This window comes from Nitrospira sp., assembly GCA_029194535.1.
In the GTDB taxonomy this organism is placed as follows: domain Bacteria; phylum Nitrospirota; class Nitrospiria; order Nitrospirales; family Nitrospiraceae; genus Nitrospira_C.
In genome coordinates this window covers 1,151,822-1,208,463 of sequence record JARFXR010000001.1, presented here as the reverse complement: position 1 = coordinate 1,208,463, position 56,642 = coordinate 1,151,822, and the positions used below count along the sequence as shown (strand labels likewise).

At 60.9% G+C, this 56,642-nt stretch carries 59 protein-coding genes (2 of these 59 running past the window's edge); 15 read left to right on the top strand and 44 right to left on the bottom strand.

Annotated elements, in window-relative coordinates:
- The 3 genes from P0111_05520 to P0111_05510 form a co-directional block, all read right to left on the bottom strand.
- Positions 1-308 carry the 5' end (the start) of an SNF2-related protein gene (locus P0111_05520; protein MDF0643467.1) on the bottom strand. Its footprint begins 2,542 nt before the window's first position, so only the first 308 of its 2,850 coding nucleotides appear in the window; it begins with the start codon at positions 306-308; its stop codon lies beyond the left edge, outside the window.
- Positions 309-518: 210 nt separating this feature from the next.
- Positions 519-1,082 carry an HD domain-containing protein gene (locus P0111_05515; protein ID MDF0643466.1) on the bottom strand — a complete coding sequence of 188 codons (564 nt, stop codon included), beginning with the start codon at positions 1,080-1,082 and terminating at the stop codon, positions 519-521.
- A gap of 749 nt (positions 1,083-1,831) precedes the next feature.
- Positions 1,832-2,413: a hypothetical protein gene (locus P0111_05510; GenBank protein ID MDF0643465.1), complete on the bottom strand. Its 582-nt coding sequence runs from the start codon at positions 2,411-2,413 to the stop codon at positions 1,832-1,834.
- A gap of 545 nt (positions 2,414-2,958) precedes the next feature.
- Between P0111_05510 and P0111_05505 the strand changes: the two genes are divergently transcribed.
- From P0111_05505 to P0111_05495, 3 genes are all read left to right on the top strand, one after another.
- Positions 2,959-3,426, top strand: a complete 468-nt coding sequence (locus P0111_05505) for a GNAT family N-acetyltransferase (GenBank protein ID MDF0643464.1) — start codon at positions 2,959-2,961, stop codon at positions 3,424-3,426.
- A 223-nt stretch (positions 3,427-3,649) separates the two neighbouring features.
- Positions 3,650-3,901: an AbrB/MazE/SpoVT family DNA-binding domain-containing protein gene (locus tag P0111_05500; protein MDF0643463.1), complete on the top strand. Its 252-nt coding sequence runs from the start codon at positions 3,650-3,652 to the stop codon at positions 3,899-3,901.
- 36 nt (positions 3,902-3,937) lie between these two features.
- Entirely contained in the window at positions 3,938-4,288 is a 351-nt protein-coding gene (locus tag P0111_05495; GenBank protein MDF0643462.1) for a type II toxin-antitoxin system VapC family toxin, read from the top strand.
- Positions 4,289-4,539: 251 nt separating this feature from the next.
- Here P0111_05495 and P0111_05490 read toward each other — a convergent pair whose 3' ends face one another.
- The 9 genes from P0111_05490 to thiS all read right to left on the bottom strand — a co-directional run bounded on the left by P0111_05490 (position 4,540) and on the right by thiS (position 13,823).
- Entirely contained in the window at positions 4,540-5,574 is a 1,035-nt protein-coding gene (locus tag P0111_05490; GenBank protein MDF0643461.1) for a M23 family metallopeptidase, read from the bottom strand.
- Positions 5,571-7,040: a Pup--protein ligase gene (gene pafA / locus P0111_05485; protein ID MDF0643460.1), complete on the bottom strand. Its 1,470-nt coding sequence runs from the start codon at positions 7,038-7,040 to the stop codon at positions 5,571-5,573. Before pafA ends, P0111_05490 begins: the two co-directional genes overlap by 4 nt.
- 79 nt (positions 7,041-7,119) lie before the next feature.
- A complete protein-coding gene (gene prcA / locus P0111_05480) occupies positions 7,120-7,797 on the bottom strand; it encodes a proteasome subunit alpha (protein ID MDF0643459.1) in 678 nt (225 codons plus the stop codon).
- Between the two features lie 8 nt (positions 7,798-7,805).
- Positions 7,806-8,630, bottom strand: coding sequence for a proteasome subunit beta (gene prcB / locus P0111_05475; GenBank protein ID MDF0643458.1), 825 nt, complete (start codon positions 8,628-8,630; stop codon positions 7,806-7,808).
- The gene (gene dop / locus P0111_05470) at positions 8,630-10,123 is read right to left on the bottom strand and encodes a depupylase/deamidase Dop (GenBank protein MDF0643457.1); all 1,494 of its coding nucleotides are present in this window, start codon (positions 10,121-10,123) and stop codon (positions 8,630-8,632) included. Before dop ends, prcB begins: the two co-directional genes overlap by 1 nt.
- 10 nt (positions 10,124-10,133) lie before the next feature.
- Positions 10,134-11,807 (bottom strand): proteasome ATPase, encoded by a 1,674-nt coding sequence (arc, locus tag P0111_05465; GenBank protein MDF0643456.1) that lies wholly within the window; start codon positions 11,805-11,807, stop codon positions 10,134-10,136.
- 246 nt (positions 11,808-12,053) lie between these two features.
- Positions 12,054-12,677 (bottom strand): thiamine phosphate synthase, encoded by a 624-nt coding sequence (thiE, locus tag P0111_05460; GenBank protein ID MDF0643455.1) that lies wholly within the window; start codon positions 12,675-12,677, stop codon positions 12,054-12,056.
- 104 nt (positions 12,678-12,781) lie between these two features.
- On the bottom strand, positions 12,782-13,555 hold the full coding sequence (locus P0111_05455) for a thiazole synthase (protein MDF0643454.1): 774 nt from the start codon (positions 13,553-13,555) through the stop codon (positions 12,782-12,784).
- Positions 13,548-13,823, bottom strand: coding sequence for a sulfur carrier protein ThiS (gene thiS, locus P0111_05450; protein ID MDF0643453.1), 276 nt, complete (start codon positions 13,821-13,823; stop codon positions 13,548-13,550). The genes P0111_05455 and thiS overlap by 8 nt, the downstream gene beginning before the upstream one ends.
- 83 nt (positions 13,824-13,906) lie before the next feature.
- Between thiS and P0111_05445 the strand changes: the two genes are divergently transcribed.
- Complete coding sequence (locus P0111_05445; protein ID MDF0643452.1) at positions 13,907-14,410, top strand: helix-hairpin-helix domain-containing protein; 504 nt, start codon at positions 13,907-13,909, stop codon at positions 14,408-14,410.
- On the opposite strand, the gene P0111_05440 is transcribed toward P0111_05445, so the two are convergent.
- The 11 genes from P0111_05440 to ffh form a co-directional block, all read right to left on the bottom strand.
- A complete protein-coding gene (locus P0111_05440; GenBank protein ID MDF0643451.1) occupies positions 14,388-15,749 on the bottom strand; it encodes a S41 family peptidase in 1,362 nt (453 codons plus the stop codon). The genes P0111_05445 and P0111_05440 overlap by 23 nt on opposite strands.
- A gap of 96 nt (positions 15,750-15,845) precedes the next feature.
- Positions 15,846-17,030, bottom strand: a complete 1,185-nt coding sequence (locus P0111_05435) for a peptidoglycan DD-metalloendopeptidase family protein (GenBank protein ID MDF0643450.1) — start codon at positions 17,028-17,030, stop codon at positions 15,846-15,848.
- Positions 17,027-17,926 carry a permease-like cell division protein FtsX gene (gene ftsX / locus P0111_05430; protein MDF0643449.1) on the bottom strand — a complete coding sequence of 300 codons (900 nt, stop codon included), beginning with the start codon at positions 17,924-17,926 and terminating at the stop codon, positions 17,027-17,029. Before ftsX ends, P0111_05435 begins: the two co-directional genes overlap by 4 nt.
- Positions 17,923-18,591, bottom strand: a complete 669-nt coding sequence (gene ftsE, locus P0111_05425; GenBank protein MDF0643448.1) for a cell division ATP-binding protein FtsE — start codon at positions 18,589-18,591, stop codon at positions 17,923-17,925. The genes ftsX and ftsE overlap by 4 nt, the downstream gene beginning before the upstream one ends.
- Before the next feature lie 5 nt (positions 18,592-18,596).
- On the bottom strand, positions 18,597-19,007 hold the full coding sequence (locus P0111_05420; protein ID MDF0643447.1) for a YraN family protein: 411 nt from the start codon (positions 19,005-19,007) through the stop codon (positions 18,597-18,599).
- Complete coding sequence (locus P0111_05415) at positions 18,976-19,659, bottom strand: ribonuclease HII (protein ID MDF0643446.1); 684 nt, start codon at positions 19,657-19,659, stop codon at positions 18,976-18,978. Before P0111_05415 ends, P0111_05420 begins: the two co-directional genes overlap by 32 nt.
- A gap of 66 nt (positions 19,660-19,725) precedes the next feature.
- Positions 19,726-20,157 carry a 50S ribosomal protein L19 gene (gene rplS / locus P0111_05410; protein MDF0643445.1) on the bottom strand — a complete coding sequence of 144 codons (432 nt, stop codon included), beginning with the start codon at positions 20,155-20,157 and terminating at the stop codon, positions 19,726-19,728.
- 3 nt (positions 20,158-20,160) lie between these two features.
- Positions 20,161-20,943 (bottom strand): tRNA (guanosine(37)-N1)-methyltransferase TrmD, encoded by a 783-nt coding sequence (trmD, locus tag P0111_05405; protein MDF0643444.1) that lies wholly within the window; start codon positions 20,941-20,943, stop codon positions 20,161-20,163.
- A complete protein-coding gene (gene rimM, locus P0111_05400) occupies positions 20,933-21,475 on the bottom strand; it encodes a ribosome maturation factor RimM (GenBank protein MDF0643443.1) in 543 nt (180 codons plus the stop codon). Before rimM ends, trmD begins: the two co-directional genes overlap by 11 nt.
- A gap of 4 nt (positions 21,476-21,479) precedes the next feature.
- Positions 21,480-21,764: a 30S ribosomal protein S16 gene (gene rpsP, locus P0111_05395; protein ID MDF0643442.1), complete on the bottom strand. Its 285-nt coding sequence runs from the start codon at positions 21,762-21,764 to the stop codon at positions 21,480-21,482.
- Positions 21,765-21,883: 119 nt separating this feature from the next.
- A complete protein-coding gene (ffh, locus tag P0111_05390) occupies positions 21,884-23,230 on the bottom strand; it encodes a signal recognition particle protein (protein MDF0643441.1) in 1,347 nt (448 codons plus the stop codon).
- A 183-nt stretch (positions 23,231-23,413) separates the two neighbouring features.
- Here ffh and P0111_05385 point away from each other — a divergent pair, with 183 nt between their 5' ends.
- Positions 23,414-23,704 (top strand): DUF4321 domain-containing protein, encoded by a 291-nt coding sequence (locus tag P0111_05385; GenBank protein ID MDF0643440.1) that lies wholly within the window; start codon positions 23,414-23,416, stop codon positions 23,702-23,704.
- 6 nt (positions 23,705-23,710) lie between these two features.
- Here P0111_05385 and uvrB read toward each other — a convergent pair whose 3' ends face one another.
- From uvrB to P0111_05355, 6 genes are all read right to left on the bottom strand, one after another.
- Positions 23,711-25,723 carry an excinuclease ABC subunit UvrB gene (gene uvrB / locus P0111_05380; GenBank protein MDF0643439.1) on the bottom strand — a complete coding sequence of 671 codons (2,013 nt, stop codon included), beginning with the start codon at positions 25,721-25,723 and terminating at the stop codon, positions 23,711-23,713.
- Between the two features lie 90 nt (positions 25,724-25,813).
- Positions 25,814-27,106 carry a DEAD/DEAH box helicase gene (locus tag P0111_05375; GenBank protein ID MDF0643438.1) on the bottom strand — a complete coding sequence of 431 codons (1,293 nt, stop codon included), beginning with the start codon at positions 27,104-27,106 and terminating at the stop codon, positions 25,814-25,816.
- 145 nt (positions 27,107-27,251) lie between these two features.
- Positions 27,252-27,551, bottom strand: coding sequence for an RNA-binding protein (locus P0111_05370; protein MDF0643437.1), 300 nt, complete (start codon positions 27,549-27,551; stop codon positions 27,252-27,254).
- A gap of 266 nt (positions 27,552-27,817) precedes the next feature.
- Positions 27,818-28,597, bottom strand: coding sequence for a hypothetical protein (locus P0111_05365; protein ID MDF0643436.1), 780 nt, complete (start codon positions 28,595-28,597; stop codon positions 27,818-27,820).
- Positions 28,594-28,878, bottom strand: a complete 285-nt coding sequence (locus tag P0111_05360) for a hypothetical protein (GenBank protein MDF0643435.1) — start codon at positions 28,876-28,878, stop codon at positions 28,594-28,596. Before P0111_05360 ends, P0111_05365 begins: the two co-directional genes overlap by 4 nt.
- Before the next feature lie 16 nt (positions 28,879-28,894).
- Positions 28,895-30,955 (bottom strand): thioredoxin domain-containing protein, encoded by a 2,061-nt coding sequence (locus P0111_05355; GenBank protein MDF0643434.1) that lies wholly within the window; start codon positions 30,953-30,955, stop codon positions 28,895-28,897.
- 299 nt (positions 30,956-31,254) lie between these two features.
- On the opposite strand from P0111_05355, the gene P0111_05350 reads away from it, so the two are divergent.
- Positions 31,255-32,637, top strand: a complete 1,383-nt coding sequence (locus P0111_05350) for a M28 family peptidase (GenBank protein ID MDF0643433.1) — start codon at positions 31,255-31,257, stop codon at positions 32,635-32,637.
- Between the two features lie 327 nt (positions 32,638-32,964).
- On the opposite strand, the gene P0111_05345 is transcribed toward P0111_05350, so the two are convergent.
- A complete protein-coding gene (locus P0111_05345) occupies positions 32,965-33,282 on the bottom strand; it encodes a hypothetical protein (protein MDF0643432.1) in 318 nt (105 codons plus the stop codon).
- Between the two features lie 158 nt (positions 33,283-33,440).
- On the opposite strand from P0111_05345, the gene P0111_05340 reads away from it, so the two are divergent.
- Genes P0111_05340 through P0111_05325 form a run of 4 tightly spaced genes read left to right on the top strand, consistent with a single transcriptional unit; the run spans position 33,441 to position 37,095 of the window.
- Positions 33,441-34,997 (top strand): TolC family protein, encoded by a 1,557-nt coding sequence (locus tag P0111_05340; protein MDF0643431.1) that lies wholly within the window; start codon positions 33,441-33,443, stop codon positions 34,995-34,997.
- A gap of 9 nt (positions 34,998-35,006) precedes the next feature.
- A complete protein-coding gene (locus P0111_05335; GenBank protein ID MDF0643430.1) occupies positions 35,007-35,717 on the top strand; it encodes a hypothetical protein in 711 nt (236 codons plus the stop codon).
- Between the two features lie 7 nt (positions 35,718-35,724).
- Complete coding sequence (locus P0111_05330; protein MDF0643429.1) at positions 35,725-36,744, top strand: hypothetical protein; 1,020 nt, start codon at positions 35,725-35,727, stop codon at positions 36,742-36,744.
- Positions 36,745-36,756: 12 nt separating this feature from the next.
- Positions 36,757-37,095, top strand: coding sequence for a DUF3147 domain-containing protein (locus tag P0111_05325; protein MDF0643428.1), 339 nt, complete (start codon positions 36,757-36,759; stop codon positions 37,093-37,095).
- A 131-nt stretch (positions 37,096-37,226) separates the two neighbouring features.
- Here the strand turns inward: P0111_05325 and P0111_05320 are convergent, their stop codons facing one another.
- Entirely contained in the window at positions 37,227-37,802 is a 576-nt protein-coding gene (locus tag P0111_05320; protein MDF0643427.1) for a hypothetical protein, read from the bottom strand.
- A gap of 204 nt (positions 37,803-38,006) precedes the next feature.
- Between P0111_05320 and uvrA the strand changes: the two genes are divergently transcribed.
- Positions 38,007-40,841 (top strand): excinuclease ABC subunit UvrA, encoded by a 2,835-nt coding sequence (gene uvrA, locus P0111_05315; protein MDF0643426.1) that lies wholly within the window; start codon positions 38,007-38,009, stop codon positions 40,839-40,841.
- Between the two features lie 72 nt (positions 40,842-40,913).
- Complete coding sequence (locus P0111_05310) at positions 40,914-41,117, top strand: hypothetical protein (protein ID MDF0643425.1); 204 nt, start codon at positions 40,914-40,916, stop codon at positions 41,115-41,117.
- A 12-nt stretch (positions 41,118-41,129) separates the two neighbouring features.
- On the opposite strand, the gene P0111_05305 is transcribed toward P0111_05310, so the two are convergent.
- The 7 genes from P0111_05305 to P0111_05275 all read right to left on the bottom strand — a co-directional run bounded on the left by P0111_05305 (position 41,130) and on the right by P0111_05275 (position 47,905).
- Positions 41,130-42,479 (bottom strand): DUF3422 family protein, encoded by a 1,350-nt coding sequence (locus P0111_05305; GenBank protein MDF0643424.1) that lies wholly within the window; start codon positions 42,477-42,479, stop codon positions 41,130-41,132.
- Positions 42,480-42,581: 102 nt separating this feature from the next.
- Complete coding sequence (locus P0111_05300) at positions 42,582-43,826, bottom strand: PDZ domain-containing protein (protein MDF0643423.1); 1,245 nt, start codon at positions 43,824-43,826, stop codon at positions 42,582-42,584.
- A 136-nt stretch (positions 43,827-43,962) separates the two neighbouring features.
- The gene (locus tag P0111_05295) at positions 43,963-44,523 is read right to left on the bottom strand and encodes a YqgE/AlgH family protein (GenBank protein ID MDF0643422.1); all 561 of its coding nucleotides are present in this window, start codon (positions 44,521-44,523) and stop codon (positions 43,963-43,965) included.
- Between the two features lie 82 nt (positions 44,524-44,605).
- Complete coding sequence (locus tag P0111_05290; protein MDF0643421.1) at positions 44,606-45,394, bottom strand: acyltransferase; 789 nt, start codon at positions 45,392-45,394, stop codon at positions 44,606-44,608.
- Between the two features lie 133 nt (positions 45,395-45,527).
- Positions 45,528-45,869 carry a small metal-binding protein SmbP gene (smbP, locus tag P0111_05285; GenBank protein ID MDF0643420.1) on the bottom strand — a complete coding sequence of 114 codons (342 nt, stop codon included), beginning with the start codon at positions 45,867-45,869 and terminating at the stop codon, positions 45,528-45,530.
- 91 nt (positions 45,870-45,960) lie between these two features.
- Positions 45,961-46,839: a sulfurtransferase gene (locus tag P0111_05280; protein ID MDF0643419.1), complete on the bottom strand. Its 879-nt coding sequence runs from the start codon at positions 46,837-46,839 to the stop codon at positions 45,961-45,963.
- Between the two features lie 121 nt (positions 46,840-46,960).
- Positions 46,961-47,905 carry a histone deacetylase gene (locus P0111_05275; protein MDF0643418.1) on the bottom strand — a complete coding sequence of 315 codons (945 nt, stop codon included), beginning with the start codon at positions 47,903-47,905 and terminating at the stop codon, positions 46,961-46,963.
- A gap of 137 nt (positions 47,906-48,042) precedes the next feature.
- Between P0111_05275 and P0111_05270 the strand changes: the two genes are divergently transcribed.
- The gene (locus P0111_05270) at positions 48,043-48,360 is read left to right on the top strand and encodes a tetratricopeptide repeat protein (protein ID MDF0643417.1); all 318 of its coding nucleotides are present in this window, start codon (positions 48,043-48,045) and stop codon (positions 48,358-48,360) included.
- Positions 48,361-48,371: 11 nt separating this feature from the next.
- Here the strand turns inward: P0111_05270 and P0111_05265 are convergent, their stop codons facing one another.
- Together P0111_05265 and P0111_05260 are read right to left on the bottom strand one after the other, a co-directional pair.
- Positions 48,372-49,211, bottom strand: coding sequence for a hypothetical protein (locus P0111_05265; protein MDF0643416.1), 840 nt, complete (start codon positions 49,209-49,211; stop codon positions 48,372-48,374).
- A gap of 106 nt (positions 49,212-49,317) precedes the next feature.
- On the bottom strand, positions 49,318-49,647 hold the full coding sequence (locus tag P0111_05260) for a hypothetical protein (protein MDF0643415.1): 330 nt from the start codon (positions 49,645-49,647) through the stop codon (positions 49,318-49,320).
- Between the two features lie 145 nt (positions 49,648-49,792).
- Between P0111_05260 and P0111_05255 the strand changes: the two genes are divergently transcribed.
- On the top strand, positions 49,793-51,592 hold the full coding sequence (locus tag P0111_05255; protein MDF0643414.1) for a M3 family oligoendopeptidase: 1,800 nt from the start codon (positions 49,793-49,795) through the stop codon (positions 51,590-51,592).
- A gap of 338 nt (positions 51,593-51,930) precedes the next feature.
- On the opposite strand, the gene P0111_05250 is transcribed toward P0111_05255, so the two are convergent.
- Together P0111_05250 and P0111_05245 are read right to left on the bottom strand one after the other, a co-directional pair.
- On the bottom strand, positions 51,931-52,536 hold the full coding sequence (locus tag P0111_05250; GenBank protein MDF0643413.1) for an NAD(P)H-dependent oxidoreductase: 606 nt from the start codon (positions 52,534-52,536) through the stop codon (positions 51,931-51,933).
- Positions 52,537-52,577: 41 nt separating this feature from the next.
- Positions 52,578-52,763, bottom strand: coding sequence for a hypothetical protein (locus tag P0111_05245; protein ID MDF0643412.1), 186 nt, complete (start codon positions 52,761-52,763; stop codon positions 52,578-52,580).
- A gap of 115 nt (positions 52,764-52,878) precedes the next feature.
- Between P0111_05245 and P0111_05240 the strand changes: the two genes are divergently transcribed.
- On the top strand, positions 52,879-53,331 hold the full coding sequence (locus tag P0111_05240) for a DUF192 domain-containing protein (protein ID MDF0643411.1): 453 nt from the start codon (positions 52,879-52,881) through the stop codon (positions 53,329-53,331).
- Between the two features lie 119 nt (positions 53,332-53,450).
- Here P0111_05240 and P0111_05235 read toward each other — a convergent pair whose 3' ends face one another.
- Together P0111_05235 and recJ are read right to left on the bottom strand one after the other, a co-directional pair.
- A complete protein-coding gene (locus tag P0111_05235) occupies positions 53,451-55,619 on the bottom strand; it encodes a bifunctional (p)ppGpp synthetase/guanosine-3',5'-bis(diphosphate) 3'-pyrophosphohydrolase (GenBank protein MDF0643410.1) in 2,169 nt (722 codons plus the stop codon).
- Between the two features lie 4 nt (positions 55,620-55,623).
- A protein-coding gene (gene recJ, locus P0111_05230) for a single-stranded-DNA-specific exonuclease RecJ (GenBank protein MDF0643409.1) crosses the window boundary here: on the bottom strand, positions 55,624-56,642 show its 3' portion. It continues 685 nt past the right edge of the window; the window shows 1,019 of its 1,704 coding nt (coding positions 686-1,704); the start codon falls outside the window, past its right edge; its stop codon occupies positions 55,624-55,626.

The window sequence follows — 56,642 nt, the reverse complement described above, 5'->3', positions numbered from 1 at the left end:
TGTAGCTCCTGATGCCACTGCTTGCGTAGATTTGAAGGCGTAATGACCAGCACCCGCCGCTTTCGTTCTGCCCACTTTTGCGAAAGCACGAGGCCCGCTTCGATGGTTTTCCCGAGTCCAACTTCGTCGGCGAGAAGCGCGCCTTTCGAAAGAGGCGACCGAAACGCGAATTGCGCCGCTTCAATCTGATGGGGATTCAGATCGACCTGTGCATCGACAAGTGCGCTGGCGAGTTTCTCGATACTGTCGGACGGACACCGCTTGGTAAGTTCGTACGCGAAGAACTTGGCATGGTAAGGGGTCACCATCGCGAATGGCTTTACCCATTTCCTTAATGGATTGCAACCATTCTTATTGTGGGCTTGGTCAAATTGCCAAGGCCGCCATGAAAAATGGCCCGTATTTCTACCAGCTTTTCGGCACGACGATTCTGTTAAGCCCTAATTCACTTGATAACAGGCTGGAGCGTACGGACCCTGTCGGTCGGCTTCGGCTGACCCAAGGAACCTGGGATATATTCATTTTCCTAGCTGCTCCAGTTGCTGAACCGCTGTTTCCAGCTCCTTCACCAGCGAGGCTGGCCCGCCCTGCAGGGCCTTCGCGCAGCCGCGGAAGTACCAAACCTGGTCCTCATACCCGGCGTTGAATCGACTCCACAGCGCCGGTCCAAGTATCCGATAGTCAGCCAGGATCGCTCGCAGATTGTCGAGCTTGTCTGCGACTGCGACCAGCTTCACGGACGGAGAGGCAGCGGCGAGATGCGGGAGATACTTCTCCTTGCGTGCCCGCCAGGGTGGCTTCGGCGTCACGTCCGTATCGGTGCAGGCCTCGACGATGTCGGCCACCGCCTTGCCGAACTGGGCCGCCAGCAAGGCCGGATTCGCGCCTTGGTCCTCGATGGAGTCGTGAAGCAAGGCCGCAATGGTTTCGTCCTCGTTCCCGCCGTGGGTAATCACCGGACTGGCCACACCGAGCAGATGCGCGATGTAGGGTATTTCTGTGCCCTTGCGGATTTGGGCCGCGTGGAGATGGGTGGCGAAGATCAGGGCTTCTTCGATCCGCGACGCCAACAGTGGTTTCATCGATCCTCCTTTCAGGTACGGCCGCATTCTACCCTTCGACCAGCTCACGGCAGCTCGTTCGATTAGGATCACGGCAGGCATCATAAAGCAAGACTGTGACAGGGAAGGTCACACGAGGGAAGTGCTGAGGTCCGCGACGCGAGGAATAAGGAGCGTCACGTTTGCGGACGGGAGCGAGGTTCACGACGCGTCGAATAAGGCGCGTTACGCCTGTGAACGCCCGCGAGTTGGTGAGCGGGCTGTGTCCCGTGAGCGCCCAGTGTCCTGGGAGTGCGAGAAGTAGGTGTTGAGCGTTGAGTGCTAAGTTGAGGAGTGAGTCTGAAATACTGAGTCGTGAGTTCTGGGTTGCGCCGTTGGAATACAGCATGTGGCATGGGGAATGATGAAGGGACTTGTAACATGAAATGATGGTATTTCGACGGCGGCAGCACGCCGTTTCGGTGTCGCGAGCGTTGACTTCCTTCTTGCAGCGTCCTAGACTTCCGCAGCGTTCTCACGGATCGGATATGGACCAAGCTTCGCTCGAGCAAATTCAGGGAATCATCGGCGCCGCGACAGAGTCGCTGCGGGCTGACATCGCAGAAGCGAAGCGGCACACTGAGATACTGACGGAAGGGCTCAGGCAGAAACTTGGTGTCGACATCGCGGAGGCCAGACGCCATTCGGAACACCTCAGCCAAGAGCTCCGGCAAGAGCTTCGAGCCGACATTGCTGAGGCGAGACAGCATACCGAAGTACTGACGGAAGGGCTACGGCAAGAACTTGGTGTCGACATCGCGGAGGCTAGACGCCATTCGGAACACCTCAGCCAAGAGCTCCGGCGAGAGCTTCGAGCTGACATTGCTGAAGCGAGACAGCATACCGAGGTACTGACGGAAGGACTCCGGCAAGAACTTCGGGCTGATATCGCGGACGCCAGACGCCAGTCGGAACACCTCAGCCAGGAGCTCCGGCGAGAGCTTCGAGCTGACATTGCTGAGGCGAGACAGCATACCGAGGTACTGACGGAAGGACTCCGGCAAGAACTTCGGGCTGATATCGCGGACGCCAGACACCATGCGGGTGTGCTCACCGAAGGGCTCCGGGAAGAGCTTCATGTGGTTGCCGACTCGCTGCGGGCAGATATCGGCGATGCGAAACGCCATGCGGGTGTTCTCACCGAAGGACTCCGGGAAGAGCTTCATGTGGTTGCCGACTCGCTGCGAGGCGATGTCGCTGACGCGAAACGCTACACCGGCGTTCTCACTGAAGGGCTCAAGCATGAGCTTCAATTGGTCGCCGAAGGGTTGCAGTTGCATGTGAATGAGCGCCACGCTGAAGAACGGAACCATATGGACGAGCAGTTCAGAGAGACACGCGCCCTAATCCAACTTGCTCATAGTCAAGTACAGGAACGAGTTGAACGGCTTGAGGAACGTGGTCGTACCATCGAGCGACACCTTGGACTTGATCTGCAGTAGTCCTCCCGCCTACTGACCATGTGTCATCGCGTGCGGTTCTCCGAGCTTCCGTCCAACGGCTCAAAGGACACGCTTGAGTTGTACTTGTTGACCGGGTTCAGCGGATTATCCGGATTGAACTAGTTGACCGGGTTGAAGATATTGTAGTCGCGCTCGTAACGCTGGTCGAAGCCCATCTCGGCATGGCTCGTCGAACTCCAAGGAGCAGCATCATCACCATTCCTATCTGGGGTCGCATGGCTACCTCCCTGTACAAGGTCATCATGCCGCCAGTGTCGCGCAGCCATCTGACATCTGAGATCCAGCTGTAGTTGTCGCACGCGTAAGAAGCTCCTCCATTTCCATACTGGCCGCGGTCCATTCCGCTCTGGTATCTTGCAGCTACACAACGGACGGGCTTTCCAGACGCGCCGCGTATGATTCGCATCAGACCAGCGACTGAAGTTGATTTTGCCGCTGTGCTCCAGGTGCAGCAGGCTGCCTTCGGTGAGTACGCCACAATTTATGAGGTCAGCGCCTGGACCACCGAAACGATCGACAGTCTGAAGGCAGACGCCAGAGACAAACGGATCCTCGTGGCGGAAGCGGACGGAGCCATCGTTGGATCGGTGCGTTGTTGGACGGTGGCCGGTGTCTGCGTCATCCGTCTGCTCTCCGTGACTCCCGATCATCAACGGCAGGGGATTGGAAAGTTGCTGATGCAGGACATCGAACGGGTCACGACCGACACGCACAAATTCTACGCCTGCACGATGCTACGCACCGCCAGAAATATTCAATTCTTTGTAAGTCTCGGCTACAGGGCGGAAACCATGCTGCCCAACCACTACCACCATCTGGACCTCATCTGCTTCGCCAAGTACCGAGAACCGCCCAGGCAGTGACGGCCAGCTAGACGTGATCTGTTCAGCTCACTCATCGCTCTTGGCTGGGGTGACCTAGTCGTGTCCACACTGAGCGCATTGACCGAGGTGGACGCCAGGACGAATACGGAGCGGCGCATTGTTCTGCGTCCCGCTCCCCCACCCAACAGCGCAACGGGCGCACCGCCAAATTGGCCCCGGCTCAGGCATTCGATACACTCGTAGGGAATTGGAGGACGTTTCCATGCCGGTCTCCCAAATTTCATCAAAGGGGCAGATTCTTATTCCTCGGCAACTTCGACGCAAATTGGGCTTCAAGGCCGGAGGCAAGGTCCAGTTGATCGAAGAAGGCGGTCGGTTGGTCATCACCCCCGCGGCCGACGACCCGATTGCGACGGCGACGGGCTTTCTCACAGGCACGTTCTCTCTGACGGACGACCTCCGTCGCGAGCATCGAGAGGAGGCGCGCCGTGAGCAGAAAACTCGTCCTCGATAGCTTCGCGTTGGTTAGCCTCTTTCATAAGGAACCCGGTTGGGAAAAGGTCCGCGGCGCTCTGTACGAGCAGCGGGCCGAGACCAAGGCTTAAAGGCTTATTTGAACGGGGTCAGTTGGGGTGAGTTCTTCTTCATCGTCAAGCGCCAGATCGGCGCAGTGAAGGCCGCTGAAGCCCTACATCTCCTGGAACAATTGCCCATCGAGCTGGTGGCGGTAGATCTGCCATTGGTGCGAGAGGCAGCGGAAATCAAGAGCGAGTATGCGGTCTCCTACGCGGACGCCTTTTGGATCGCCACGACGCGGCGGCTGGCGGCAACGGTCCTGACGAGCGATCCTGAGTTTCATGCGGTCGAGCATCTGATCACCGTTCGGTGGCTGACCGGCTAATTCCATGGCGTGGCGAGCAAGCTGTAGGGCCTCTTCCTCCCCCTTCCCAAGGCGGGCTGAAAGGCGTGTACGGCGACATGTGCGGAAGCTCGGGGCAATTGACCGGCAGCGGGTGGCGTGGCGAACGAGGCGACTTTCTCACGCACACATCCCGGCGCGCCAAGACGCGCCATGAATTTTGAAGAAGAAGCGGGACACCGCTGCAAAGAAGCGGGACCGGCACCGGCTTCGCCGGAGCCGGTCCCCACCCCTTATTCGTTGACCGGGATGGCCTCTGCAGAGACGGGCGAGGTTGTGGGGGAAGCGGACGCACTGGATGGACCGGACGCGGCGGCGCTGTTGAAGGGTAGATCAAGCAGCGCGTAGGGATTCACGCGGGCGCCGTTTAGTTTGACGCCCCAATGGAGATGCGGACCGGTGGCGCGGCCGGTCGATCCGACCTTGCCGATGACCTGCCCTGCCTTGACCAGGTCCCCTTCCTTCACCAACACCTCCGAGAGATGGAAGTACATGCTGTAGAAGCCCATGCCGTGGTCGATGAAGATGCCCTTGCCTGAGAAGAAGTGATCGACCGTGAGACGCACGACGCCGTCGTTGGTCGTCGCGACGTCCGTTCCCAACGGCGCGCCGATGTCCTCTCCGTTGTGGGGATTGCGCGGCTGGCCATTCATGACCCGGACGCTCCCGAAAATGCCGGTGCGCTTGCCGCTGACCGGCTCCACGAACGGGCTCCGCCAGAGTCGCGAGGCGGAATTCTCGGTCAGGGCCTGTTTCACCTGTTCCTGCTCTTGCTTCCAGCGCGCGACGGCCTTGTCGTCCAGATCGACCTTGTCCTTGGGCAGGGTGAGATGCTCGACGTTGAACTTTTCCTTCGCGATCAGGATGTTGTAACTCAGGTGTGTGATCTCTTCTCCCTTTTTCACGACGATCGCCAGTTCGTGAGTGCCGGGCTCATCTTGTAGATCGAGGCCCACCAGGCCGACGTAGCCGGGAACCTCACCCCGCCGGTACTCCCGGAAGAAGGGCACCGTGCGGTTGAGGAGCGTACCCTTGACCTCGGTGACTTCCTCCTGGTGCGGCACCTTGACCACGAGCACCTGTCCCTGTTTGCCGCTGTATTGGCCGTCGCTGCCTCTGGGCGGGGGCGGCGCAGTGGAGAACAATTCGACAGGAAAGACGCTCGTCAACAGCACCACGCCGATGATGACCGTGCGGTCGAAGGACGAGATCCGCCTGACGGGCTTCGTCGAGGCGCACTCGGTCTGTCTGGAAGCCTGCGACGTCATCGATAGAAGCGAAGTCCCGACACCTGGGCGACCAGTTCATCCACGCGGCGATTCACCGCGCTGAAGGGGTCCATGCACAGGATCGTTTCTTCCCAATAGCCGTTGAGTTTCAAATAGGTCCAATCGACCGTGTACGACCGGTTCTTCGCCCGCGCGAACCGGATGAAGTCGCCCCGTACCTTGGCCCTGGTGGTCTGCGGCGGCGTGGACATGGCGCGCTGCACGGCGTCTTCCTCCACCACCCGCTCGACCAGACCGCGGGATTCCATGAGATAGTACAACCCCCTGGTGCGTTTCACGTCATGAAACTGCAGGTCCAGCAAGAACACCCGCGGATCGTCCCAACCGCAGCCTTTTTTGTCGATGTACGACTGGATGAGGTGCCGCTTGGTGACCCAATCGATCTCCCGCACCAGCTGCCACGGATCTTCTTCCAGCTTGTCCAGAATCGCGCCCCAGCGCTTCCAGACGTCGTCCAGGATCGGGTCGTGGTCCTGCTGCTCCAAATATTCCTGAGCGCGCTCCAGATAGACGCGCTGGATCTCCACGGCGGTCAACTGCCGGCCGTCGTCCAGCTTGACCTTGCGCTTCACGGTCGGGTCGCGGGAGATTTCTCGGATGGCCTTCACCGGATCCTCCAGCTCCATGCCGTGCACCGTATAGCCCTCCTCGATCATCGAGAGCACCAGCGTGGCCGTGCCCACCTTGAGGAAGGTGACCAATTCCGACATGTTGGAGTCTCCCACGATGATGTGGAGCCGGCGGTAGCGCTCCGCGTCGGCGTGGGGTTCGTCCCGGGTGTTGATGATGCTCCGTGACGACGTGGTGGAGGAAGACGTCTTCTCGTGGATGTGCTGTGCGCGTTGCGAGATGAAGTACTGCGGCTTGCCCGACACCTTCAGCACCTTGCCGGCGCCGCTGTAGATCTGCCTGGTCACGAAGAACGGGATGAGCTGCTCGGTGACCTTCCAGAAGTCGACGTCGCGGCGCATGAGAAAATTCTCGTGGCATCCGTACGTGTTGCCCAGCGAGTCGGTGTTGTTTTTGAAGATGTAGATCTCGCCCGACAGCCCTTCTTCACGCAGCCGCTCCTCGGCCGCCGGGAGGCAGGCTTCCAGCAAGCGCTCGCCGGCCTTGTCGTGGACGACGAGGTCGAGGATGTTGTCGCATTCCGGAGTGGAATACTCGGGGTGGCAGCCGGTGTCCTGGTAGAACCGCGCGCCGTTGACGAGGAAGGCGTTGGAGGGCCAACTGTTAGGAATCAACCCTTCGAAGATATAGCCGAGTACCTTCTCCATGGGCAGATATATCCTGCCGTTGGGCGAGAAGATGAGCCCATACTCGTTCTCCAGGCCGAAGATCCGCTGCTTCATGGGACCGGGGGACATCATCAAGTCCGGTTCCTCCCAGTAGCCGCCGGCTGCTCCGTCGCCCGCCGTGGCGGTGGGCTGTTGCGGCGCTCTCATCAAACAGAATACACACCCCCTCCGGGATCTTCAACAGAACCGGGAGATCGCTCGAAGTCTACGAGCGCGACGGCGACCGTCAGGCCAGCAACTGTTTGGTTTCGGCCGGCGTGAAGCGGCGGAATTTTCTGCTGTCCCTTGTGCGATCGAGGACCGCGACCTCCAAGCTCTCCGGGGACAGCTTCTGGTTTCCGGTCGGGTCGAGGGAGGAGACACAGAGCGCGAGCGCGGCCTTGAGATCGGGGAGCTGCGCGGGCAGCTTGTCTTTGAGCAAGGCCTGCACGGCGTCGGACTTGCCGCCGATGACCGCGTAGAGACGCTCGTCGATGATGCTGCCGTCGAAGGAGATGCGGTACATCTCGTTGGAGTGGCCGTTGTTGCCGATCTGCACGACCAGGATCTCCACCTCGAGCGGCTTGAGCTCTTGGCTGAAGATGGTGCCCAGGCTCTGGGAATAGCCGTTGGCGAGCGAGCGAGCGGTCACGTCCTCGCGGCTGTACATGAACCCCTTCAGATCGGCGTGCCGGATGCCGGCCTTCCTGAGGTTCTCGAACTCGCTGTACTTGCCCGCGCCCGCGAAGGCGATGTTGTCGTAAATCTCGGAGATCTTGTGGAGGGAGGCGCTGGGATTGTCGGCGGCCAATAGGATGCCGTTGACGTATTCCATGGCGATGATGGACCGGCCGCGGGCGATGCCCTTGCGGGCATACTCCGCCTTGTCCTGCATCATCTGTTCGGGCGACACGTAATAGGGCATCGCCATGGTCAGCGCTCCTTCGCCCGGCGCGCGGCCAGCATCTCTTCGTAGATCCCGCGGATCTGCTCCTCGGGCACGTCGGTGATGCCGGTGGCGTTCACGATCTTGGCGGTGGGATAGATGCCGCGGACCAGGTCGGGTCCGCCGGTGCCGACGTCGTCGTCGGCCGCGTTGTAGAGGGCCAGCAACGCCAGCTTGAGCCCCTCTTGCTCGGACATCCCCTTGCGGAAATGCTCCCGCATGGCGTTGCGCGCATCCTTCCCGCCGGAGCCGATGGCGTGATAGTCCGATTCCTCATACCGACCGCCGGCCAAGTCGTACTTGAAAATCCGGCCCTCGGCGCGCTTCAGATCGTAGCCGACGTAGAGCGGCATCACCACCAAGCCCTGAAAGACCATGGGCAGGTTGGCTTTCACCATCTGCCCGAGCTTGTTGGCTTTGCCTTCGCAGGACAGCTGCACGCCTTCCAGCTTCTCATAATGTTCCAGCTCGGTCTGAAAGAGCTTGGCCATTTCGACGCAGGGCCCCGCGGCGCCCGCAATGGCCATGGCCGAGTAGTCGTCGATCTTGAAGACCTTTTCGATACGTCGCTCGGCGATCTGGAAGCCCTCGGTCGCGCGGCGGTCTCCGGCGATCACGACCCCCCCCTGATACTTGAGGCCGAGCACGGTGGTGGCCTGCGGCACGGTCACGGACCCGGCCTGCCTCGAGAGATCGACCCCGGCGGGCGTCATCGCCGCAGCCCGGACCCCGGGAGTAAGATCGGGGTGTTGCGCGGTGAGGAAATCGAAAAAGCTGGAGTCGTCGTGGTTGGGGAGAAACGGCAGCTTCATCAGGCTTTCAACTTCGCGAGCAGGGCCTCGGCGCTGTCCGATTGCTCGATCAGCTCGGCGGTGAGCGCCTCGGTGCCCCGGAGCGGATCCATCAGCGGCACCTTCTTGATCGTCGTGTTGCCCACGTCGAACAGCACGGAGGTCCAGCTCGCGCCGTAAATCGAGTCGGCATATTTCCCCACGCAGCGCCCGCGGAAATAGGCTCTGGTCCCGGATGGCGGCATGAACTCCGCCCGCGAGATTTCCACGTCCTGCACGATGCGTTCGATCATATGGCTGCGCTCGAGGGTGTAATACAGACCCTTGTCGGGCCGGACATCGTGGTATTGAAGGTCCATGAGACGGATGCGTGGATCGCTCCACCCGCAGCCCTTGCGCTCCATGTAGGATTCCATCAGGTGGCGCTTGGCCACCCAATCCAGCTCCCGAACGAGCGAGCGCGGGTCGCGCTCCAGCTTGTCGAGCACTTCTTCCCAGCGAACGAGCACGTCCTTGGTTACTTGAGGCAGATCGTGGCAAGCATAAAAGTCCATCGCCGCCTTGAGGTACCCGCGCTGGATCGCCAGGGCCGTCGTCGCCTGCCCGCCGGCGAGCCGCAGCGTCTCCCTGATCGTGAGGTCTCTCGAGACCTGTTTGATGGCTCGGACCGGGTCCTCCAGCTCGATCTTCGGCAGGGTCGCGCCCGCTTCCACCAGATCGAGCACGATCGCCATGGTGCCGATCTTCAGATAGGTCGAGAGCTCGGCCATGTTGGCATCGCCCACGATGACGTGGAGGCGTCGATACTTGGAGTATTCGCAATGGGGCTCGTCGCGCGAGTTGACGATGGGACGCTTCACCATCGTGTTCAGATCGACCAAACATTCGAAGAAATCGGCCCGCTGAGAAATCTGGTAGTCCACCGGGCCGGTCTGGTTCTCCGCTCCGACCTTGCCCGCGCCGGCGAAAATGAGACGGCTCACGAAGAACGGCGCAAGCGCCTGCACGAGCCGTTCAAAAGGAACGGACCGGGACACGAGATAATTTTCGTGGTAGCCGTAGCTGTTCCCCTTACCGTCGGAGTTGTTCTTGTACAGGACGATCTGCTCGCGGCCCCGCGCCTTGGTCATCGCGTCGAGGCACTGGGCGAGAATCCGTTCGGCCACCCGTTCGAAGGCCACGACCTCGCGGGGATTCGTGCATTCCGGCGTGGAGTATTCGGGGTGCGCCCCATCGACGTAGAGACGCCCGCCGTTGGCCAATACCTTGTTCAGCTGTCGGTTGTAGTCGGGATTCGGTCGCTCCCGCTCTCCGTCCACTTCGAAGCCGCGGGCGTCGAGCAGGGGATTTTCGTGCTCATAGTCCCAGACCGCGTGCGGCACCGACAGCCCGGGATAATGGCCGATGACGGCGAGCGAGTTGGTGATGGGATCCGCCAAGCCGGCATCGCGCGAAGCGATGCCGAATTCCGTCTCCGTACCCAGCACCCGCGGTGTCGAAGGAGCGTCCGCCATGGATGATGTTTTACAGATAGTGGCCCGTGGTGACCGTCTCTATCTGACGTGAATCGGTCGGGGCCCCGCTGATCGTCCGGATATGGACGATCTTCTCGCCTTTTTTCCCGGCCACCTTGGCCCAGTCGTCGGGATTGGTCGTGTTGGGCAGATCCTCGTGCTCTTTGAACTCTTCCCTGATGGCCCGGATGAGGTCTTCGGATCTGAGCCCCCGCCCTTCCTGAGCAATCGCCCGCTTGACCGCGTACTTCTTCGCGCGCGACACGATGCCCTCGATGAGCGCCCCGCTGGCGAAATCCTTGAAGTAGAGAATTTCTTTCTCCCCGTTGGCGTAGGTGACTTCGATGAACTTGTTCTCCTCCGACGTCGCATACATCGCGTCCACGGTGATCTGTGTCAGATGCTCGACCAGGCCCTTGGCGTCGCCGCCGTGCCGCTTGAGTTCGTCTTCCGCGAACGGCAGATCCGTGGAGAGGTATTTGGAGAAGATGTCCTTGGCGGCGGCGATCTCCGGCCGGCCGACCTTCACCTTCACGTCCAACCGGCCTGCGCGCAGCACCGCGGGGTCGATGAGATCCTGGCGGTTGCTGGCTCCGATCACGATCACGTTGCGCAGGCTCTCGACGCCGTCGATCTCGGAGAGGAACTGCGGCACGATCGTCGATTCGATGTCGGACGAAATCCCCGTGCCGCGCGTGCGGAACAGGGCGTCCATCTCGTCGAAAAAGACGATGACCGGATTGCCGTCGGCGGCTCGCTCCTTGGCCTTCTTGAACACCTCCCGCACCTGCCGTTCGGATTCTCCGACGTACTTATTGAGCAACTCGGGGCCCTTCACATGGAGGAAGTAGCTCCGGACTTCCTTGCCGGTGAGATGCCCGAGTTTCTTGGCGATGGAATTGGCGACCGCCTTGGCGATCAGCGTCTTGCCGCAACCGGGAGGCCCGTACAAGAGCACGCCTTTGGGCGCGCTGAGATGGAACTCCGCGAACAGCTCGGGATGCAGGAAGGGCAGCTCGACAGCATCACGCACTTGCTCCAATTCACGCTGGAGTCCGCCGATACGGGCGTAATCCACATCCGGCACTTCTTCGAGAACGAGTTCCTCCGCTTCCGACTTGGGCAGCTTCTCGATGACGCAGCCGGACCGGGGATCATAGAGCAGGTGGTCGCCGACACTGAGCCGCGCCAGCAGAAGCGGATCGCCCAACTCCGCGACTTTCTCTTCGTCGAAGTGCAGCGTGACGAGCGCCCGGTTCCCCTCGAGCAGATCCTTGAGCCGTACCACCTCGCCCTGCACGTCGAAGCCCTTGACCTCGATGACGTTGAGGGCTTCGTTGAGGATCAGCTCCTGTCCCTTCCGCAAGGTCTTCCCGTTCACGGAGGGATGGAGACTGACCTTCATCTTGCGGCCCGACACATAGACGTTGCCGGTTCCGTCCTTATTGAGGCTGGAAAAGATGGCGTAGGTCGAGGGCGGCGCGGTCAGCTTTTCGACTTCGGCACGCAAGGCTTCGATCTGTGCCTTGGCTTCCTGCAGCGTGACGACGAGCTTTTCGTTTTGCTTGGTGGCTTGATCGAGTTGGTAGCGGGATTGATACAGTCGGCGGATTTCTTCCTCCATCGACTGGATCTGGACTCGAAGCTTCTCAGCTTCGCGGGACGGCTCATCATTCCGGTGCATCACATCCGCCTCTCCATCGGACAACCGCTTCGTCATTCGCGCGACGGAATCTCGGAAGGACCGGAGTCGGCTCGGACTTCCCTTCTTCCCGCTCATCAATGACCATCCAAGGAAGCGTCAATCCGTATTGCACCACACAGAAGTCCAAGTCTGCGTCGATTCTATCATCCGGTATTTTCATGGTCAACAGGACGACCGGTTCCGGTGCGCGTGCATCGCGCGTTTGCGGCGAGGACGTCACGGCGATCACGACGCCGCATCGACCAACTCACGCGCGGCTCGTTCGACGTCAGGCGCCGAGAGAATCGCTGCGATCACCGCAACGCCGAATGCGCCGGCCCGCCGAACGTCGCGCGCGCGTTCGGCGGTGATGCCGCCGATGCCGAGAACCGGGACACGGACCCGCGCGCAGATTTTCTCCAGTTCGCGCAGACCCAATGGAGGACCGAACGAGACTTTCGACAGGGTCGCATAGAGAGGGCCGAAAACGACGTAGTCCGCTCCCTCCGATTCCGCGCGCAGCACTTCCTCGCCGGAATGCGCGGAGGCGCCGATGAGACGATCGCTCCCGAGCAGCCGTCGCGCCGCGGCGACCGGCAGGCTGTCGCTGCGCAGATGGACACCCGTGTGCTCCATCGCGAGGGCGAGATCGACACGATCGTTGATCAGTAGGCGGCAGCTCGCCGGGGCGGCGAGGCTCCGCACCGCGCGCGCGAGGGCCAGCAGGGCGATCGTGGAGAGGTCACGTTCGCGCACCTGGACCGCGGTAACGCCGCCGCGCAGCGCCTGCTTTACCACCGCGCGCAGGGGCCGTCCACCGGTCTGGTGTCGGTCCGTGACGAGAAGCAGACGAGCATCGAAGCGAGACATGAGCTTTGATGAGGATTCTCTATGGGGTGTTTCGTGACGCCCATCTCGTGGGATCTCTCCGTGTGAGATACAAGATACGAACGACGCTCCACGAGCGGCGCCCTTCAGAGCATGCCTTCGATCGGGCTGCTCGCCGTCGCATAGAGCTTGCGCGGAATGCGTCCGGCCTTGTAGGCGAGCCGCCCCGCATGCACCGCGTATCGCATCGCTTCCGCCATGGCGATCGGATCCTGGGCTCCGGCGATCGCGGTATTCATCAGCACGGCGTCGGCCCCGTACTCCATGGCCAGCGCGGCATCGGACGCAGTCCCGACGCCGGCGTCCACGACGATCGGCACCTTGACCGTCTCCATGATGATCTTGAGATTGTAGGGATTGCGGATGCCCAGCCCGGAGCCGATCGGCGCGGCCAAGGGCATGACCGCCGGGCAACCGATATCGACCAGCTTCTTGGCGACGATCGGATCGTCGTTCGTGTAGGGCAGCACGATGAAGCCCTCCTTGACCAGAATCTTCGCGGCCTCGAGCAGGCCCACCGTGTCGGGGAAGAGGGTCTTCTCATCGCCCAGGACTTCCAGCTTGATCAAATCGGAGACGCCCGCGGCTCGCGCAAGCCTGGCATAACGCACCGCGTCCTCGACCGTGTAGCAGCCGGCGGTGTTCGGAAGGATGATGTACTTTTTCGGATCGATGTAGTCGAGCAGATTTTCCTTGGATCGATCCGTGATGTTGACCCGGCGAACGGCCACCGTGACGACGTCGGCTCCGGACACTTCGATGGCCTTTTTGGTTTCTGCGAAATCCTTGTACTTGCCCGTTCCGACCCACAGCCGCGACTTGAACTCGCGGCCCGCAATCACCAAGCGATCGTCATACATGGCCACCGCCCTTCTCCATATGTACATCTATAGAGGAATCGGCTCCGGCAGTCTCGGTGCCACCCCCGATAAAGCCCAGAATTTCGATCCGATCTCCTTCTTGAAGGCCCCGCCGATCGAACTCCGCCCGATCCAGGATTTCCAGGTTGAGTTCCACGGCGACCCGTTCGGTCGTGATGGCGAGCTCGCGCAGCAAGTCGCCGACGGTCCCGCCGGACTGGAAACCCCGCGGCTCCCCGTTCACACGGATTCGGATCGACCCGGTCATCGCAGCATCCTAGGTAACCGGAATTCCCCTTGTCAACAAAGTCTCGGCTGCTCTCTTGTCAGCGGATACCCGCGGACGGCAGAATGGGAGCCATGCAGATTCCTCTCAATAATCAGCGGATTGTCGCGACCTTTCGCGCCATGGCCGACCTGTTGGCCAGCCGGCGGGCGAACCCCTACCGCGTCCGGGCTTACCGGCGGGCCGCCGACTCGATCCTCAGTCTGGAGGAAGACCTGGCATCGGTCGCCCGGCGGCAGGCGCTGGAAGAGATCGACGGAATCGGGCGGGAGTTGGCGGAAAAGATCGAGGAATTCCTTCGGACGGGGACCGTCAAGTCCTACGAATCGCTGAAGACGCCCCTCCCCGAGCCGGTCAGGGAGTGGGCGACCCTGCCAGGCCTCTCGGACTCGCTCGTCACTTACCTCTACACCCGCCTGAGCATCACGACCCTTGAGGATCTCGAACGGCTGGTGCGCTCCCACATGCTACGCACGGTTCCGGGCTTCACCGGACCGGAAGACGTGCTCTTGAACGCGATCGCCTCGCTCCGCTCGCGCACACAGACTACGACGGACGCAGCTCCTTGAAGATCTTCCAGGTCTTGAGCATCTCCACCGCCTTCTGCAGCTGAACGTCCTGCTCCAGCGCCAGGTCACCCAACCCATCGGGCGGCGGGGCCGCAGCCGGGACGTTTCCGTTCTTGGTCGCCGCCTCCTCGGCCTTTCCAACCGCTGAGGGCTGCTCCTTCCCCGATGCGACGCCGGGTTTGGCCTTGGTGTCGGCGTCCTTTTCTCCCGGTTTGGCATCGGCCTTCGCCACCGTGGTCGGCGCCTGGGGCTTCACGACGATGTCCGGCGTGATGCCGGTGGATTGGATCGACCGCCCCTTCGGCGTGTAGTACTTGGCGGTGGTCAAGCGCAGGCCGGATCCGTCGCCCAGGGGGAGAATCGTCTGCACCGATCCCTTGCCGAAGGACGTCGTGCCCACGATCACGGCGCGTCCGTAATCTTGTAGCGCCCCGGCCACGATCTCCGAGGCGCTCGCCGATCCCTCGTTGACCAGGATGATCATCGGCGCATCTTCCATCTGATCCTTTCCCTTGGCGAACCACTCGTCCTTCTTGCTCTCACGGCCCTTTGTATAGACCACGAGCTTGCCGTTCGGCAGGAACTGCTCCGACACCTCCACGGCCGCCGTCAGGAGCCCCCCGGGGTTGTTCCGGAGATCAAGGATCGTGGACTGCAGCTTTTGCTCTTTGAACTGCTTGAGCACTCGACCGAGATCCCGTCCGGTGGCCTCTTGGAATTGCGTGAGCCTCACGTAGCCGATGTTGTCCATCACCTTCGACTTGACGCTCTCGATCTTGATCGTGTCCCGCACGAGCGTGAACTGGAGCGGATCTGTCGTGCCGTCCCGTTGAATCGTGAGATTGACCTTGGTGCCCTTGGGGCCGCGCATCTTCTGGACCGCGTCCATCAGCGTGAGGTCCTTAGTCGTCTCTTCGTTGACCTTCGTGATGTAGTCGCCCGCCTTGATCCCCGCGCGGAAGGCCGGTGTGCCTTCGATCGGCGCGATGACCGCCAGCCGGTTTTCCTTCACCCCGATCTGAATGCCGACGCCCCCGAACTCCCCTTTCGTCTCGACCTGCATCTCCTTGTACATCTCGGGCGTCATGTAGGCGGAATGGGGATCGAGCGTGGAGAGCATCCCGCGGATCGCGCCCTGAACGAGATCCTTCACTTTGGTTTCGTCGACGTAATTTTTTTGGACCTGGGTGAGAACCTCGGAGAAGGTCTTCAACTCCTCGTACGTCTCGGTGGCGTGACCGGTGCGCTCCCACCCCTTGCCGATCACCACTCCAAAGACCAGAGCCAGACCGATTACCGGACTCAACAGCCAGAATCGCCGCCGTGGATGCCGTTCCATAATCCTCAGTCCTTTCCTTCCGGACAGTCCGTCTCGCGTCCCTGTCCCGCCCCCCGAGAGCCGAAGTTCCGTCTCCGGATCTCGGACCTGCTCATGCTACCGTTTCGTCAACCATTGCAGCGGATCGACCGGGTCGGCCCCTTCCCGTAGCTCGAAGTATAAAGTATTTTCCTTCGTCATGCCCGTATCTCCGGTCTCGCCGATGGCCTGATTCGCCGTCACCTGCGCGCCCACTGTCGTCAAGATTTTCGAAGCGTGCGCATACAGCGAAAAGAACCCATTGGCATGATCGAGGATTATAACGAGTCCGTAGCCTTTCAACCAGTCCGCATAGACGACCGTCCCCTGCATGACGGCGTGGATGAGGCTCCCCTCGGTCGCGCGGATCTCGATCCCCTTCCGCTGGACGTAGGTGTTGAAGGTCGGGTGCTTCTGGCGCCCGAAGTAGGACATCACGCTGCCCTCCACCGGCCAGGGGAGCGTGCCCTTGACCCCGCGATGCAGGGAGCCGGCCGCCGGAGGTCTGGCCAAGGCTGCGCGCCGCCGCTGCTCTAATTCGCGCAGCAGGCTGTCGATCCGCGCCGCCGACTTTTCCAGCTCCTGAAGCGCCCGTTCCGACGATTCCTTTTCCTGCGTAATCTTCGTAAGATAGAGCTTTTTCTCCTTCTTGACCGAGTTCATCTCGTGCAGCTGCTTTTCGGTGCTCTGCTTGTAGGCCCGCATGCCGGTCCGGGCCGCTTCCCGTTGCCGCTCGGCTTCCTCCATATTGTCCACATCGGACTTGAAGGTTTCGACGAGCGCGTAATCCCGTTCGGAGACGGCGGATAGGTACTGGAGCCGGCGCTGAAAATCGCCGTACGAATCGGAGGCCAGCAGCGTCTTCCAGTAGCCGAACCGTCCTTCCATGTATTGCACACGCAGGCGCGCCAGGATCGCGTCCTGCCGCTGGCGAATGCTCCCCTGCAACTTGGCGATCTGTTGGTTGATGGATTCGATCTCCTGGTCCTTCTTGCGGAGCTTGCGGCTGACATCCTGATTCGCATGTCGGACGCGCACGAGCCGTTCATCGAGGGTCTGCAGGCCCTGCAGCAGCGAGTCACGCTTCTTGCCCGCCTCATCCGCCTGTTTCCGCTTTTCCTCGATCTGGTCCTTCAGCTGTTCGAGCATTTTGCGCTCTTTTTCGATCTTGTCGCCGATCGCGTCGGACGAGACCAGGGACGGCGTCCCCAACGACAGCACCAGGCAGCCGATAAGCCGGAGCCCCGCCCTGCGGTTTCTCATGCCTTGGCCTCGTCGAACCGTCGAAGCGAGACGAAGCTTCCGGCGCACCCGAGCGCCATACCTACGGCAATCAGCGCCAAACACAGCGGGAGCGGGAAGAACGCCAGCAGATTGTCCAGCCCGCTGAGTGTCCCGGTCGTCCGCATCTCCTGTCGAAACAGCTCGTAGAGGAACTTGAGCATGAGCAGGGAGATCGCGCTTCCCAGGCCGCCGAGCACGGCCCCTTCCAGCAGATAGGGAATGCGAATGAAGCCGGTGGTCGCGCCGATCAGCCGCAGGATGGCGATTTCATCCCGCCGCGCCAGCAAGGTCAACCGGATGGTGTTGGCAATGATCGTCACCGCCGCCGCGGAGAGGATGACCCCGATGCCGATGGCGACCAGCTCGATGGAGCGGATCACCATGGCCAGCGCGTCGATCCAATCCTGGTTGTAATCCACCTTGGCAACACCTGGCATCCCTTGCACGCGCGCCGACCAGCGTTTCACGGCATCCAGTGATCGAAAGGCAGGCCCGAGCGTCACGACGAAGGACGCCGGAAGAGGATTCTGCCCCAGGCCTTCCAGCAGATGGGACTCCGCAGGAAACTGATCCTTGAATTCACCGAGAGCCTGCTCCTTCGAGACGAAATGGATGGCCGCCACGGCATGGTCGCCGCGCAATTGCCGCTCGAGCTCGGCCTGTGCATCGGCCGTGAGCTGATCCCCGAGGTACACCATGATCTTGATGTCTTCCTGGAGCCAGCCGGCCGCCGCGCGCAGATTCACGTACAGGAGCAGAAACACGCCGACGCAGGCCAGGGTGAATGCGGTGGTCAGGATCGCCACCATGGTCGTAGTGCGATTGGTTCGCAAGTTGACCCAGGCTTCCCGCAGAAGATAATAAAGCGTTCTCATGCCGGCACCCACTGTTCCGGCGCGAGCGTTCCGTGGGACAGGGTGATCACCCGCCGGTTGACCTGCGCCATGACCTGGGGATCATGCGTCGCCACCACCACGGTGGTGCCGCGGGCGTTGATCAGCTTGAAGAGCTCGATAATCTCGGCCGTAAGGCCCGGGTCGAGATTGCCGGTCGGTTCGTCCGCCAGGAGCACCACCGGACCGTTGACGATAGCTCGGGCGATGCAGACGCGCTGCTGCTCTCCGGTGGACAGGACCACCGGCAACTGATCCCGCTTGTGCTCGACCCCGACGGCGCGCAACGCTTCGGTGACCTTACGCCGGATGTCCTGAGCGGAGACACCCTGCACCAGCAGCGGAAGGGCGACGTTGTCGAACACCGTCTTCTTCGCCAGCAGGCGAAAATCCTGGAACACGGTGCCCACCTTGCGCCGCAGGTAGGGAATGTCCCGCTGCTTCAAGGCGGTCACGTTCTTGCCGTATACGAACACCTGCCCGTCGTCCGGCCGTTCGGCCCCGATCAGCATCCGCAGCAGGGTGGATTTCCCGGCGCCGCTGGCCCCCATCAGCAGCACGAATTCGCCTTTCTCGATTTCCAGGGTGACGTTCGACAGGGCCGGCCGCCGGTCGTATTGCTTGGACACGCGGATTAGTTCGATCATGGAGGTTACCAGCGGAGATCGTCCCCTGGGACTTCGAAGGCGTTGCAGATATGCTCGATTCGGGCCGGGCCGGGTCCTGATTCCTGCAGCAGCACGACGTCGAACCGGCAGGACCGGCGGCTCCAATGATGCCGCGCGAGAAATTGCGCGGCCAGGCGGATCAGTTTCCGCTGTTTTCGTTCGTGCACGGCATAGAGGGCTCCGCCGAACTGCCCGGTCCGACGCGCCTTAACCTCCACGAATACCAGTGTTGGTCCGTCTTCGGCGACCAAATCCAGTTCACCCACAGAAGAGCGCAGATTTCTCGCGATGATCCGGTAGCCTCTGCGGATCAAAAAAGCCTCCGCCGCCGCTTCTCCTTCTTGCCCAAAGCGTCGTCTGGGGTCAAGGATTCTCACTGAACTGCTCACCCCCATCCATGAAGGACAGCTCAACCTGCCGGAGAGGCCGGGAAATTTGGGTAGACAGGACGTGCGCGACCGGCGCGAAGGTGCACCGATGGATCGCCGACGGTCCGTGCTCGGCCAGACGCTGCCGGTGTTCTTCCGTTCCATAGCCCTTATGGGACAGGAAATTATACTGTGGATAAACGACATGATACTCCGCCATGAGTCGGTCGCGTGTCACTTTGGCGACGATGGAGGCGGCGGCGATGGAGACGGACAGCGCATCACCCTTGATGATGGACCGAACCGGCAGCTTCAACCTCGGCAGGCTGACGGCGTCGACGAGCAGACAATCCGGCAGAGGCGCGACGGCCCCGACCGCGCGGGACATCGCCAGGCGCGTAGCCTCGAGGATATTCAAGCGGTCGATCTCCTCATGGGAGGCCGAACCGATGCCGATGGCGACGGCCCGCTGAGTGATGAGGACGAAGAGGTGGTTGCGCTCGGGTTCGGTCAGTTGTTTGGAGTCGTCGACGCCGACCAAGCGGCACCGGCTCGGTAGGATGACCGCGGCGGCGACGACGGGGCCCGCGAGCGGCCCTCGCCCCGCTTCATCGAGACCGGCGATCCGGCGGTAGCCGCATCGCCTGGCCTCCAATTCAAATTCTTCGGTAGGTCCCACGAAGTCGCCTTCACCTGGAGGTCGTCGCGGCAACCGGTCCTCGTGGTCGAGGGAAAACGGAATGGATCAGACGTGCGCGGGGGTCGGAGATTCGACTCCGGCCTCTGCCGATTCCTCCGCGCGCGCAGCCGGGGCATGGGCTTTGCCGTCGCCCACGAACTCCCGATCTTCCACGCGGGAGAACTTACCCTTCTTCCCCCGAAGATAATAGAGCTTAGCCCGCCTGACTTTTCCTTGGCGCACGACGTCGATCTTGGTGACGATCGGCGAATGCACCGGGAAGATGCGCTCCACACCGACGCCGTAGGAGACCTTGCGCACGGTGAACATTTCCGTGTTCAGCGACCCCTTGCGGGCAATGACCGCTCCTTCATAGACCTGAATACGCTCCTTCTCGCCCTCGATGACCTTCACGTGCACACGGACCGTGTCCCCGATCTCAAAATGGGGCACCGATTTCTTCGTGAGCGAACGTTGTACTCGTTCCAGCTGATTCATGGCTCAACCCTCCTCCCCGCATCGAACCGGCATGGCCGGCGTGCCTTCGCGAATGATGTCGTCCAACAATTGTCGATCTTCCTGATTCAACACGCGATCCCTCAACAGATCCGGCCGCTGGCGATACGTCGTCCGCAACGCCTCCTTGCGCCGCCAGCGGCGGATCGCCTCGTGATGGCCGGACAGGAGCACGTCCGGAACAGCCAGGCCCCGCACCTCGACCGGTCTGGTGTAGTGGGGATACTCGAGCAGCGATTCGCTGAATGATTCCTCCACGTTCGACGCGGGATCGCCCAATACACCCGGCACCAGGCGGGCGGCCGCATCGATCAGCATCAGCGCCGGCAGCTCTCCGCCGGTCAGTACGTAATCGCCGACCGAGACTTCCTCCGGCCGCAGGGCCATCCTGACCCGTTCATCGATGCCCTCATAGTGGCCGCAAAGCATCACGAGCGGTCGCGGATCCTCGGCCAGGTTTTTTGCATATTCCTGCGTAAACGGGCGGCCCTGCGGCGACGGAAACAGCAACCGGATCGACTCGCCCTTCCGCCGGTAGTCGGCCTGAATGTCCTCGACCGCCCGCAGGATCGGTTCGGCCTTCATGACCATGCCCGCCCCGCCGCCGTACGGGGCCTCGTCCGCCACCTTGTGCTTGTCGAGCGTGTAGTCACGCAGATTGTGCACCTGCACGGTCAACAGCCCCTTCTCCTGCGCCCGCTTCAGGATGCTGGCGCCGACGACCGGGGCGATCATCTCCGGAAACAGCGTGATGACGTTACAGCGCATCGCGGTCCTCGACCAGTTCCTCGATCGCCCGCACGGTCATGCGCCGGCCCGGCACATCGACCGAGGCCACGAAATTCTTCACGGCAGGGATCAAGATCTCCCGATCTCCGTCGCGGACGACAATGACATGCTGCCCCGGCAGTTCCCAGATCGCGTCGATCATTCCCAGCGCCCGACCCCCTTCGTCTTCGACGCGCATCCCGATGAGATCGCATTCGTAGAACACGTCGGGCGGTTCAACCGCCTGTTCCCTCTCGCGCGGAGGAACCTGAATCCACGTTCCGCGCAGCAGACCTGCGGCCTCCGGCGTGGTGATGCCGGCGAACCGCATGATGTAGGACGCGCCGGCGCGCCGGACATGCGTGACCTCTTCGTTCCGAACCAGCCCTTCGGCTCCGACGACGCTCACGGACCTCAAACGGTCAAGCCGCCCTGGCACATCGCTCAGCGGGCGAACCTTCACCTCTCCCTTCACACCGAAGGGCCGTTCGATTCTGCCGACGGTGACGCGATCGTCCTGCGCGGCGACCAACGAATTACGCCCCCTTCTTCTTCGCCGTCTTCTCGGTTTCGAACTGCTTCCACAGCCCGGATCGGCGCAACAGAGTCTTGACCGTCACGGTGGGCTGGGCGCCCTGATGCAGCCATCTGAGCACACGCTCCTGCTTGAGCTCCGGCAATCCCGCCGGCTTGAGTGGATCGAAAATCCCCAAAATCTCCAGAAACCTTCCGTCGCGCGGCTTTCGCGAATCCGCGGCCACGACCCGATACAGGGGGCGTTTATGTCGCCCGGTTCTCGTCAATCGCAAATGAACGGCCACTGTCGTTCCTCCTTTGAAATAAGCGAGCCATCTCGAAAGACCCGCTGGAAATCCCCGTCAGCCCGGTTGAGTGTCGATCTGGATGGTCCGAACGCTTGCGCCCCTCGGGAAGCGGCGCGTCACCTCGAGTTGAGCAGCTGCGCCAATTGCCGCCGCCCGCCCGCGCCCGTCAGCATCTTGGCGAGCTTGCGCGCCGAGAGAAACTGTTTGATCAAGCGGTTGACTTCCATCACGTTGGTCCCGCTCCCACGCGCAATCCGCTTCTTGCGGCTGCCGTTGATCAGCGTATGGTCGCGCCGTTCCCGCCGGGTCATCGAATCGATGATCGCGACCACGCGTTTCATCTCCCGCTCCGGCACCTGTCCCTCCATGGCCCCCCGGAGCTTCTGGCCACCCGGCAGCATGCCCAAAATCTGATCCAACGATCCGAGCTTGTTGACCTGGGCCAACTGAGCGCGGAAATCTTCCAGCGTAAAGGTATTGCTCGACAGCCGCTTCTGCGCCTCTTCCGCTTGTTCGCGCGTGAACGTTTCCTGCGCCTTCTCGATCAAGGACAGTACGTCGCCCATCCCGAGAATGCGGGAAGCCATGCGATCCGGGTGAAACAGTTCCAGCGCGTCGAGCTTTTCCCCCACACCGAGGAACTTGATCGGCTGGCCGGTCACCGCGCGGATGGACAACACGGCGCCGCCCCGCGCATCGCCTTCCACCTTGGTCAGAATGATGCCCGTCACGCCGACCCGCCCGTGGAACTGTGCGGCCATGTTGACGGCATCTTGTCCGGTCATCGCATCGGCGACCAGCAGCACTTCATGCGGTTGCACCGCGGCTTTCACCGCCACGAGCTCCCCCATCAACTCATCATCGACATGCAGGCGGCCGCCCGTATCCAACACGACCACGTCGAAACCCTGGTCCATTCCACGCTGGACGCCGTCCCTGCAGATGCGTACGACGTCGCCCTGCGAAGCGCCGACCAGATCCTGCCGGTGCACCTCGACCAGGAGATCGCGTCCCAGGGACGCCAATTGATCGCCGGCGGCGGGGCGCCGGGGATCCGCCGCAACCAGGAGCACGCGTCGACCCTGCTGCTTGAAGAACCGGGCCAGCTTGCCGCAGGTCGTGGTTTTGCCCGCGCCCTGCAATCCGACCATCATAATGACGGTCGGCGGCGTCGAGGCAAGGACAAGGCCGGCCTTCTCCCCGCCCATCATGGCCCGAAGTTCGTCCCAGACCACCTTGACGACCTGGTGGCCCGGCGTGAGGCTTTGCAGCACTTCCTGGCCGACGGCTTTCTTCCCGACCCGTTCGACGAAGTCCTTGACGATCTTGAAATTGACGTCGGCTTCGAGCAGCGCCAAACGGACTTCCTTCATGGCTTCCGCGATGTTCTGCTCCGTCAGCACGCCGGAGCCGCGAAGCTTCTTGAGGATCTTTTCAAATTTTTCGCTGAGCGCGTCGAGCATATCGTCACAAAGAAAAAGGCAATCGAAGCCGCTGTATCCAGATCTCCGATCGCCTCGAAAAATCTAGCAAAAGAGCACCGGCCAGTCTAATGAACCGCTCCAGTGAAGTCAAGGGATCGACAGCAGCGCATTTTGTTGACATGCCCAGGACCTTTCGTTATGGTCCTGAACATGAATCGCTGAATGTCCTCAACGGGTTATGAGGTCGTGATCGTGAGAAAGTCGCCCTGGGTTCTACTCATCTTTCTGCTCATTGGAGGACTCCTTGGCGGGGTGTTGGGGGAGATTCTCCGCGTGATGGCGCCGCAAGGCACCATTCAGACCATCTTCGCCACCAATTTCACGCCGGGCATCAGTCCGCCTCTGACGATCGATCTAATCCTGATCAAGCTGACGTTGGGCTTCAGCTTGAAGATCAGCCTCTTGAGCCTGCTGGGGATGTTTCTCGGCGTCTACCTCTATAAGAACGTCTGACGGGCACTAGGTCTCGGACTTCAACTCCAGGTCCCTGAGCTTCAGCGCTCGGATTCGGTTTCTGAGGACGGCGGCCCGTTCGAACTCCAACAGCTTGGCCGCCTCTTTCATGTCGCGCTCCAACCGTTGAATCAACTGAATCAATCCGGCGCCCGGAGGCTCCGCCCCGTAGGCCGGCTCCGCGTCCGCTGCAAGCTCGAGCTGGACCGGATCCGGCTCGACGCCGGGATAATCCAACACCGGAATACTTTTTCTGATTGAAGTCGGCTCGATGCCGTGCCGCTTGTTATATTCGCGTTGCATCTTGCGCCGGCGCGCGGTTTCATCCATCGCGGCCTTCATGGAGTCGGTCACCGCGTCGCCGTAGAAAATCACCCGCCCGCGGACGTTCCGAGCGGCCCGACCGGCGGTCTGCACGAGCGAGCGATACGACCGCAGGTAGCCTTCTTTGTCGGCATCCAGGATCGCCACCAGGCTGACCTCCGGAAGATCGAGCCCTTCCCGCAGCAGATTGATCCCCACCAGAACATCGAACTGTCCACGCCGAAGATCCCGAACGATCTCGGCCCGCTCCAAGGTCTTGATGTCCGAATGCAGATAGCGCACCTTCACGCCCAATTCGTGATAGTACTCGGTCAGGTCCTCAGCCATGCGCTTCGTAAGGGTCGTCACCAGCACGCGGCCGCCCTGGGTCGTTTCCTTCCGGACTTCTTCCAGCAGATGGTCGACCTGCCCCTTGGCCGGATGGAGTTCGATGATCGGATCGAGCAGTCCGGTCGGCCTGATGATCTGCTCGACGACCCCTCCCTTCACATGTTCAAGTTCATAGGGACCGGGCGTCGCCGACACATAGATGACTTGGTTGAGACTGCACTCGAACTCGTGAAACTTCAACGGCCGGTTGTCCACCGCCGAGGGCAGTCGAAACCCGTATTCCACCAACGTCCGCTTGCGCGAATAGTCCCCTTCGTACATGCCGCCGACCTGGGGCACTGTCGCGTGGGACTCGTCGATGATGAGCAGGAAATCCTTCGGAAAGTAGTCAATCAATGTCGGAGGCGGCTCGCCGGCGGCCCGCCCGCTCAGGTGACGGGAATAGTTTTCGATCCCGTGGCAGTAGCCCATCGCGCGAATCATTTCGAGATCGAACTTGGTGCGCTGCGCGATGCGCTGCGCTTCGACGAGCTGGTTTTGACGCTTAAAAAACGCCACCCGCTCGTCGAGCTCTTCTTCGATGCCTGTGATCGCGCGCTCGTACCGGTCGGGCGCGATCAAATAGTGCGTGTTCGGATAGACGGCCACCTTGGATAGCTTACCCAGCGACTTGCCGGTCAAGGGGTCGATCTGATGGATGGCGTCCACGACGTCGCCGAACAGCTCGATCCGGACGGAGCTGGCCTCCTGCGAAGCCGGAAAAATCTCGATCACGTCGCCGCGTGCGCGAAACGTCCCGCGATGGAAATCGATGTCGTTGCGGGCATACTGAATCTCCACGAGTTTTGCGAGAATCTTTTCACGCCTGATCTCCATTCCCTCTTCGAGGTACAGGAGCATGTCGTGATAGACCTCCGGAGAGCCCAACCCGTAAATGCAGGACACGGACGACACGATCAGCACATCGTTGCGCTGCAGCAGCGACGTCGTCGCCGCATGCCGCATCTGATCGATGGCATCGTTGATCGAGGAGTCCTTCGCGATGTACGTGTCCGTCTGCGGAATGTAGGCTTCGGGCTGGTAGTAGTCGTAGTAGCTAATGAAGTATTCGACCGCATTATGAGGAAAAAACTGCTTGAATTCCTGATAGAGCTGACCCGCCAAGGTCTTGTTATGGACCAGAACCAGCGTGGGTTTCTGGACCCGCTCGACCACGTTGGCCATCGTGAAGGTCTTGCCCGAGCCGGTGACACCGAGCAGCGCCTGATGCCGGCGGCCGGCGAGAACGCCGGACGCCAGCTTGTCGATGGCTTGACCTTGGTCTCCGCATGACGTGAACGGAGCCTCAAGTTGGAACTGCGGCATCGGCACCCTCTTCGGCCGTTACTCTAACACAGGCCCTGGCCGTCTCGCGGCGGGACGCGATACCGCCGTTGCCGTACCAGTACGCAGCCGTCAGCGCCCGAATCCGCTCGAACGGACCGGCAACACGGCTCGACGATGCAGCCCGTCACCGTTCCCGTTCGCCCGATGGATCGGTTCGTTTCGACGGCGATGCCGGTGGTGCGGCTGCTGCTCGCCGTGCGAAAGCGCGACCGCAGGAGGCAAGGCGGCAAACGTCGGCAGCGGCAGCCTCTTGGTTTGGATCCGCAGCTGTCTCACCATCCGCAAATACTCCCGCTCCTCCGCCTCCGAGAGGATGAGGTATGTGGCTCCCTCCTTCTCCGCGCGCCCGGTCCGGCCGGTCCGGTGCACGTATGAATTCGGATTGCCGGGAAGCTCATAGTGGATCACTTGCGCCACGTCGGGAATGTCCAAGCCGCGTGCCGCCACGTCGGTCGCGACCAACGAGCGGATCCGGCCGGAGCGGAATGCACCCAGCGTGCGTTCCCGTTGCGCTTGACTGTGATTCCCGGTGATCGAACCGACGGAGGCCGGCTCTCCGCCCAGTTTCGCGGCCAAACGCCGCACCTTGTACTTCTGGTCGCAAAAGACCATCGACCGCTCGCCCGCCTTCACGGACTGCAGCAACGTGTGCACGAGCTGCGTGCGCGACTGCTCGGCGGGCACCACGTAGTAGGCATGCGTAATCGTGGCGGGGCTGCTGACGCCGGGATCGACCGAGATCCGCGCGGGGTCGCGTTGCATGCTCCTGGCGAGTTCCTGGATCTCCGGCGAAAACGTCGCGGAGAACAGCAAAGTCTGCCGCTCGCGCGGCAACAGGCTGAGGATGCGCTGGATGTCCCGCAGGAAACCGCGATCCAACATCTGATCGGCCTCGTCCATGACCAGCCACGTGACCGCGCCCAGGTGGAGATGGCCTGAGCCGGCGAGATCCAACAACCGTCCGGGGGTTCCGACCACGACCACCGGCGGCCGCCTGAGCGCGCGGTAGTGGCGCTCGATCGGCGTCCCGCCGTACACGGCAAGCGACGTCACGGACGGCGGAGCGTACTTACGCAACTCCGTCTCGATCTGGAGCGCCAGTTCGCGGGTCGGGGCCAGAATCAGGTACTGAGGGTGTCGCCCCTGCGCCGGTCCCGTCGCGGGCCGCAGAGCCCGCTCGATCATGGGCAACAGAAACGCCAAGGTCTTGCCGCTGCCCGTCTTGGCCTGAGCCATCACATCGCGGCCCTCGAGGGCGGGAGGCACCGCTGCCTGCTGAATCGGCGTCGGCACAGTAATGCCGGCCTGCTGCAGACGCTGGGCAAGAAAAGGGGATAGATCCATCTGAACAAACGTAAACATAGCACTCCTTCTGTGGATTGACTTCCCGGGACTGCAAGTCGACCGGTCACACGGTCGAGAGACGCATCGTGAGGATGGGCAATTCTAGGAAGAGAACGGGGCCATCGACACGACGGCCCCGACATGAACCGACTACGGCGCGGACTTAGTGCCGGCCGCCACCGAACCCGCCGCGGCCTCCGCCGCCGGAGCGTGGTTCCTGGGGGCGAGCTTCGTTGACCGTCAACGTGCGGCCGCCCAGTTGGGTACCGTTCAACGCGGTGATTGCAGCCTGCGCTTCCGAATCGCTGGACATTTCCACGAAGCCGAAACCGCGTGATTGTCCGGTGAATTTATCAGTGATGATTCGAGCTGACGCCACCGCCCCATGGGCAGCAAACAAGTCGCTCAGTTGCTGCTCGGTCGTGGAATACGGCAAACCCCCAACATAGATCTTCGAACCCATTGGGTTCCTCCTTTGAGAAAATAGGTGTTGTCTTGGACTTGAGCAGAGGCGAGGAAGGAATGGGCCGAAGACGCAAACACGATGGCGACTTAGGTCTGGCTTCCGATCAGATCCCCGGGCAGAACCAAAACAACATCAGGTATCAGGCCTTGTCACTTTCCGCTGTCGCGCCACCAGGCCTTTCGCAGCGCTACGATTTTGGACTGTACCGCACAACGGCAGAGAATTGCAAGCATCAAGCGAGATCGCTGGCCCATTCGATCGCGTCAGTAGGCAGCCGGCGAGGACAGGGGCCGTTGGGAAAACAGCGGGATCGCGTGCAAGCTGTCGAAATACAAGGATGAATTTCCCGAAAGCACCAATCCTACCTCGCCGAGTCCGAGCGAATGGTCCTGAATGGAGAGGACCAAGGAACCATCGAAAAATGTTTCGATGAAATCTTTGCTGATGATTGTGTTTCGTTGAATTCTGAGTGAATGCCAGTCCACGCTCTTGGGAACGATGGCGGTCTGCCCCAACACCGTCACCTTCCCATCGACCACCCGGACGACCTCCAATCGCTTGGACGAGAGGTCGACGATCGCGGCATAGAATTGCGACGCATCTTTCAGGCCGATGACGATCCCTCCCTGCCCCGTCCCCCCCTCGGCAGGGAAACTCAGAAGAACCGAGACGTCGGGATATTCGTACTGCAGCTTGCTTGCCACAAGCATCCGGTAGCAGACCTCTTGTTTACACGAGGCCACGGCTTTAAGCATGTTGGGAGGCGACGGAGCCCCGAGATTCGACTCGATCGTCCACGTTCCCACGGACTCACCGCCGGAGGTGAGTTGGGAAAATTCTGCCGGCGTTTCGGCCGGACGCTGGTGATCGAAGGTCCAGCGGTTAAACAAGCCGCCGGTAATCTGACCCTTGAGGTTGGCTTCCTTCTCCGTCGTCGTCTCCGCTTGGATCGCCTGGGCCGGCCCAGGGAGGACAGCCGCCTGACTGAGGATGGTCTCGAGCATCACCAGACTGACGTAGCCGCTGATCTTGCGCCGATTCATGATTCGGACGCTTTCCGTTGGCTCGTCAGAGTCGCAATGGACCGGGGATGCCCGATATCGATGATGTCCCACTGACGCCGATCCCTCTCCCGGAGAATCTCTTTTCGGCGCTGCCAGCGGTTCCACGTCCACCAGTGCAGCTTGTCGCGAAAGGTCACCAGCGGGGGACGGACACTGCCGCCGGGCGCGTGGTGAAAATCATACCCCTGATGGGTGTTGCGGCGCTCAAAGAACCGCCGGTACAGATGGTCGTAAATTCCTTTTCCCGCCTCGCCTGCCACGACTGTCGCTCCTTATCTATGATAACAACCGTTCGAGTTCTCTGGGCTCGGTCACCGGGGCTGAACAGGTCCGCCCATGACAGACATACGCCGCCGGATTCCCCTGTATGCCCGTCTTTCCGGCAGCCAGCGGCAACTGAGATCCACTCGCTTGCATCGACTGATCGACCGCCAGCACCACCCGATTCGACAGGTAGCGCTGATGCACCGTCGTCAAGAGCGCCTCCGTCAACGGATTGCCCCGCGATCCGATGACCACCACCTCTTTGGGCTGGGACAGGAGCCAGTCCGCGACGCACAACATGGCCGACGCGCCGTATGGATTCTGCGCCATCGCTCGGTGGAACAGCGTCACGATCCGCCGCGCCCGCTCATAATACCCTTCCTCTCCGGTGAAAGAGAAGAGCCTCAGAAGCAAGGAAGCGAAGACGGCGTTCCCCGAGGGCAGGGCGCTGTCGGTCCCCGACATCATCCGCTGGAGCAGGGCCTCGTGATCGTGGCTCGTGAAGAAGCATCCCCCCGCCGCATCGTCCCAGAAGTGTCTAAGAGCGGCATGCGCAATCTCGCGCGCCTGTTCGAGGTACCATCGGTGCGAGGTCGCTTCAAATGCATCGAGGCAGGCTGTTGCCAACCAAGCCGCATCGTCCAGATATCCATTCAGTCGCCTTTGCCCGGACGTGATCGTCCGGTACACCCGCCCATCCGCATAGGCATAGTCCACCAGGAAGGTCAGCGCCCGCTCGGCGGTCGCCAGATAGGTCGTCGTGCCGAAGGCATGATAGGCGTCGAGGAAGGCGCACACCATCATGGCATTCCAACCGGTCAACCTGTTCTCGTCGCGCGCCGGTCTGGGACGCCGATCACGAACGGCCAATACCTTCGCTCGCGCCGGTCTTAAGAACGCGTCAGACTGCTCCGCCTCGTCCGCGGAAGCCTCGAGTCCGCCCAACCGATGCAGTACGTTCTGCCCGTCAAAATTCCCGCCCTCCGTCACCCCGTAGGCTCGGCAAAATTCCCCACCGAGATCAGCGCCAAGAATCGCCATGAGTTCGACCTGGTCCCACACAAAGAAGGCTCCTTCGCGGCCCTCGCTGTCCGCATCCTGTGCGGCGAAGAAGCCGCCGTCCTGATCGGTCAATTCCCGGCGAACATACTCGAGCGTATCCTCGACGACATGCCGGAACCGCGCTTCCTTGGTCAGCCGCCAACCGTCCAGGTACACCCGCACCAACTGAGCATTGTCGTACAGCATTTTCTCGAAATGCGGCACCATCCACCGACCGTCCACCGAGTACCGGTGGAATCCGCCGCCGAGATGGTCGTAAATCCCGCCCGCTGCCATTTTCCTCAGCTGGAACAAGACCTTCCGCCGGAGCGATTCGTCCTCAGGACAGGCCGAAGACCTCAACATGAAATTCAGCGGCGAGACCGTCGGAAACTTCGGCCCGTCGCCGAAACCTCCATGAACATCGTCGAAGAGGCAGCGCAATTCTTGTCCTGCCTCCTGCAGCAGTCGCTCGGTCAACGGCTCATCGGAGCGTTTCGGTAATCCGACCCGGAGCAACCCCGTCTTGACGCGCTCCACATGCTTCGCGACTTCACCGCGATGGTGGCGATAGGCTTCGATGACCCCCCGCAGGACGTCCGGAAACCCCGGAAGATTGTGACGGGGCGCCGGCGGAAAGTAGGTGCCTCCGTAAAACGGTTCCTGGTCCGGCGTGAGAAACATGGTAAGGGGCCATCCGCCGCCGCGACCTGTAAACACTTGGACCGACTTCTGATAGATCTCGTCCAAATCGGGCCGCTCCTCGCGATCCACCTTCACGTTGATGAAATCCCGGTTCATGAGCGCGGCGATGTCGGCTCGTTCGAACGACTCCTGCGCCATCACATGGCACCAATGGCACGCCGAGTACCCGATGGAGAGGAGGATCGGTTTATCTTCGGCTTTCGCCCGCGTCAGCGCCTCTTCTCCCCAGGGAAACCAGTCCACGGGGTTGGCGGCATGCTGCCTGAGATAGGGACTGGACTCGGCGTTCAGACGATTGGGCGGATGATCGGCAGACTGCGGCTTCACTGGGGCTCCTTCTTTCGGCGCTTCGATGGTAGGGAACCGACCGGAGAGACTGCGATGGGGACCCATCCCTATGTTATAGTCCCTCAAAGATAGCAGATCGATTCGTCGACACCCGCATGAAATTGTCCTTCCCCTCCGTTTCAATCAGCTCAGCGAAACGGCGCTGGGTCGACCGGTGGTCCTGGTTGATTGTCCTGACGCTGTCGTCGACCGCAGCGCCGGCTGGATCTCATCCTGTCGCTTCGTCCAGCGACGCTGGTTCCTTGTCCACGGCGTTGGGTTCCATCTCGAGCACGCGCATGCTGGCCGACATCCAAACGCTCAGCGGACAGGCGTTTGAAGGACGCCAGACCGGCACCGCCGGCGATGTACGGGCTGCAGCATGGGTGGCGGGGCGTTTCGCAGCCCTGCGCCTTACCGTCGATCCCGTGCTTCCTTCCGAGACGGCTGATTCTTCGACCTCCACGCGCGAGCCGGCTCCGTCCGTGCCCGTTTACGTGATCGGCGATGATCCGCACCTGGAGATCTCGACCGCTCGAGGCACGACCATCGGCCGTGCGCCGGCTGACTACCTTCCGATTCTCGACTCCCCCCCGGTCCACGTGACCGCATCGGTCGTCTTCGTCGGCTACGGCATTTCCGATCCGGCCGGCGGCTACGACGAGTACGCCGGTCTCGATGTGCGGAACCGCGTCGTGCTCTTCATGCGGGGCAAGCCGGACCATTATCCGGCGCCCGTTTCTCATGCGGAGAAGGAGCGAATCGCCCGCGAACACGGCGCCGTCGCCTTTCTAACGGTCACCGGTCCGATATTGAATCAGTACGAAGTCCGCCGGGGCATGACGGCCGCCCCCAGCGCCTTCTACGGTCGCCAGGGCGGCATTCTCCCGCTGCCGGGCGCCTGGATCAGTCCGGCATTCGCGGACCACCTCCTCTCGTCGATGGTCCCGGGAGATCAACCTTTGCGCGCCTTGCAAGAGGGTCTGAATCAATCCCGCAGCCCGCGCTCGCAGCCCACCGGCTCTGTGGTCCGTATGGCCTGGGACAGCTGGCGCACGTCAGGTCCGCTCTACAATGTCGTCGCCAGCATCCCAGGACGACAACCGGACCTCAAGGAACAGTCCGTCATCCTGGGCGCCCATCGCGATCACTTCGGACGGCAGGCGGGCTTGCTCTTTCCTGGAGCGGACGACAACGCCTCCGGCACCGCCGTCGTGCTGGAGGTGGCGCGGGTGCTCATGGAATCCGGCCTACGGGCCGCCCGCACGGTCACCTTCGTGTCCTTCAGCGGAGAGGAGCAGGGCCTGCTTGGTTCACAACTCTACGTGAACAGTCGCCCAAGAGATCCCATGAAACCCATCGGCATGATTAATGTCGATCATGCCGGCATAGGGAACGGACGGCTGACGGTCGGAGTCACCGGTTTCGACAAGCGGGCGGCACAAGAGGCGGGGCAGGCGGCGGGCCTCGCGGAGCAATTAGATTTATTCGGGTTTTTCCCCGGCGGAGACCACGTGCCCTTCAAAGAGGCTGGAGTGCCAACCGTCACGGTCGTCAGCGGCGGACCCCACCTCCACTATCACAAGCCGACCGATGCGCCGGAGACGATCAACCCAGAAATCCTGCAATTGGCGGCCCGCTACGTCCTCGCACTGGTCTGGCAATTGGCGGATTCTCGCTAGCGTCCGGAGTCTGAAATGCGCGGAATAAGTCCGGGGCATAAAGTTGTCATCAGTCAAACAGTTGGCTCCAAGAATTATCATGTGAACTTGAGACTCAGGACACTAGCGTGGCGTCCCAGAAGTTCGTTCGTGGTGAGCCCTTCGACTGGCTCAGGACAGGCCTGCCGAACCATGAACGAAACTCCTTGAAAGTGTGCGCCCTTCCGACAGGCTCAGGGCGAACGGATTATTACTGGAACTTACGGGACACTTCAGTAGCGACCGCTCATGTTACGGGCTATCGGCTGCCGGGAACCAGGTCATCCGACCAGGCTGGTTCATCTTTGATCAGGGGATTTCGTCGAGAACTGTCGATTCGATGGGCGGCAGCGGAGCCGTCCTTCGAGGAGGTGGGGGAAGCACGATAGGAGAGCCGACTTGGTTGGCCCCTTGAATCAGGCCGATCGAAAGCTGCGGCCCCAACGTCGTGAGTGCGCCGCTCCACGCTTGGCTCGTCGTGGGGTTTCGGAAGCTGAAGGATTGGAAATTATTCCCGGGGTTGTACATGTACCCTTGCGTCCCTTGGTTGTCGATATACAAACTCCCCGGCCCGACTAAATTGAAGAGCGGCGCGACACCTCCGTCGAACCCTCGTACGCCAGACACCGTTTGCCCCCAAGCCGACGATCCCACGGCGCTGCAGATCAGCAAAACGCAGGAGGCGGTGACCCAGAAGGATGTGGGTGAAGGAACTTCATGACAACCCTGCATAAACCCATTATAGTATGGGACACCTTCCCTGTCGATCAGTCAAAGGGGGAACTATGACACAGAGATCGAAAGTGTCCAGGGCATGCCCGGTGCTTCTGGGCATCGGTCTGACGTGGGCGGCCGGACCAGCCTGGGGCGCGGACGATCTGAAGACTCAGCCGGAAGAGCGACGAGAGGCCATTTCACTGGCCGACGCGGCGCTCCGAGCGTTGAAGAGTAATCTGGACATCAGCATCAGCCGCCAGACGAAAGAGAGCCGGCTCGCCGACATCACCGTGGAGCAGGCCAAATTCGACCCGACCTTGAGCGTCAACGGACAGTACAACCGCTCGGCCAGCCCCCTCAATCGTCCGGTGTTCGGCGGAACCCAGGGCAACTTGACCAATATCCAAGTATTCGATCAGCGGGTCACCCAAGTGACGGTCGACGCGGTCACCAACCTTGTCACCGGCGGCAATATCGATTTGAACTATGCTCCGACGCGAACCAACGTCAACCCGGAGGTCGCCCAGGGGTTCTTGTACAACCCAGCCTATACCAGCAGCTTGGCCATGACCCTGACACAACCGCTGCTCCGGAACGCCGGCATCGACATCAATAAGACGTTCATCAAGGTGGCCCAGAACAACGCCGATGTGGAGCACCATGTCTTTCGCGATCGCGTGTTGACCGTCATCGCCACGGTGGAGCAGACCTATTGGGAACTTGTCTTTGCCAACGAGAATCTGAAGGTGGCGCAAGCCGCCCTCAAAGCCGCGCAGGAGCTGTTGGCCAGCAACCGGGCCAAGTCGAAGGCGGGCGTCATGTCCATCGTGGATGTCCTGCAGGCCGAGGCCGCCGTCGCGTCGCGCGTGGAGCAGGTGCTGGTCGCTGAAAAAGCCATCCGCGACCAGGAAGACCAGCTCCGCCGCCTGCTGAATCCGGGCGAAGAAGACCTGCGGCTGGACGTCCGCCTCACTCCGACTGATCCGCCGGTCACGGTGCTGGAACCGCTGAGTCTCCAGGAGGCGATCGACATCGCGATCGATCAACGGCCTGAGATCGTGCAGGCCAAGAAGAACCTGGACTCCGGCGAACTCAACAAACAGTTCGCGAAGAACCAGCTGCTCCCGACCCTATCGTTTCAAGGGACTATGGGACTGCTCGGCTTGGGCGGCGACTATAAGGGCACCAGCGAGCAGAACATCAGCAGAGATTTCTATAATTACGGCGCCGGCCTCGTCCTGAGCTATCCGCTCGGCAATCGCTCGGCCATCAGCACCTACAACAAACGCCAGCTGGAAGCCAAGAATGCCGAAGCCGCCCTGGCCAGCGTGCGGCAACAGATCATCGTGGGCGTTCGGGAGGCGGTGCGGCGGGTCCAGACGGATTTCAAACGGATCGAGACCACTCGTTCCGCCCGCATCATGGCCGAGAAGCAACTCCAAGCGGAGCAAGAGCGTCTGAAGGTCGGCCTCAGCACGACCCGCTTCGTGCTCGACTTCCAGCGGGACCTCGCGACGGCGCAGGGCAACGAATTGCGCGCGACGGTGGATTACAACAAATCCCTGTCCAACCTCACGAGGCACAAGGCGACGACACTCGACCGCTATCATCTCGAACTGCAGTAGCCGCCTGCAATGGCGCCGCAGCCGGATCGGTCCCTTCAGGATCGCGGCGCGGAACGGGGAGCCGCTGTCGCGCTGCTCCCCATCGTCGCAACGGTTGCGTTTTACAGTCTCTCATCCCGACTCCAAGATCAACCGCCGGTCCAGCTCATTCCACAGCTGTTGGGCTATCTGGCCTGCCTCCTGTGGGCGGCCCGCAATCCCCGGCTTGTGGCCAGTTTCGGCCTCGAACCGGCCAAGCTCGCCGCGGGCGTCCTGAGAGGATTGCCCGTCGGCTGCCTGCTCGGCGCCTTCAATTCGTTCGTGATTCTCTGGTGCGTTCCGCGGACCGGATACGACATCACCTTCCTCACACAAACACCGCACGCCCGGCTCCCGGCCTACCTGATGCTGCCATGGCTCATTTGCGGCATCGCGCTCTTCGTGGAATTCAACTTCCGCGGCTTCCTGCTCGGCCGCTTGCAGTCGCTGGGGAGCACAACGTTCGGAGCCGGCCACCCCCGGCTCGGCTCGAGCCTCGCCGTCGGCCTCAGCGCGCTGACATTTTCCTTCGACCCCTTCATGACGCACACGTTCCGCGAGCTTCACTGGATCGCCCTTTGGGACGGGGCGATTTGGGGCGCGCTTCAAGTCGCGACGCGCAACTTGTATGTGCCGATCACCGCGCATGCAGTCGAGGTCCTCGTCATGTATAGTGTCATACGGTCGGTGCTCCTGGGTTGAGCGGAGCATGAATCCGTCATTTTCCAGTTACCTCGTCAACGATGTGTTCGGCGATCCCGGCGTGTACGTGGACGTGCGCTGGTCGAGACGGGCGTTGCTCTTCGACCTCGGCCGGAACGACAGGTTGGGGCCAACGAAGCTGCTGCGGGCCGGCGACATCTTCATCTCGCACACGCACGTGGATCACTTCATCGGATTCGATGCGGTCCTACGCGTGGCCCTCGGGCGGGGTAAGACTGTGCGTCTGTTCGGTCCTCCCGGCCTCATCGATAATGTGGACGGGAAACTCCGCGGCTACACATGGAACCTGGTGGACGGCTATCCCCTCAGCCTGGACGTCCGAGAGTTCCATGCCCGACAGGTCCGGAGGACGCGTTTTCACGCAAGCGACGGTTTCGCCCCGGAGGAGGAGGCCTCCTCCTCCCTGACGCCGGATCTTTCAACCGGTCAATTCATGGTCCTCGAAGATCCCATGTTCACCGTGCGTGCCGTTGCCTTGAACCACCGGATTCCATCGTTTGCGTACGCGCTGGAGGAGCAGTTTCACATCAACGTGAACAAGCAGCGGCTCCACGACGAGGGCCTGCCTGTCGGCTCGTGGCTCAAGGACGTCAAGCAACACATCTGGCAGGGCCGATCCGACGATTTCCCCTTCACCGCCACGTTGTATGACGAGCATCGGCGCGAAGAGCGCGACTTCCTCCTGGGTGATGTGAAGGAGCGGTTTCTCACGATCTCGCGCGGACAGAAAATCGTCTATGTCGTCGACACCCGCTTCGATCCGGACAACGAGGCCAAGATCGTCGCCTTGGCGCATGAGGCCGATACGCTCTACTGCGAGTCCCCCTATCTCGACGCCGATGCGGCCAAGGCTTTTGACCGCTATCATCTGACGGCTCGGCAAGCCGGGTCCATGGCGCGCAAGGCCGGGGTACGGAATCTGGTCGTCTTTCACTATTCTCCGCGGTATACGGGACAAGGCGACGCGATCGAACGGGAAGCCATGGAAGCGTTCCGCGGCTATTGAGGAGAATCTGTCGTGAACGAACTCGTCAAGTACGGCGTGTATTTCCTGCTCGGGGGTACCATCGTCAGCCTGTCGACCTACTTGGGCTCACAAGGACGTTCCTTTCTGGCTGCCTTCGCCAGTACGTTTCCGGCCATTACCGGCGCGACGTTTCTTCTGATCTACTTGAACGACGGCACGGACTCTCTCGTGGGCTATGCAAAGAACCTCTTGTGGTTCGTCCCGCCGTGGATCGTCTACGTCGTCAGCATGATCGTCGGAGTTCCGCGCCTGGGATTCTGGCCGGGTGCCACCATATCGCTGACGCTGTATATGATGGGTATCGCCCTCCTAAGGATAACCCTGCGATGACCGCTTGCCCGCCTCTTGAGACTCTTGCGTTCAGTGTGATGTGAATGACCCGAGCTTCGGGCCTCGGCTCCGGGTAATGAGGGATGATGCTGTATCGTTTGGAGGAACAGGCGATCAAGAGGGAAGCGAGACTAGCAGGCACCGAAGTGCAGGCGGCTCAACTCTCTCATCGCCGATACCAATTGCTCGATGGTGTCGGTGACGGCCGCGCTGGCCTTGTGCGACGGACCTATGCCCCCGGCCCAGATGTCCGGAGGGTTATCCAATTCCAGCACGTTCTGACAGAATCTAGTCAATGAGTGCTTCCAATAGATGCCGTCCTGCTCCTGTTGGATGAACTGCTCCCGGTCCACCGTAAAGGGCCGGTCGAATTGTCTGGCTCGCATCTGCCACATCTGCTCCATGGCATGCTGCCGTTCCCGGCTGAACTCCAACGTCGTGGCCTTTTCGTTCAAGGCGGCAAACAACCCCCCAATGACCCGCTCGACCTCGGATTCTGGAAACATGCCGACACAGGATTGCACCACGAGATATTTGTGGAACAGAAAGACCTCGGCGCTGACGCGGGCCTCGTTCGCCGACGGGTCGTAGGCCCGCGCCAATTCCTTCAGGGCCTCGCCGGATTGCCCTTCCAGGCTGGAGCCGAGCAGGACCGCTAACCGTCGGCCTAGGCTCAGATAATCAGCGGGCGTAGAAGACCGTGCCATACGAATCGCAGCTCCTCCCGTCTGGTGGCGCGCCGGCCCCGTCATGTGATACGCGCCTGCGAAGCGCACCGCCCCATATTCTCATTCAGCGGGGGAATCCCCAAGACAAAGCGGCATTCTTTCCTCTCCGTTCCGGACAGCTTCATTGAAGACGCCGACGGCTCTTGCTAGGATGACCGGTCTTGCCCGACTCAGGAGGAGCGCGTGTCGCCGCCTATAGAGCCCGAATCCACGGTCCGTAGCCTGATCGTCGAAGGAGCGCGGCAAAACAACCTCAAGAATATTTCCCTCACTCTGCCTCACGATCGCGTCACCGCCGTGACCGGGCTGTCCGGATCGGGGAAGTCCTCATTGGCCTTTGACACGCTGTTTGCCGAGGGGCAATGGCGCTACGTCGAATCACTCTCGACCTATGCGCGGATGTTTCTGGAAAAAGTCTCCCGCCCCGACGTCGACCGCATCCTCAACGTTCGCCCGGCGATCGCCATCGAGCAGAAAAACCAGGTGCGCACCGCCCGCTCGACCGTGGGGACATCCACCGAGATCGCCGACCTGCTGCGCCTGCTGTTCGCCAAAATCGGCAAACCGATCTGTCCGGACTGCGGCCTAGAAGCCCGGGCCTTTCATCCGGACACGGTGGTCGATGACCTGCTCGCCCGTTTCTCCGGCGCACGGGCCATGATCCTGTTCCCAATCGACGCGCCAACCGCCAAGCAGGAACAGGACTTCCGGCAAGCCCTACTGACCAGAGGCTACGCCCGCCTCAAGCTCGGAGAGGAGGTCGTCGATTTGCACGACGCGGCGCAGTCGCTTGCTCGAACAGGAGGCGCCCTGTACGTCCTGCTCGATCGCCTCGTCCTTGGACAGGACAACCGGTCGCGTCTCGCAGAGGCCGTGGAAACCGCATTTCGAGAGGGGGAGGGCCGGTGCGCCGTCGAAGCGATCGGCAGCGGCATACAGACCTACAGCAGCGGGTTTCTCTGTCAGCGCTGCGGCCGGACATTCGAGCCGCTGAGGCCCGTTTTGTTCTCGTTCAACCACCCGCTCGGCGCCTGTCCCGAATGCAAAGGCTTCGGTAACGTCTTGCGATACGATCCGGAACTGGTGATTCCCGATCACGGCAAATCCCTGGCCGAAGGGGCCGTCGAACCCTGGAGCAAAGCCGGCACCGACTGGTGGCAGAAGCAGATGTTGCTGGCCATGAAGCGACAGAGAGTGGACATCTCGGCGCCCTTCAAGAACCTGTCTCAGGCGATCCGGGACCTCCTCTGGAAGGGCGACAAGTCCTTCGACGGCATCAACGATTTCTTCAAGTACATGGAAGGCAAGCGCTATAAGCTGCACGTCCGGGTCCTGCTTAGCCGCTATCGCACGCCCGTCAGCTGCCCGAGCTGTCACGGCAGCCGCCTGAGGCCCCAAGCCCGCTTTGTGAAGGTCGGCGACAAAGACATCCACCACGTCGCCGAGATGACGGTCGATGCTGTCGTTGCATGGCTGAACGACCTGACCTTGAGGCCGTTCGAGATGGGGATCGCCGCGGACCTGCTCAGACACCTGCGGGCCAAGCTGGGATTCCTGGCGCGGGTGGGGCTCGGCTACCTCACATTGGGCAGGCAGACCAGAAGCCTATCCGGCGGCGAGGCGCAGCGCGTTTCGCTGGCCAACCAGCTCGGCGCGAGGTTGGTCGGGACACTGTACGTCCTCGACGAGCCGACCATCGGATTGCATGCACGAGACACCGCCCTGCTCGCGGAGATTCTCAAGGATCTCGCGACAGCCGGAAACACCGTCGTGGTCGTCGAGCATGACCGCCGGATGATCGAGTCCGCCGACTATATCGTGGAGCTGGGGCCGCAGTCCGGCGAGAAGGGAGGGGAAGTCGTCTGCGCCGCTCCGGCGAAGGAATTTTTGTCGGACCGGAATGCGATCACAGCGCGTTACCTTCGCGGCGAGGAGCAGATTCCGGTACCGAGAATACGCCGTCGAGGTAACGGCAAACTGCTGGTAGTTGCCGGCGCCAGCGAACACAACCTGAAAGACCTCCTCGTCCGGCTGCCGCTTCACATGCTGATCTGCGTCACCGGAGTCTCGGGATCCGGCAAGAGCACGTTGGTCGAAGACGTCCTGTATCGCGCGCTGGCCCGCGCATTTCGCGTGGAGTCGCTGCCGATGGGTCGGTTCTCCGCAATCAAAGGGATCGAGCATCTCAACGGCGTCCGGCTGATCGACCAGCAGCCGATCGGACGGACGCCGAGATCCAATCCCATTACCTATTTGAAGGCGTTTGAGGAGATCAGACGGCTGTTCGCCTCCGAGCGAGACGCGTTGCGCCGGAACTTCACGCCGGGACATTTCTCATTCAATGCGGCGGGCGGGCGGTGCGAACGCTGCGAAGGCAGCGGCGTGGAAAAGCTGGAAATGTATTTTTTCGAGGATATCTATGTGCCCTGCGAAGTGTGTGAGGGGAAACGATTCAAGCCCGACGTTCTGGCCATCCGCCATCGAGGGAAGAACATCTCCGACGTGCTCGCGATGACGGCGGCCGAAGCCCTATCGTTTTTTTCAGGTGTGCCCAAGCTGCAGGAACGCCTGCATTTGCTCTCCTCCATCGGCTTGGGATACTTGCGCCTGGGACAATCCGCCACGACCCTCTCCGGTGGCGAGGCCCAACGGCTCAAGATCGCCGCCGAGCTGGCTATGAATGGGGATGGGCATCGGAGGGGAACCGACAAAGACAGGCACCGCCATGGGCGGAGCCAGTCCCCAGGCATGCTCTACATCATGGACGAACCGACGACAGGGCTGCACCTCGACGACGTCAAGAAACTGTTGGCGGTCCTTCACAGACTCGTCGATGCGGGCAATACGGTGCTCGTGGTCGAGCACAACCTGGACGTGATCAAGTCCGCCGATTGGATCGTCGATCTCGGGCCGGAAGGTGGCGAAGCCGGCGGCCGGATCGTGGCCGAGGGAAGGCCAGAGCAGGTGGCAAAAGTGACAGCGTCTCACACCGGACGGTTCTTGGCAAAAGCGTTATGAGAGCAGCGGTAGTGCCCCTGCTGCCGTTTCCTGAGGTGCATGACTATACTTCATGTACATAACGGAGATATCATGGGCGTCGCGCTCAAACACAAGCATCTCGTGCTGGACCAGCGTAAGATCAACGCGGCAAAGCGATACTTCCGTGTAGCTTCCGAGCAGGAAGCGATCGACAAAGGCTTGTCGCTCCTCGTCGAAGAACAACGGCTCAGCAAGGGGCTGCGGCCGTTCAAGGGAGTCTTGAAAGGTGATGAGCGACCATGGCCTTACCGATAGGCGGCAAGGTCGTCATTCTGTCTTCTGTTCGTCCTTGTTCTCTTCTTGCGGCGCATGCCCACCGGATAATCGCTTGTGCAGATACTGTTTGCTGACAGTGGTAATGAGAAAGGCCACCCCGATGGCGATGGGAACGAACACCGCCGACGCGATATTGGCGTTCTTGATCCATCCCGCCTCGTAGAGCCCCTTGAGAATGTATCCCGCCAATCCTGCCAGATAATAGGCGATGACGATCACCGACAGGCCCTCGACCGTATGCTGGAGGATCACCTGGCTCTTCGTGGTCTTGTCCACGCTTTGCAGAAGCGCGAGATTCTGCGCCTGAAGAATCAGATCCACACGCGCCCGGATGATCGAAATGATGCCTTCAAAGCCGGCTCGTAGGGTGTCGATTCGACGGAGCAGTTGCTGATAGCCTTCCGCCACACCCGTAATGCCGCCGAGCACATAGTCGGACACAGGCCGATAGGAGTCCAGGGGACGCTCGGCCAAGGAACTCAGTGTGGCATGCACGATCTTGTCGTACGGCAAAGACGCGGACAATTCAAAGTGAAGCCGGCCGGCGATGCGATTCGTCTTGAGCAGATCCTGAGTGAGGCTGTTCAGCCAGCGTTGCAGTGTTTGCGAATCCGCGTGGCCGATATGACTGCTGATGACTTCGCGCTGCTTCAAGTGAACCTGTTCGAATTTATATATCTGATCCACGGCGGCGGAGAACAAGGGCTTCTGCATCAGCAACAGATGGTAGTAGGTCTCGATCCGGACGATGGCATCGACGATATCTTTCAGACGCGATGCGACCCTCTGCGGCTGTCCGACGCTTACCCAATACCGTTCGCGCCCCTGCTCATCCGGGGTAAAGCTCGTCACCACGGTGGTCTGTTCGTCGAGAATCCGGCTCCCGTACAACACCGGCCCCGGCAACAGCGATCGCAAGCGCTCGCGCGACGGCGCCGTGTCCAAAGCGAGCAGGATGTCGAGACGGCACACTTCCGCGCCGAGCGGAGTCACGGGGAACTGATAGCCGGGAAAGGTCAAAGGACCGAAGGACGTCTCAGCCCACGTCGGGAGAGGCAGATGCCAGAGCTGGTAATTGTAATACTCGGTATGAGCCTGCCAGACGGCGATCAACCGTTCTCCGGTCGCCGTCTCCTTGACTCCATAGCCGAACGTTTCGTGGAGGAACACCTGTTCATCCGGCACGGAAAAGGCGGAGAGTATGGACTGGAATTCTTCCCGGCTGGCCTTCCGCTGCACCGGAGGATCGGACATCCGGAAGGCCATGTAATGGACGTGGGCAGGAGCCCTGAGCCATTCAATCAACGGCGTCTGCGGCCGCTCGTGGAGTCTCTTCAGCATGGCCTCGGTTCCGGACGGTGAGGACTCTCGTTCAGTCATCGCTCCCCCTTACGGTCATCACGACGTGGTCCTTCCCTCAGCGGCTCCATCGGCACCCGCCGACTACAATCCCGGCCGCTTGTCCGCCTTGACCATCAGACGCAACGGCTCGTCGGTTCGTTGCACGTCAAGTTCCAAGACTTCGCCCGCCTGCACCTGGCACAGACGCTTGGCGTCACGCTCGTTCTTCGCGGTCGTCAAGGACGCTCCGTTGCAGGCTACGATTCGATCGCCGACCTTGAGTCCTGCCTTCTCGGCAGGCAGCCCGCTGCGGAGCTCGCGCACCAGATAGAAGCGCGCGCCCCGCTCTTCGAGCAGCTCCCAGTTCACGCCGATCCGTCCGGACCCGAGCAGTCCGGTCTGCGCGCCGAACCGCGCAAGGATCCGGTGGACGATCAGCCGCGCGGAACCCTCGGGATCGTCGGTTGTGGGGTCCGTCAGATGGCCCTCGCCGTTGAACAGCAGGAGGCCGGTCTCGACGTCGATCATGCGCAGAGCCAACGATACGCTGTGCATCCTGTCCTGAGGTCGCCGCTCCCATTGTTGCACCTCGCCGACGATGATGGCCTGCGCGCCGACCAGCCTTCCGACCTTCAACACGTTGGCGTCGTCTGCATGGGTCAGCTGAATCACCTGCTCTTTCAAGACTTCGTCCAGCTTGGCCCGCTCCACCATGTGGATGTCCAGATCGAGCATCAACGTCGTGACGATCCCGGTCACGCGCGAGCCGGATCCGCGCGCGCCGGCTGCGTCTTCGAACAGCATGACGGCCATCGTTCGATAGCGATCGATGCTCTCGCGATCGATAGGGCCGTTGCCGGTCACGACGGGCTCCAGGCGGCCGTTGACCGTCTGCATGGCCTGCACACCGGTCGCGGCGCAGGTTTTCCTCCGCTGCAGAATGGCGGCGGGGGGGCCCCAGGCGCAGAGTTCCTCGTTCACCATCACCACGTGATGCGGATATTCCCGTTGCTGGTCCGCCGCGATATTGGTAAACGGATAGAAGAGACACCCGCCGATCCAGACCGAAATGGGACAGAGCGCAAGTTCGTACAACCATTGCCTGCGCGCCGTGAGCGAATATTCCCAGACAAGCAGCCGGCCGTCGTCCCGCAGGACCCGGTCGGGCCGGCCGATTTCTTCGACAACCTGCGTCTTGGTCATCGGAACCGACAGACGATCGAGCTTGGACTCCGATTTGACGATCGTATACGCCACGCCGCACCCAGACGAGCCTGTGATGATGCCGACCGCCGCCATTATGTTGAGGAGAAGCCGGCTTCGCTGTGCAGCCGCGGACCGTCGCATCGGCGGCAGCGTATCATCGAGGTACAGGTCGCTGCAACGCGCGGACGAAAGGTCTCGGAGGCATCGATCGATGATGCGGCGAGTTCTACGGCGGAACGTCACGTTCAATCGTGTCAGGACGAACGGCGGGGGCAGACTAGTTCAGGCAAGGATCGATGGGCATGTCGGCGTAGTGCCGGTACTCTTCGCCCAATGTGCTGACGATATCGGGCCAGATACGCAACGGATCCTTCTCAAAAACGATGCTGGGATCCGCCGGTATGGTGATCCAGGACCCGGTTTTCATTTCCGACTCAAGCTGTCCAGGCCCCCAGCCTGAATATCCGACATACGCGCGAAACGCCTCTCGCCCTTGACTGGCGGTGAGAATCCGATCGACGAGTTCGACATCGCCCCCCAGGCAGACACCGTCGAACACGTGGTGCGAATTATCGGGCATCTGGTTCAGCCGATAGAGCAACATCACTTGATTCGGCTGGACCGGCCCCCCCGAAAACAGCACGTGCCGTTGCCCTTCCAGCACGGGTACGTGAGGCAAGGCCTCCGACACGGACATGGCGGTCGGACGATTCACCACGACTCCCAACGCGCCATCCGCACCGTGTTCGCACAGCAGTACCACGGTCTGGCGGAAATTCGGATCACGAAGCGTCGGAGCCGCGATCAGGAAAATGCCCTTGCCTAGAGGGAGTTGCATATGGCTTATCCTATCGCGCCGTCCCGTCACACGCAAGACGCGCCGCCGAGTCAGGCTGAAGTTGGACCTTAACTTCACCCTGCTACTTGTAAAGAGGTTCCCGTCGATCACGAAGAAGGTCATTATATGGAGTGAGGGCCTTATCCCGAGCCTGAGCGGGATCGATCTCGACGATGCAGACGTCTTCCTGATCGCGTGGCGACCGGTGGAGGATCTCCCCTCGCGGACTGACGACCTCGCTGCTGCCGATGTACACGAGCGGCGTCTTCCCCCCACGAGACTCTGAGCCGATGCGGTTGCACGTCACGGAAAAAACGCGATTCTCCAGACAACGGACCGGCATGGAATCCGGACAGTTCGGCAAGACCAGATTCGACGGATGGCAGATGATATCGGCGCCTTGTAGGGCCAGGGTGCGCGCCGATTCCGGATAGTACCAGTCAAAACAGATCATCACCCCGATTTTGGCTTGGCCGATGTCCCAGACGCGAAAGCCCGTGTCACCGGGAGCGAAGAACAGCGTCTCCTCGAAAAACAAATGGGTCTTCCGATAGGATCCAATGAAGCCCTTAGGACCGACCACTACCGCGGAGTTATACAGAAGGCCACCGGTCCGCTCCGCGAGCCCCGCGACGATGACCATATGCTTCTTGCGTGCGATCCCGATCAGCCTTGCGGTGGTGGGGCCGTCGGGAATGGGTTCGGCCAGTTCGCGGACTTCAGCCTGCGAGATGAATTGGTATCCGGACAGGCAGAGTTCCGGTAGCACAATCAGGTCCGCCTCGACGGCGTCGAGCCTGGCGGAGATCGCGTCGAGGTTCGCGGACTTCTTGCCGAATTCCGGATTGCTTTGGTAGTAGCCGATGCGCACGACAGACTCCTTTCACTCGACCGCGGGAGGGGTCACCGGCTCCACCCCTGAGACAGAAACGGGCAGGGATCACGATCCCTGCCCGCTCCAAATTGCAATCCGGAAACCGGTAACGGAAAATACTCAGCGCGGCCTACTTCACCTCGGACAGGTGCGTCACCGCGCCTTCGGCATGCTTCGTGGCCACGTCGGCATGTCCGGCCTTTCCATGCTCAACCGCCTCCTGAAGATGCTTGACTCCCTCGTCCAGGTGCGGGTTCTTCGTGTCCTTCTGGGCGGCCTGCGCATGCTTCAGCGCGCCTTCGGCGTGCTTCGTCAAAGCGTCCGCATGCCCCTGCTTGCCATGCGCCACCGCCTCTTTGGCGTGTTCGACGGCTTCACTGACATGCTTGTTGTCTGCGTGAGCAACCAACGGCATCGCCAGCAGTGCCGCAGCTGCCATCAAGAGCGTTCCGCGTCGGATTGTGACCATCATGGGACCTCCTCTTATGGTTATCCGCTCGATGTGCGAGAAAGATGGATAAGGACCGCTAATGTGTTCACCTTACACAGCCGTTTTTTGAGTGTCAAGACGGCCTGGTCGGAGCGTCGATCCCTAGAACCTTCTGAAGGCCTTGAAAATCCTTTTCCACCGGGCAGGCAAAATCCCGGCTCCACTCCCACCAGGATCCGGCATAGTTGCGCACCTTCGGAAAGCCGGCCAATTTGAGCACCACGTACAGCCAGGCCGATCGAACGCCGCCGGTGCAATAACAGACGACCTCTTGGTCCGGATACAAGCCCCTCTCCTCCAGGCTCGTGCGAATCAGATCGAGTTCCTTGACCGTGGCATTCTGATTCAGGAAGCCGTTCCACGCGATATTGATGGCGGAGGGGATATGGCCGGGGCGAGGGATACCGGACACTTCCTTGCCCAGAAACTCCTCCAGACTCCTGGCGTCTACGATGGTGACGCGCGGATGGGGCTGCTTCACCAGCGCCCGGAGCTCGTCTTTCGCAATCGCGGCGTCCTTGTTGATCTGGATGACGAAGGTGCCGGGTTGGACACCGACACGCCCGTGCTCAAAGGGGCGACGCTCATCGACCCACTTGACCCATCCCCCGTCCAGGATCCGCAGATTCTTGTGCCCAAGATACTCGAGCATCCAGAACATGCGCCCTTCATCTCCCCAGTTGTCGAAGGGATTGGAATAGATGACGACCTCGCTGTCGCTGCTGATGCCCAGTGCTCGGATCCGCTGTTGCATCCTGGGCAAATCGGGATCCAGGAGTCCTTTCGCCACAGCGTTCGGGTCGCTGTATTCGTGCCAGGTCGAATTGACGGCGCCCGGAATATGGCCGCCGAATTCGTATGCCGCCTTCCCTCGGACATCGATGATGGCGAGCCTCGGACGGCCCAATTTGCTCTGCAAGGTTTCCGTATCGATCAGTAGCGGATGTGTCATAACGTTCCTCAATCCTCTGCTGGTGCCTCAAGCCTTTCAATCAGCCATTTTGCACAGATGCTCACATCGGTCCGGCCACACACCCCGCAACCGTACAGGTCAGCGCAGCGAGTTCCTTCACTTATGCGTCCAGAAGCGCTCGGACATGGGTTTCCACCGAGGCCGCCAGCGCCGGCAAATGATAGCCTCCCTCCAGGCAAGACAGGATGCGTCCCTTGGCATACCGCTTGGCAATATCGGCAACGATGCCGGTCAGCTCCGCATAGCCGGTTTCGGTCAGTTCCATACCGGCCAGGGGATCTTCTCGATGTGCATCAAATCCGGCCGAGATGATCACAAACTCCGGCCGGAACGCATTCGCCGCAGGAACCAGGGACTTCAGAAATACGTCCCGATAGGCCTCGTCCCCTTCGCCCTGCTCCATAGGAACATTGACGGTAAAGCCTTCTCCGGCTCCCGTTCCCCGCTCGGTGGCACGTCCGGTTCCCGGATAATGCGGATACTGGTGCGTACTGAAAAATAGTACGGTCGGGTCTTCTTCGAAACTATGCTGCGTCCCGTTCCCATGATGCACGTCCCAGTCGACGATCAAAATTCTCGTGAGGCCGTGACGTTTCTGAACGTATCGCGCCGCGATCGCCACGTTATTGAACAGGCAAAACCCCATGGCGCGATCACGCTCGGCATGATGGCCGGGAGGCCGCACGGCGCAAAATACATGGTCGACACGACCGGCCAAGATGGCATCAGCCGCCGCCAGCACCCCGCCCGCTGCTAAGTATGCCGCCTCCAGCGACCCTGGCGACATCGACGTGTCTGGATCGAGCGCCACTCGTCCACTCGCAGGCGCACGGCCTTCCAGGGCCGCGACGTAACGGCTGTCGTGGATTTGCGTCACCCATTCATGCTCCGCTTTTCTGGGTTCGATCTTGAAGAGTCGAGCAGCCGTCCCGCCATGCTCCAATTGTTGCATGATTGCGCGAAGCCGGTTGGGCGACTCGGGATGCCCAGACCCCATGTCGTGATCGAGATAGGCGGCATGATAGACAAGCCCTGTCCTGCCCATAATGAGTATCCACAAGACATCGCGCGCTGCGCGCCATCGTGCAAGACGCGCAGGTGTTGAGATTAGCACGCGCCGTCGCGCATAGACAATGAGCGCCGCCTCATGCTACCGTCCGGCCACAACAGCCGGAGCGGCCAATGCCCAACCCCAGAATCGACCCCCTGAAGAAAGTCCTTGCCATGGATCCGAACGATGACGTGGCGTGGTTCGGCTTGGGGAAGGCCTACATGGACGACGGAAATTTCGAGGAAGCCGTGACGGCGTTACGCCAATGCATCACCGTCAAGCCGGGGTACTCGGCCGCCTACTACGCTCTTGCCCAGTCGCTGCATAAATTGGGTCGGTACGCCGAGTGCCGGGACATTGCCGCCACGGGTATCGAGATCTCAGCCAAGAACGGCGATGCGATGGTCACGAAGAACCTTGAGAGCCTCAAGGGTTCCCTGCCTGCCTGATCCTCCACACCTCACAGCAACTGATCGAACGAGTTCTGTTGATATTCCGTCAACGGCGTCGCAGCGGAAGGATTCCGGATGAACAGCTTCACACGCGGATGGCCGGTCTGACGCCGGCTCCGCTGGTGCACATCGGCGTTGACCAACCGGGTCGCGGCACCGAACGGAAGAGGCTCCACGTCCCACAGCGTGATCAAGACCGCGCTCAGGTGTCGGAGCTTGGTCAAGAGCATGGTCGCCGAGCCGGCGAGCGCCCTCAGGTCGAGCCTGACAATCTCTCGCCGGATGCGGCCGCCCCCTTCCAGTTCCGCCCGGGGGATCGAAAGGCTGAGAACGACTGGATCGGCATAGTCAGCCAGTTGCTTGGCCTTCTGCCGGATACGGGCGAGCACGCGATGAATCAGGAGCGCGCCTCGGTCCGGCGCTTCATGCTCCCCATCAGTGAGCCCGGCCACTCGGCTCCGCCGCGGCGTGCTCGAGCCGACCATCGCCGTGACTTCGACGAAGAATCGGTCCGGGCCGATACGGCACTCGAAATCCGCGGTCTTCGCTTGGGACTCGGGTAGAAACGTGACGGCGGCACCGACACGAATCAACTGCGAAGCCAGTTCCATCTCCGCGAGAGCCGATTCCCGAACACCATGATCGTGTTGAGTCAGCCGATGGAGAAGCCGCCCCAGCCGGAGGCGACTCGAGTGATCGCGGCACTCCCGCTGCAGCGAGGCGTATCGCTCCCGAATCTCGAGGGGGAGCACCGGCTCATCGGTCCAGAGCGTGGCCTCCGCTGCGACTCTGGTATGGAGGAGGCCGTTGACCAGTTTGATTGTCTGTCTGGGACGAAAGCGAGCCATGGAGTGCGCAGGATGGATTCGGGGACAGAACTTCGTGAGCGACCAATGCGCTCGGTACCGCAAGGAACGGAGCGGCAGCCTCCCTAGCGGCGCGCCGGACCGGGACTCACGTCAGTTCCGTACCCTCGTGCTCATCGGGCGTCGATCGGCTCGCTTCGGAGTCGCGCCTGGAGACCTCTTCACACACCTCATCCATCCAGCGGCCGGCACATGCCAGAATCTCTCGAACCAATGGTTCCGGCTGTCTGGTCTGCCTGATGGTCCACTGCGAGACGTATTCCAGAAGCGAGTCCCGCTCGAAGCGCCGAGTCGTCTGAAACGCGAGTTCCGTCAACTCCCGAAAGCCGGTTCTGAGAACGGATTCCACCGTGTCTCGGCCGTACGACGTACTGGCAATGACATACTGTACGGCGCGATTAAGTTCTTGATCGGTCATGTCGATCTCAAGATGGGGGGATTGTCACATCCTGTCGGAATGCTGTCAATGCGCGCGCCCACGTCAGCGACGGCGCATTTTTTGTCCCGGCTCACTATGCGAGAGTGATATGATCCGGCCTTCGTCTATGGCAAGGAGCGGACACATGGCGGCGACAGTCTCTGTTCGACAGCGGGCACGGCGGTTCGCCGTGCCCGGGCGATGGATGCTCGGCGATCTTGTGGAGAACCCCGTGGATCGACTCGACCGGTACCTCGCCGACCTCGATGCGCAGGTCGCGCAGATCGAGTCGGCCCGACCGACCTTGACTCACACAATGTCCGGCGATGCCTTCCAATCGATTCTGAAGACGCTCGAGGCCGTCGCCGGGCGTTCGTCCAGCCTCAGTGCCTATGCGTACCTCTGGTTCTCGGAGAATACGAAAGACCTGAAGGCACGCTCGTTCAAGACGCGCGTGGAGGAACGCCTCGCCGCCCTCAACAATCGCTTGCTGTTTTTCGATCTCTGGTGGCAGGGCGTGGACGAGTCGACCGCGAATCGCCTCATGGCCGACTCGCATGACCTGCGCTACTATCTTGAAACGATTCGCCGGCACAAACCCCATACGCTCTCCGAGGTCGAAGAAAAGATCATCAACATCAAGAACGTCACGGGACGCAGCGCGGTCATTACGCTCTACGAAGTGGTCACGAACGGCTTGTCCTTCGTCATTCGGGATCGTGGGAAGAAGAAAGTCGTCGGCCGGGAAGAATTGATGTCCTACGTGCGCAGCCCGAAAGGCGCAGTCCGACAGGCCGCGTATACCGAATTCTATCGCGTGTTCTCGGCTCAACGCGACCTCCTGGGAGAAATCTACAAGACCTTGGTCAACGACTGGAAATCTGAAAATCGCTCCTTGCGAGGCTTCTCCTCTCCGATCGCGGCACGCAACCTCGGGAACGATGTGCCCGACGAAGCCGTCGAGGCGTTGCTCTCGATTTGCGCCAAGAACGCCGACGTCTTTCAGACTTATTTTAAGCTGAAGGCCAGAATCTGCGGAATCAAGCCCATGAGCCGCTACCATCTCTATGCGCCGCATCAGACCGAATCGAAGAAGTACGCCTATGCCGATGCGGTCTCCATGGTGAGAGCAGCCTATCGGGAATTCTCACCCCGGCTGGCCGATCTTGTCGACCAGGTCTTCAGCGAGCGTCATATCGACGCGGCGACCAGACCGGGCAAGATGGGTGGAGCCTACTGTTACAGCGTGGTGCCGGGACGAACGCCCTATGTGTTGTTGAACTATACCGGTGACGCACGCGACATCGCGACGATGGCCCATGAACTGGGTCACGCGGTCCACGGAATGCTGGCCGGGCACCATTCCGTGTTTACATTTCACGCGACGTTGCCTCTCGCCGAAACGGCCTCGGTCTTCGGGGAACGCATTCTCTCCGAGGCGCTCATGCGCCAGGAAACCAGAAGGGAGGTCCGACAGGGACTGCTGCTGACCCAGCTGGACGACATGTACGCCACCGTCATGCGGCAAGCGTACTTCGTTCGTTTTGAGCGGATGGCTCACCAGATGATCGACGACGGCGCGACGGCCGACCAACTCGCGCACACCTATCTGGGTGAACTCCGCCAGCAGTTCGGTAAGGCGGTGACCGTCCCGGATGAGTTTCGGTGGGAATGGCTCACGATCCCTCACATCTTCGCCAGTCCGTTCTACTGCTATTCCTACAGTTTCGGCAATTTGCTCGTTTTGGCCCTCTATCGCATGTACCAGGAGCAAGGCCAGGACTTCGTTCCGAAATATCTGGACCTGCTCGGCACCGGGGGCTCGCAATCCCCGAATCAGATCCTGAGCAAGCTCGGCGTGGACATGACCGCCCAGAGATTCTGGCAGTCAGGTTTCGATGCGATGAGGGGGATGGTCATCCAGTTAGAAGCCACCCTCTCATAGTTCTCGGCGTAAAAATTGAAGAAACCAGATGGTGGACAGGGCTTGACAAAACGGTCTCTCGGCGGCATACTGAGAATGCTTCTCATAATCGTCGATTTATCGCGAGGCGCTCATGTATGTTTGTCTCTGCAAGGGAATCACGGAATCTGACGTGCGAGCGGCAGGGCGAGCCGGTCTTGTGATGGCCTGCCAGCTCAAATCGAAGTTTGGCTTGAAAGAATCCGGCTGTTGCGGGCGTTGCTCGAAGAACATTCGGGAGTTCGTCGAACTAGCGACCGGTGAGCATCGCCTCCCTGCTCCCAGCGAAGTCCGCACCTAACCTCCGCGTCCTGAGGCGTCTATCTCACCGGAATGTGCTTGAGCATCGCCGACACTTCGGCGACCCGTCTGCCGAGCAGACGAGCGTCGGCGAGTTCCCCTTTATCGACTCCCGGGCTGTCTCCTTCCGTCGTGGCCGACGCGCCGAACGCCCCGCCACCGCTGACGACGATCATTTGATTGCCCAACATTGCGGCAAGGATCGTGAGCATGGTCACCTCTTTGCCGCTGGAAACCTGCCCCCCGGTCGCGAAGGCTGCGCCGACCTTATTCTTCATCTTGAACTCGGGAAAGACGCCGAACTTGAACTGCCAGTCGTCAAAGAACGATTTGACCTCTCCCGACATGTTCGACCAATAGACCGGCGACCCGACGATGATTGCGTCAGAAGAAAACAGGTCCTCGGACGTCACCTCTCGTACGCGCTTGACGAGCACTTGCGTGCCGGGCAGTTCTTCCGCACCCGAGGCCACGGCCTCCGCCATCCGCTCCGTATGGCCGGACAACGAATGAAATGTCACCAGGACTTTTACGGTCGGAGAGGATGCCTCTTCTCCTCCGACGCTCGCAGACGGGTAGCTGAGAGTCCCCAGAACGACGGCAAGTAGAACCGACGGCAATCTCATTGGAAGGCTCTGGAATTCAGGGGCGGCGGGACAGCGGGCGGTCAGTGGCGGATGGTTTCTTCATCCATGTGCTCTTCAACCGAAACCTCGGTCAATGTCCCGCGATAGTCGCATTTATGGCAGCGGATCCTCCATTCTTCGATCCATTTTTCCTGGACGTATGACTGGCGGCACTTGGGACAAACGAAGACCCCTTTCTTGTACAAGACCCGACGCTTTTCTTTCATTGTGGATCTGCTCCTTTGACGGCGAGGATGGCACAGCCCGCGGCTGAATTCAAGCCGCGAAACGAGACGCTGCACTGTATTGACTGCCCTCACTCACCTCGATAGGATGCCTGCGATGCGGATGAATTGGCTGCTCATAGCGTTGTTTGGCTGGATTCTTCTCCAACCGGCCACCACGGAAGCGGACGATCACTTGGTCCAGATCCGTCTTCCGAACGGCACGATCATCAATGCAGAAATCGCCGACACTCAACGAAAACGCGCAGAGGGACTCATGTTCCGCGAGCACCTCCCTCGCGATCGAGGGATGCTCTTCACCTTCGGACAGGCCCAACCCTGGACCTTCTGGATGAAAAACACAAAGATACCTCTCGACATCATCTGGATGAACGAGAAAAAGCAGGTCATCCACATCGCGCACAGGGTCCCTATCTGCACGAGAACGGACGATGGGTGCCCCCAGTATCAGCCGAACGATCCAGCGCTCTATGTCTTGGAACTCGGAAGCGGAGAGGCGGAACGCCTTAAGATCGAGAGAGGAGCCAAGCTGCAATTTCGGGAACCATAGGGACAGCCGCCTATCCTGCCGACGCCTGTCTCCATGCTCAAATAGACGGGGACTGGCACCGGCTACGCGGGAGCCAGTCCCTGTCATGCACGAAGCCAGGTGCGCCTTCCGGCCTTCCACTATGACCGCTCTTGCCAGGCACGCACTCGTCTGGCTGTAATCACCCCGTCGACTCGCTCGATTGCTTTCAGCACTTGATCTAAGTGCTGCGTACCGGACACTTCGATGATAAAGTCCAGGACGGCTTTTCGGTCCTCGCGCGTCGCGATCTCCGCCCGGCTGATATTGGCGTGACATTCCGCGATGGCCGAGGAGACGTTGGCCAGCACTCCCGTCTTGTCTACGGCCATCACCGACACTTTGACCGCATGCGTACTGGGCGTAGCGGAATCCCATTCCACTTCGACCAATCGTTCTCGATCGTAGTCCAGCGCCTCGAGATTGGGACAATCAATGGCGTGGATTGTCAGGCCTCGTCCACGCGTGATGTATCCGAGTATGCGATCCCCAGGCACCGGATTGCAGCAACGTGACAGTTGCATCAAGAGATCTCGAGCCCCTCTGACCTTGACCCCCTTGTCGTCGCTTCTGACGGACGACGCCTTTTGCACGGTCGGTCGCTCTTCGGCCGGTGTCGAGGCAGCCTTCAGTTTACCGATCACCTGCGCCGTCGACATGTGGCCGAACCCTACCGCAGCCGCCAGATCATCGGTCGTATCGAATCCCGCCTGTTGAGCCACATCCAACAATTCAGCCGACTTCAACATCTGGGCGGGAGCCATGCCGTGTCGTCTAAACTCCGATTCCAACAGACGGCGTCCAATTTCGATGCTGCGCTTCTGCTCTTCGACCTTGATCCAATGCTTGATCTTCGTCTTGGCGCGCGATGTGCGGACGAATTTCAACCAATCTTTGTGCGGAGTCTGCGTGGGTGACGTGAGGATCTCCACCGTGTCTCCACTTTCCAATTGATGCTTCAAGGGAACGATTTTCCCGTTGACCTTGGCGCCGACACAATGATCGCCGACTTCGGTGTGGATCGCAAAGGCAAAGTCCACCGGAGTCGAGCCCTTCGGCAACTCCTTCAAGATGCCCTTGGGCGTGAACACATAGACGACGTCATGAAAGAGGTCGAGTCTGACGGAATCCATGAACTGACGATTATCGGTCAGGTCACGCTGCCATTCCACGAATTGGTGCAGCCAACCGAAGGCCTTGCTGTCACGATCCGTGACGCGCCCCTGCTCTTTGTACTTCCAATGAGCCGCAATCCCATATTCGGCCACACGGTGCATATCTTCCGTTCGGATCTGAAATTCGACATGTTCACCCTTTGGGCCGACGACCGTTGTGTGCAACGACTGGTACAGGTTGGACTTGGGAATGGCGATATAGTCCTTGAAGCGCCCAGGAACGGGACGCCAGAGAGAATGGATCACACCCACCAAGGCATAGCAGCCCATCTTGGTATCGGTGACGATACGCAGCGCGGTCAGGTCGTAGACTTCTTCGAAGGAGATGGCCTGCTTGTTCATCTTTTGATAAATCCCGTACAGGTGCTTGGGACGGCCATACACCTGCCCGGACAGCCCATTCTCTCGCATTGCGTGGTTCACCAATTCGATGACTTCCTGAATATACTGTTGGCGATCCTCATCTCGCTTCGCGACACGCACCCGAAGCATTTCGTACACATCTGGCTTCAGATGTTTCAGGCACAGGTCCTCCAATTCGTTCTTGATCCAACCGATTCCCAAACGGTTGGCAAGCGGCGCGTAGATCTCCAACGTTTCCTGCGCAATGGCCTGCCGCTTCATGGGGCTGAGATGCTCCAGGGTGCGCATGTTGTGTAGACGATCGGCAAGCTTAATGAGCACGACGCGGATGTCATCCGCCATCGAGAGCACCATCTTTCTGAAGTTCTCCGCTTGCTTTTCCTCGTAGCTCTTAAAGGTGATCTTGCCGATCTTGGTGACGCCGTCGACAAGATGCACGACCTCTTTGCCGAACTCCTTTTCAAGCTCTTCGGGCGTCGCGACAGTGTCCTCCAGAGTATCGTGGAGCAGCCCGGCCACGATGGCCGTCACGTCCGTCTTCAGCGAAGTCAGGACTCCCGCCACGGCGATGGGATGCTGAAGATACGGCTCACCGGACCGTCGGACTTGGCCTTGGTGCGCCCGAGCCGAAAATTCATACGCCTTGCGCACGACTCCCAGATCTGCGTCGACATGATAGCTCTTGACTCGGTCGAGCAACTGGTCAAGATCCGTCACAGTTTCATACACCATCGTATTACTCCGGAACACTCGGGCGCAGGTCGCGAATTCTGAGCTGTATCCGATCGAAGCCGTTCCAGCGGTTCATCTCGGGCACAAAAGCCAAATCGACCGGGGAGCGTGGTGAAATTCCCCGATCCTCCAATGATCGCATCCCGAACCCGATGCTATCAAACGGCAGTGAACCGCCCTGTCGGACCGTCATCTTCAGATGCCGTTCCCCTACGGTGCGAGCCTCCATGACCTCGAGGCCTTTTACCGCAAAGGTCGGCTCAGGGTTACCCGCGCCGAACGGATGTAACGAGCGGATTTCCTCAATCAATCCGGTCGTGACGTCGACCAGCCGCAATTCCGCGTCCACGTGCAACGTCGGAACCCCGGCATGGGTGTTCGTCCAAGCTGCCGCGATCGCCGCAAACCGGTCACGAAATTCAGCAAGCCGCGATTCGCGAACCGTGACGCCAGCCGCGCTCGGATGTCCCCCGAACGCTTCCAGAAGATCGCGACATGCCGCCAAGCTCTGATACAGGTCGAACTTCCCGACGGTCCGCGCGGACCCCTTCCCCACCCCTTGGTCGTCGACCGCGATGACTACGGAAGGACGATGATAGCGATCAACCAGCCTCGCTGCGACGATACCAACCACTCCCACATGCCAACGCCGGGAGGCGAGTACCAGCGCGGCCGGCAACTCCGGTTCCAGCATTTTGACCATCGCGATGGCTTCCGCGAGGACCTCGGCCTCAATCGATTGCCGTTCACGGTTGAGTTGCTCAAGTCGATCTGCGAGGCGGTGCGCTTCGACCGGCGAGTCGGTCGTCAACAGCTGCACCCCCAGCAATGCATGATCCAGCCGGCCGGCCGCATTGAGCCTTGGAGCCAACTTGAAGGCAATGGTTTCGGCAGTGCACTCCTTCGTGATGCCGGCAACTTGCTTCAGGGCACGTATGCCGCAGCGGGCGCCACGCGACAGCTGCGCCAGCCCAGCTCGGACAAATCCTTTGTTTTCATTCTGCAGTGGGACCACATCCGCAA

Bases quoted from the DNA above. Each gene is read 5' to 3' on its own strand.
- P0111_05515 (MDF0643466.1), bottom strand. From the start codon at position 1,082: ATGAAACCACTGTTGGCGTCGCGGATCGAAGAAGCCCTGATCTTCGCC.
- P0111_05510 (MDF0643465.1), bottom strand. From the start codon at position 2,413: ATGGTTCCGTTCTTCAGCGTGGCGCTCATTCACATGCAACTGCAACCC.
- P0111_05505 (MDF0643464.1), top strand. From the start codon at position 2,959: ATGATTCGCATCAGACCAGCGACTGAAGTTGATTTTGCCGCTGTGCTC.
- P0111_05500 (MDF0643463.1), top strand. From the start codon at position 3,650: ATGCCGGTCTCCCAAATTTCATCAAAGGGGCAGATTCTTATTCCTCGG.
- P0111_05490 (MDF0643461.1), bottom strand. From the start codon at position 5,574: ATGACGTCGCAGGCTTCCAGACAGACCGAGTGCGCCTCGACGAAGCCC.
- pafA (MDF0643460.1), bottom strand. From the start codon at position 7,040: ATGAGAGCGCCGCAACAGCCCACCGCCACGGCGGGCGACGGAGCAGCC.
- prcA (MDF0643459.1), bottom strand. From the start codon at position 7,797: ATGCCCTATTACGTGTCGCCCGAACAGATGATGCAGGACAAGGCGGAG.
- prcB (MDF0643458.1), bottom strand. From the start codon at position 8,630: ATGAAGCTGCCGTTTCTCCCCAACCACGACGACTCCAGCTTTTTCGAT.
- dop (MDF0643457.1), bottom strand. From the start codon at position 10,123: ATGGCGGACGCTCCTTCGACACCGCGGGTGCTGGGTACGGAGACGGAA.
- arc (MDF0643456.1), bottom strand. From the start codon at position 11,807: ATGCACCGGAATGATGAGCCGTCCCGCGAAGCTGAGAAGCTTCGAGTC.
- thiE (MDF0643455.1), bottom strand. From the start codon at position 12,677: ATGTCTCGCTTCGATGCTCGTCTGCTTCTCGTCACGGACCGACACCAG.
- P0111_05455 (MDF0643454.1), bottom strand. From the start codon at position 13,555: ATGTATGACGATCGCTTGGTGATTGCGGGCCGCGAGTTCAAGTCGCGG.
- thiS (MDF0643453.1), bottom strand. From the start codon at position 13,823: ATGACCGGGTCGATCCGAATCCGTGTGAACGGGGAGCCGCGGGGTTTC.
- P0111_05445 (MDF0643452.1), top strand. From the start codon at position 13,907: ATGGGAGCCATGCAGATTCCTCTCAATAATCAGCGGATTGTCGCGACC.
- P0111_05440 (MDF0643451.1), bottom strand. From the start codon at position 15,749: ATGGAACGGCATCCACGGCGGCGATTCTGGCTGTTGAGTCCGGTAATC.
- P0111_05435 (MDF0643450.1), bottom strand. From the start codon at position 17,030: ATGAGAAACCGCAGGGCGGGGCTCCGGCTTATCGGCTGCCTGGTGCTG.
- ftsX (MDF0643449.1), bottom strand. From the start codon at position 17,926: ATGAGAACGCTTTATTATCTTCTGCGGGAAGCCTGGGTCAACTTGCGA.
- ftsE (MDF0643448.1), bottom strand. From the start codon at position 18,591: ATGATCGAACTAATCCGCGTGTCCAAGCAATACGACCGGCGGCCGGCC.
- P0111_05420 (MDF0643447.1), bottom strand. From the start codon at position 19,007: ATGGGGGTGAGCAGTTCAGTGAGAATCCTTGACCCCAGACGACGCTTT.
- rplS (MDF0643445.1), bottom strand. From the start codon at position 20,157: ATGAATCAGCTGGAACGAGTACAACGTTCGCTCACGAAGAAATCGGTG.
- trmD (MDF0643444.1), bottom strand. From the start codon at position 20,943: ATGCGCTGTAACGTCATCACGCTGTTTCCGGAGATGATCGCCCCGGTC.
- ffh (MDF0643441.1), bottom strand. From the start codon at position 23,230: ATGCTCGACGCGCTCAGCGAAAAATTTGAAAAGATCCTCAAGAAGCTT.
- P0111_05385 (MDF0643440.1), top strand. From the start codon at position 23,414: ATGTCCTCAACGGGTTATGAGGTCGTGATCGTGAGAAAGTCGCCCTGG.
- uvrB (MDF0643439.1), bottom strand. From the start codon at position 25,723: ATGCCGCAGTTCCAACTTGAGGCTCCGTTCACGTCATGCGGAGACCAA.
- P0111_05375 (MDF0643438.1), bottom strand. From the start codon at position 27,106: ATGTTTACGTTTGTTCAGATGGATCTATCCCCTTTTCTTGCCCAGCGT.
- P0111_05370 (MDF0643437.1), bottom strand. From the start codon at position 27,551: ATGGGTTCGAAGATCTATGTTGGGGGTTTGCCGTATTCCACGACCGAG.
- P0111_05365 (MDF0643436.1), bottom strand. From the start codon at position 28,597: ATGAATCGGCGCAAGATCAGCGGCTACGTCAGTCTGGTGATGCTCGAG.
- P0111_05350 (MDF0643433.1), top strand. From the start codon at position 31,255: ATGCTGGCCGACATCCAAACGCTCAGCGGACAGGCGTTTGAAGGACGC.
- P0111_05340 (MDF0643431.1), top strand. From the start codon at position 33,441: ATGACACAGAGATCGAAAGTGTCCAGGGCATGCCCGGTGCTTCTGGGC.
- P0111_05335 (MDF0643430.1), top strand. From the start codon at position 35,007: ATGGCGCCGCAGCCGGATCGGTCCCTTCAGGATCGCGGCGCGGAACGG.
- P0111_05330 (MDF0643429.1), top strand. From the start codon at position 35,725: ATGAATCCGTCATTTTCCAGTTACCTCGTCAACGATGTGTTCGGCGAT.
- P0111_05320 (MDF0643427.1), bottom strand. From the start codon at position 37,802: ATGGCACGGTCTTCTACGCCCGCTGATTATCTGAGCCTAGGCCGACGG.
- P0111_05310 (MDF0643425.1), top strand. From the start codon at position 40,914: ATGGGCGTCGCGCTCAAACACAAGCATCTCGTGCTGGACCAGCGTAAG.
- P0111_05305 (MDF0643424.1), bottom strand. From the start codon at position 42,479: ATGCTGAAGAGACTCCACGAGCGGCCGCAGACGCCGTTGATTGAATGG.
- P0111_05300 (MDF0643423.1), bottom strand. From the start codon at position 43,826: ATGCGACGGTCCGCGGCTGCACAGCGAAGCCGGCTTCTCCTCAACATA.
- P0111_05295 (MDF0643422.1), bottom strand. From the start codon at position 44,523: ATGCAACTCCCTCTAGGCAAGGGCATTTTCCTGATCGCGGCTCCGACG.
- smbP (MDF0643420.1), bottom strand. From the start codon at position 45,869: ATGATGGTCACAATCCGACGCGGAACGCTCTTGATGGCAGCTGCGGCA.
- P0111_05280 (MDF0643419.1), bottom strand. From the start codon at position 46,839: ATGACACATCCGCTACTGATCGATACGGAAACCTTGCAGAGCAAATTG.
- P0111_05275 (MDF0643418.1), bottom strand. From the start codon at position 47,905: ATGGGCAGGACAGGGCTTGTCTATCATGCCGCCTATCTCGATCACGAC.
- P0111_05270 (MDF0643417.1), top strand. From the start codon at position 48,043: ATGCCCAACCCCAGAATCGACCCCCTGAAGAAAGTCCTTGCCATGGAT.
- P0111_05265 (MDF0643416.1), bottom strand. From the start codon at position 49,211: ATGGCTCGCTTTCGTCCCAGACAGACAATCAAACTGGTCAACGGCCTC.
- P0111_05260 (MDF0643415.1), bottom strand. From the start codon at position 49,647: ATGACCGATCAAGAACTTAATCGCGCCGTACAGTATGTCATTGCCAGT.
- P0111_05255 (MDF0643414.1), top strand. From the start codon at position 49,793: ATGGCGGCGACAGTCTCTGTTCGACAGCGGGCACGGCGGTTCGCCGTG.
- P0111_05250 (MDF0643413.1), bottom strand. From the start codon at position 52,536: ATGAGATTGCCGTCGGTTCTACTTGCCGTCGTTCTGGGGACTCTCAGC.
- P0111_05245 (MDF0643412.1), bottom strand. From the start codon at position 52,763: ATGAAAGAAAAGCGTCGGGTCTTGTACAAGAAAGGGGTCTTCGTTTGT.
- P0111_05240 (MDF0643411.1), top strand. From the start codon at position 52,879: ATGCGGATGAATTGGCTGCTCATAGCGTTGTTTGGCTGGATTCTTCTC.
- P0111_05235 (MDF0643410.1), bottom strand. From the start codon at position 55,619: ATGGTGTATGAAACTGTGACGGATCTTGACCAGTTGCTCGACCGAGTC.